The 56347-nt window shown below is 67.0% G+C and carries 51 protein-coding genes (2 of these 51 cut by a window edge); 32 read left to right on the top strand and 19 right to left on the bottom strand.

The window, feature by feature from the left end; all coding sequences use genetic code 11:
* The 3 genes from ACQY72_RS04730 to ACQY72_RS04720 all read right to left on the bottom strand — a co-directional run.
* A protein-coding gene (locus ACQY72_RS04730) for a fimbria/pilus outer membrane usher protein (protein WP_428156109.1) crosses the window boundary here: on the bottom strand, positions 1 to 531 show its 5' portion. Its footprint begins 2079 nt before the window's first position; 531 of the gene's 2610 nt are visible here — the first part of the coding sequence; its start codon is at positions 529 to 531; its stop codon lies off the left edge, out of view.
* A 9-nt stretch (positions 532 to 540) separates the two neighbouring features.
* Positions 541 to 1290, bottom strand: a complete 750-nt coding sequence (locus ACQY72_RS04725) for a hypothetical protein (protein ID WP_428156108.1) — start codon at positions 1288 to 1290, stop codon at positions 541 to 543.
* A gap of 79 nt (positions 1291 to 1369) precedes the next feature.
* The gene (locus ACQY72_RS04720) at positions 1370 to 1960 is read right to left on the bottom strand and encodes a hypothetical protein (RefSeq protein WP_428156107.1); all 591 of its coding nucleotides are present in this window, start codon (positions 1958 to 1960) and stop codon (positions 1370 to 1372) included.
* 396 nt (positions 1961 to 2356) lie between these two features.
* Here ACQY72_RS04720 and ACQY72_RS04715 point away from each other — a divergent pair, with 396 nt between their 5' ends.
* Positions 2357 to 3013, top strand: coding sequence for a response regulator transcription factor (locus ACQY72_RS04715; protein ID WP_428156106.1), 657 nt, complete (start codon positions 2357 to 2359; stop codon positions 3011 to 3013).
* Here ACQY72_RS04715 and ACQY72_RS04710 read toward each other — a convergent pair.
* A complete protein-coding gene (locus tag ACQY72_RS04710) occupies positions 3010 to 3489 on the bottom strand; it encodes an ATP-binding protein (RefSeq protein ID WP_428156105.1) in 480 nt (159 codons plus the stop codon). The genes ACQY72_RS04715 and ACQY72_RS04710 overlap by 4 nt on opposite strands.
* A gap of 32 nt (positions 3490 to 3521) precedes the next feature.
* Between ACQY72_RS04710 and ACQY72_RS04705 the strand changes: the two genes are divergently transcribed.
* A complete protein-coding gene (locus tag ACQY72_RS04705; RefSeq protein WP_428156104.1) occupies positions 3522 to 3806 on the top strand; it encodes a hypothetical protein in 285 nt (94 codons plus the stop codon).
* Between the two features lie 16 nt (positions 3807 to 3822).
* On the opposite strand, the gene ACQY72_RS04700 is transcribed toward ACQY72_RS04705, so the two are convergent.
* From ACQY72_RS04700 to ACQY72_RS04690, 3 genes are all read right to left on the bottom strand, one after another.
* Complete coding sequence (locus tag ACQY72_RS04700; protein WP_428156103.1) at positions 3823 to 6213, bottom strand: TonB-dependent receptor domain-containing protein; 2391 nt, start codon at positions 6211 to 6213, stop codon at positions 3823 to 3825.
* 76 nt (positions 6214 to 6289) lie between these two features.
* Complete coding sequence (locus tag ACQY72_RS04695) at positions 6290 to 7249, bottom strand: FecR family protein (protein ID WP_428156102.1); 960 nt, start codon at positions 7247 to 7249, stop codon at positions 6290 to 6292.
* Positions 7250 to 7358: 109 nt separating this feature from the next.
* The gene (locus ACQY72_RS04690) at positions 7359 to 7886 is read right to left on the bottom strand and encodes an RNA polymerase sigma factor (RefSeq protein ID WP_428156101.1); all 528 of its coding nucleotides are present in this window, start codon (positions 7884 to 7886) and stop codon (positions 7359 to 7361) included.
* A 198-nt stretch (positions 7887 to 8084) separates the two neighbouring features.
* Here ACQY72_RS04690 and ACQY72_RS04685 point away from each other — a divergent pair, with 198 nt between their 5' ends.
* Together ACQY72_RS04685 and ACQY72_RS04680 are read left to right on the top strand one after the other, a co-directional pair.
* Positions 8085 to 9050 carry a glucosamine inositolphosphorylceramide transferase family protein gene (locus ACQY72_RS04685; protein WP_428156100.1) on the top strand — a complete coding sequence of 322 codons (966 nt, stop codon included), beginning with the start codon at positions 8085 to 8087 and terminating at the stop codon, positions 9048 to 9050.
* Positions 9051 to 9053: 3 nt separating this feature from the next.
* Positions 9054 to 10208 (top strand): glycosyltransferase family 4 protein, encoded by a 1155-nt coding sequence (locus ACQY72_RS04680; protein WP_428156099.1) that lies wholly within the window; start codon positions 9054 to 9056, stop codon positions 10206 to 10208.
* A gap of 4 nt (positions 10209 to 10212) precedes the next feature.
* Here the strand turns inward: ACQY72_RS04680 and ACQY72_RS04675 are convergent, their stop codons facing one another.
* Entirely contained in the window at positions 10213 to 10803 is a 591-nt protein-coding gene (locus ACQY72_RS04675; protein ID WP_428156098.1) for a class I SAM-dependent methyltransferase, read from the bottom strand.
* A gap of 136 nt (positions 10804 to 10939) precedes the next feature.
* Here ACQY72_RS04675 and ACQY72_RS04670 point away from each other — a divergent pair, with 136 nt between their 5' ends.
* The 7 genes from ACQY72_RS04670 to pyk all read left to right on the top strand — a co-directional run bounded on the left by ACQY72_RS04670 (position 10940) and on the right by pyk (position 19386).
* Positions 10940 to 12976 carry a TonB-dependent receptor gene (locus ACQY72_RS04670; protein WP_428156097.1) on the top strand — a complete coding sequence of 679 codons (2037 nt, stop codon included), beginning with the start codon at positions 10940 to 10942 and terminating at the stop codon, positions 12974 to 12976.
* A 163-nt stretch (positions 12977 to 13139) separates the two neighbouring features.
* A complete protein-coding gene (locus ACQY72_RS04665; RefSeq protein WP_428156096.1) occupies positions 13140 to 14348 on the top strand; it encodes an LL-diaminopimelate aminotransferase in 1209 nt (402 codons plus the stop codon).
* A gap of 3 nt (positions 14349 to 14351) precedes the next feature.
* Positions 14352 to 15296 (top strand): DUF808 domain-containing protein, encoded by a 945-nt coding sequence (locus tag ACQY72_RS04660; RefSeq protein WP_428156095.1) that lies wholly within the window; start codon positions 14352 to 14354, stop codon positions 15294 to 15296.
* 76 nt (positions 15297 to 15372) lie between these two features.
* Positions 15373 to 17064, top strand: a complete 1692-nt coding sequence (locus ACQY72_RS04655) for an alkaline phosphatase family protein (protein WP_428156094.1) — start codon at positions 15373 to 15375, stop codon at positions 17062 to 17064.
* 38 nt (positions 17065 to 17102) lie between these two features.
* On the top strand, positions 17103 to 17396 hold the full coding sequence (locus ACQY72_RS04650; RefSeq protein ID WP_428156093.1) for a type II toxin-antitoxin system HigB family toxin: 294 nt from the start codon (positions 17103 to 17105) through the stop codon (positions 17394 to 17396).
* A 12-nt stretch (positions 17397 to 17408) separates the two neighbouring features.
* A complete protein-coding gene (locus ACQY72_RS04645) occupies positions 17409 to 17786 on the top strand; it encodes a helix-turn-helix domain-containing protein (protein WP_428156092.1) in 378 nt (125 codons plus the stop codon).
* Positions 17787 to 17940: 154 nt separating this feature from the next.
* Positions 17941 to 19386, top strand: coding sequence for a pyruvate kinase (gene pyk / locus ACQY72_RS04640; protein ID WP_428156091.1), 1446 nt, complete (start codon positions 17941 to 17943; stop codon positions 19384 to 19386).
* On the opposite strand, the gene ACQY72_RS04635 is transcribed toward pyk, so the two are convergent.
* Genes ACQY72_RS04635 through ACQY72_RS04625 form a run of 3 tightly spaced genes read right to left on the bottom strand, consistent with a single transcriptional unit; the run spans position 19383 to position 21997 of the window.
* On the bottom strand, positions 19383 to 20420 hold the full coding sequence (locus tag ACQY72_RS04635) for an oxidoreductase (RefSeq protein ID WP_428156090.1): 1038 nt from the start codon (positions 20418 to 20420) through the stop codon (positions 19383 to 19385). The two genes, pyk and ACQY72_RS04635, sit on opposite strands and share 4 nt — an antisense overlap.
* Positions 20421 to 20427: 7 nt before the next feature.
* Positions 20428 to 21864, bottom strand: coding sequence for a helix-turn-helix domain-containing protein (locus ACQY72_RS04630; RefSeq protein WP_428156089.1), 1437 nt, complete (start codon positions 21862 to 21864; stop codon positions 20428 to 20430).
* The gene (locus ACQY72_RS04625; RefSeq protein WP_428156088.1) at positions 21857 to 21997 is read right to left on the bottom strand and encodes a hypothetical protein; all 141 of its coding nucleotides are present in this window, start codon (positions 21995 to 21997) and stop codon (positions 21857 to 21859) included. The genes ACQY72_RS04630 and ACQY72_RS04625 overlap by 8 nt, the downstream gene beginning before the upstream one ends.
* Here ACQY72_RS04625 and ACQY72_RS04620 point away from each other — a divergent pair.
* The 9 genes from ACQY72_RS04620 to tdh all read left to right on the top strand — a co-directional run bounded on the left by ACQY72_RS04620 (position 21996) and on the right by tdh (position 33885).
* Entirely contained in the window at positions 21996 to 23531 is a 1536-nt protein-coding gene (locus ACQY72_RS04620) for an acyl-CoA carboxylase subunit beta (protein WP_008259414.1), read from the top strand. The genes ACQY72_RS04625 and ACQY72_RS04620 overlap by 2 nt on opposite strands.
* A 5-nt stretch (positions 23532 to 23536) precedes the next feature.
* Entirely contained in the window at positions 23537 to 24328 is a 792-nt protein-coding gene (locus ACQY72_RS04615) for a hypothetical protein (protein ID WP_428156087.1), read from the top strand.
* Between the two features lie 35 nt (positions 24329 to 24363).
* A complete protein-coding gene (locus ACQY72_RS04610; protein WP_428156086.1) occupies positions 24364 to 26343 on the top strand; it encodes an acetyl-CoA carboxylase biotin carboxylase subunit in 1980 nt (659 codons plus the stop codon).
* 160 nt (positions 26344 to 26503) lie between these two features.
* The gene (locus tag ACQY72_RS04605; RefSeq protein ID WP_428156085.1) at positions 26504 to 27883 is read left to right on the top strand and encodes a methylmalonyl-CoA mutase family protein; all 1380 of its coding nucleotides are present in this window, start codon (positions 26504 to 26506) and stop codon (positions 27881 to 27883) included.
* On the top strand, positions 27880 to 30039 hold the full coding sequence (gene scpA, locus ACQY72_RS04600; protein ID WP_428156084.1) for a methylmalonyl-CoA mutase: 2160 nt from the start codon (positions 27880 to 27882) through the stop codon (positions 30037 to 30039). Before ACQY72_RS04605 ends, scpA begins: the two co-directional genes overlap by 4 nt.
* Positions 30036 to 30458 carry a methylmalonyl-CoA epimerase gene (gene mce, locus ACQY72_RS04595; protein WP_428156083.1) on the top strand — a complete coding sequence of 141 codons (423 nt, stop codon included), beginning with the start codon at positions 30036 to 30038 and terminating at the stop codon, positions 30456 to 30458. The genes scpA and mce overlap by 4 nt, the downstream gene beginning before the upstream one ends.
* A gap of 64 nt (positions 30459 to 30522) precedes the next feature.
* Entirely contained in the window at positions 30523 to 31434 is a 912-nt protein-coding gene (locus tag ACQY72_RS04590) for a DUF4232 domain-containing protein (RefSeq protein ID WP_428156082.1), read from the top strand.
* Positions 31435 to 31476: 42 nt separating this feature from the next.
* The gene (locus ACQY72_RS04585; protein WP_428156081.1) at positions 31477 to 32667 is read left to right on the top strand and encodes a glycine C-acetyltransferase; all 1191 of its coding nucleotides are present in this window, start codon (positions 31477 to 31479) and stop codon (positions 32665 to 32667) included.
* 165 nt (positions 32668 to 32832) lie between these two features.
* Positions 32833 to 33885: an L-threonine 3-dehydrogenase gene (tdh, locus tag ACQY72_RS04580; protein ID WP_428156080.1), complete on the top strand. Its 1053-nt coding sequence runs from the start codon at positions 32833 to 32835 to the stop codon at positions 33883 to 33885.
* 54 nt (positions 33886 to 33939) lie between these two features.
* Here tdh and ACQY72_RS04575 read toward each other — a convergent pair whose 3' ends face one another.
* A complete protein-coding gene (locus ACQY72_RS04575) occupies positions 33940 to 36333 on the bottom strand; it encodes a TonB-dependent receptor (RefSeq protein WP_428156079.1) in 2394 nt (797 codons plus the stop codon).
* Positions 36334 to 36438: 105 nt separating this feature from the next.
* Positions 36439 to 37461, bottom strand: a complete 1023-nt coding sequence (locus ACQY72_RS04570) for a DNA topoisomerase IB (protein WP_428156078.1) — start codon at positions 37459 to 37461, stop codon at positions 36439 to 36441.
* Between the two features lie 116 nt (positions 37462 to 37577).
* Between ACQY72_RS04570 and rlmJ the strand changes: the two genes are divergently transcribed.
* Together rlmJ and ACQY72_RS04560 are read left to right on the top strand one after the other, a co-directional pair.
* On the top strand, positions 37578 to 38393 hold the full coding sequence (rlmJ, locus tag ACQY72_RS04565; RefSeq protein ID WP_428156077.1) for a 23S rRNA (adenine(2030)-N(6))-methyltransferase RlmJ: 816 nt from the start codon (positions 37578 to 37580) through the stop codon (positions 38391 to 38393).
* A 22-nt stretch (positions 38394 to 38415) separates the two neighbouring features.
* A complete protein-coding gene (locus ACQY72_RS04560) occupies positions 38416 to 39147 on the top strand; it encodes a type 1 glutamine amidotransferase (RefSeq protein WP_428156076.1) in 732 nt (243 codons plus the stop codon).
* On the opposite strand, the gene ACQY72_RS04555 is transcribed toward ACQY72_RS04560, so the two are convergent.
* Positions 39144 to 40202 carry a YeiH family protein gene (locus tag ACQY72_RS04555; protein ID WP_428156075.1) on the bottom strand — a complete coding sequence of 353 codons (1059 nt, stop codon included), beginning with the start codon at positions 40200 to 40202 and terminating at the stop codon, positions 39144 to 39146. The two genes, ACQY72_RS04560 and ACQY72_RS04555, sit on opposite strands and share 4 nt — an antisense overlap.
* A gap of 77 nt (positions 40203 to 40279) precedes the next feature.
* On the opposite strand from ACQY72_RS04555, the gene ACQY72_RS04550 reads away from it, so the two are divergent.
* A complete protein-coding gene (locus ACQY72_RS04550) occupies positions 40280 to 41155 on the top strand; it encodes a LysR family transcriptional regulator (RefSeq protein ID WP_428156074.1) in 876 nt (291 codons plus the stop codon).
* Here the strand turns inward: ACQY72_RS04550 and hemF are convergent.
* Positions 41152 to 42033, bottom strand: a complete 882-nt coding sequence (gene hemF / locus ACQY72_RS04545) for an oxygen-dependent coproporphyrinogen oxidase (RefSeq protein WP_428156675.1) — start codon at positions 42031 to 42033, stop codon at positions 41152 to 41154. The genes ACQY72_RS04550 and hemF overlap by 4 nt on opposite strands.
* Before the next feature lie 103 nt (positions 42034 to 42136).
* Between hemF and ACQY72_RS04540 the strand changes: the two genes are divergently transcribed.
* Positions 42137 to 43396, top strand: coding sequence for a dipeptidase (locus ACQY72_RS04540; protein ID WP_428156073.1), 1260 nt, complete (start codon positions 42137 to 42139; stop codon positions 43394 to 43396).
* On the opposite strand, the gene ACQY72_RS04535 is transcribed toward ACQY72_RS04540, so the two are convergent.
* A complete protein-coding gene (locus ACQY72_RS04535; RefSeq protein ID WP_428156072.1) occupies positions 43387 to 43842 on the bottom strand; it encodes a tRNA (cytidine(34)-2'-O)-methyltransferase in 456 nt (151 codons plus the stop codon). The genes ACQY72_RS04540 and ACQY72_RS04535 overlap by 10 nt on opposite strands.
* A gap of 194 nt (positions 43843 to 44036) precedes the next feature.
* On the opposite strand from ACQY72_RS04535, the gene petA reads away from it, so the two are divergent.
* The 5 genes from petA to ACQY72_RS04510 all read left to right on the top strand — a co-directional run bounded on the left by petA (position 44037) and on the right by ACQY72_RS04510 (position 50332).
* A complete protein-coding gene (gene petA / locus ACQY72_RS04530) occupies positions 44037 to 44594 on the top strand; it encodes a ubiquinol-cytochrome c reductase iron-sulfur subunit (RefSeq protein WP_428156071.1) in 558 nt (185 codons plus the stop codon).
* 10 nt (positions 44595 to 44604) lie between these two features.
* Positions 44605 to 45909 carry a cytochrome b gene (locus ACQY72_RS04525; RefSeq protein WP_428156070.1) on the top strand — a complete coding sequence of 435 codons (1305 nt, stop codon included), beginning with the start codon at positions 44605 to 44607 and terminating at the stop codon, positions 45907 to 45909.
* 5 nt (positions 45910 to 45914) lie between these two features.
* A complete protein-coding gene (locus ACQY72_RS04520) occupies positions 45915 to 46799 on the top strand; it encodes a cytochrome c1 (RefSeq protein ID WP_428156069.1) in 885 nt (294 codons plus the stop codon).
* Positions 46800 to 46948: 149 nt separating this feature from the next.
* Positions 46949 to 48616, top strand: coding sequence for a M28 family metallopeptidase (locus ACQY72_RS04515; protein WP_428156068.1), 1668 nt, complete (start codon positions 46949 to 46951; stop codon positions 48614 to 48616).
* A 72-nt stretch (positions 48617 to 48688) separates the two neighbouring features.
* Positions 48689 to 50332, top strand: coding sequence for a M28 family peptidase (locus ACQY72_RS04510; RefSeq protein ID WP_428156067.1), 1644 nt, complete (start codon positions 48689 to 48691; stop codon positions 50330 to 50332).
* Between the two features lie 3 nt (positions 50333 to 50335).
* On the opposite strand, the gene ACQY72_RS04505 is transcribed toward ACQY72_RS04510, so the two are convergent.
* A complete protein-coding gene (locus ACQY72_RS04505) occupies positions 50336 to 51766 on the bottom strand; it encodes a helix-turn-helix domain-containing protein (RefSeq protein WP_428156066.1) in 1431 nt (476 codons plus the stop codon).
* A 156-nt stretch (positions 51767 to 51922) separates the two neighbouring features.
* On the opposite strand from ACQY72_RS04505, the gene aceA reads away from it, so the two are divergent.
* The gene (gene aceA / locus ACQY72_RS04500) at positions 51923 to 53203 is read left to right on the top strand and encodes an isocitrate lyase (RefSeq protein WP_428156065.1); all 1281 of its coding nucleotides are present in this window, start codon (positions 51923 to 51925) and stop codon (positions 53201 to 53203) included.
* Positions 53204 to 53223: 20 nt separating this feature from the next.
* Positions 53224 to 53433, top strand: a complete 210-nt coding sequence (locus ACQY72_RS04495) for a hypothetical protein (RefSeq protein ID WP_066550777.1) — start codon at positions 53224 to 53226, stop codon at positions 53431 to 53433.
* A 69-nt stretch (positions 53434 to 53502) separates the two neighbouring features.
* Here the strand turns inward: ACQY72_RS04495 and ACQY72_RS04490 are convergent, their stop codons facing one another.
* Both ACQY72_RS04490 and ACQY72_RS04485 read right to left on the bottom strand, forming a co-directional pair.
* Positions 53503 to 54636: a hypothetical protein gene (locus ACQY72_RS04490; RefSeq protein WP_428156064.1), complete on the bottom strand. Its 1134-nt coding sequence runs from the start codon at positions 54634 to 54636 to the stop codon at positions 53503 to 53505.
* Positions 54637 to 54719: 83 nt separating this feature from the next.
* Positions 54720 to 55655 carry a ribose-phosphate pyrophosphokinase gene (locus ACQY72_RS04485; protein WP_135193234.1) on the bottom strand — a complete coding sequence of 312 codons (936 nt, stop codon included), beginning with the start codon at positions 55653 to 55655 and terminating at the stop codon, positions 54720 to 54722.
* A gap of 191 nt (positions 55656 to 55846) precedes the next feature.
* Here ACQY72_RS04485 and ACQY72_RS04480 point away from each other — a divergent pair, with 191 nt between their 5' ends.
* On the top strand, positions 55847 to 56347 hold the 5' portion of the coding sequence (locus ACQY72_RS04480; RefSeq protein ID WP_409719256.1) for an outer membrane protein assembly factor BamD. Its footprint extends 354 nt past the window's final position; only the first 501 of its 855 coding nucleotides appear in the window; it begins with the start codon at positions 55847 to 55849; its stop codon lies beyond the right edge, outside the window.

Here is a 56347-nt window from a genome sequence, read left to right as displayed (position 1 = left end):
CACGAAGGTCAGGGAGAGGGGATCGAAGGCCAGGGAGAAACCGTCGCTGGCCAGGTCCGCCATATTGACCTTGGTCTGGGTCGCGATCCGGCCTGACAGGGTGGTGAGGAGATCAGACCCGACCTGGGGCCGCAACAGGTCGAGCAGGGCTCTTGCGTCCACCAATCCCTGGCCCTGGCTATCGACCGCGCCGCTGATGTCGCCCAGATATTTGCCGTCCAAGGTCAGCGGCCCCTGGATCGGCGTGAAGACCGAGGACGGCCTGACCGAAGGAGACTGGTCCTGAGCGGGGGGCGCTGCGGATGGGGGCGGAGCCGGGGTGTCCGCAGCACCACCGGAGCCTTCGTTTCGCTCGATCGCGACGACGGCGGAATAGTCATGAGGCGCCGTCCGCATGACTTCGTCGGTCAACTGGATCGGCCCGGCGTGCGCCACGGTGGCCAGGCCGCCGCCCATGCAGGCGACGGCGCCGATGCGGCGGAATGCGGTTCGCGCGCAGGACCGCCCGCCCTTAAAGGACTTGCGGGCCATCGCCCGCCCTCACAGCAGCACGATGGAAGCGGTGAGGTCGCCGGATGCCGAGGCGGCGAGGGCCGCCGGTATCTTCACCTGACGCGTAGCGCCGCCGGCGATCACGCTGACCTGGCCGACATCGACGTCGGCGGCCGGCACTTCGTGCGACTGTCCGTCCGCCGTCTTCAGGATGATCTTGGCTTCCCGGATATAGGCGAAGCCGGTGCCCGAGTTGCGGGCGGTCAGTACAACGTCGCCGTTCGGCGCGCGAGACACGGCCGTGACCTCGATTTCAGCCCTTGCTCTAGGCGGGGCCACGAAGACGTAGGTGTTGATGGTGAAGGCGACCTGGACATCGGCCCCGGCGCCGCCTTCGCTGGGCGTCGTCTGCATGTTGATCGGCAACTGAGCCGCCCGGACCAGATACATTCGTCCTTCCTCGACGGCGTCGCCGGTATAGCGGACCTGGATCACCTGTTCGCGATTGGGCGGGATGACGGACTGGACGGGAAAGACCGCGATGTCCCTGTCTTCCTCGACTAGGGAACGGGCGCCGGTTTCGTCCACCTGCATACGATAGGTTTCGATCTCGACAGTGGCTGGTGTTGCGCTGGTGTTCCTGACGGTCATCCGATAGCTGGATCCGCCGCCGGACGGCGTGATCTTGGACACCATGGGCGAGACGTCCATGGCCTTGGCCGGCGTCGTCGTTCCCGTCATCAGAACTGTCGTCAGGGCCGTTGCGGCCATCAGCGTAGCGAATGCACGACGTGTCATTGGTTGCCCCCGTTTCCTGTCAGAATTCCTCAAGAAGAAGCAGGGGGCCGACCGAAGGCGGCCCCCGCTTTCGCGACGATCAGGCGGGATCGAGCGAGAAGTTGAAGATTTCCGTATAGGTGCCGGCCGGAGCCGAGGCGGCGCCTGGACCCGAGGGAGAGGCGGCGCAACCCGAGGAGCCGGGGTTGGTCGGATCGCCCTGCGTTCCGCCCAAGCCGCTGCCGCCGGGGACGTTGTAGCAGAGGTTCAGGAACAGATCGCCGTAGACGCCGTCCGCCAGCTTTTGGCTGTAACCGCCCGAGTTGGTGACCATCGCCGGCTCGCCGGGATAGGTGTCATTGGCGGCGAAGCCCAGGGTGGGGATTTCCGGCACCGACAGATCCCAGTCGTAGTTGATCAGCTTGCCGGCCGAAGACTTGAAGTCGCCGTTCGTGGCGCTTGAGGTCAGCTTGGCGCCGGTCGCCGCATTGCACGACATACGCAATGTGGTGACCTTTTGACGTGCGCCGTTGGCGACCGCGACGTTACCGCCCGCAACATTGGCCAGGCCGATGCCGCAGAAGTTGGTCACGCTGGTCGAGACGGTCACATTGGTCTGAGCGCTCGACACGGCCGGCATCGCCAGCAAGGCCGCGGCAGCAGTCGCCGCCGCAATAAGATAGGTCCGCATAATATTCCTCCAGCTTTTCAATGTTGTTGCCCAGCCAACGAGATCGGCAGGGGCCACAATGTCGTGGCGTCTTCATCTATTCACCGCTGGAGGCGGCGCTGCATCGTCAAAGAAACTATCGATTATTGTCTAGTTAATTTTCGCATCGTTATTGCGAGAAATAAGGCACAGGTGCCGGCTTCCCATGATCTCTGCGTAAATGGAGGGCGCGAGGCTTCTACACCGAACCTGATTGCGTCGTATTCGCAAGCGCCGATCTCTCCCCAAACTCGGGTATGTCAATTCTTCCTAGGGTTGGATACGACAATAGGGTGAGCTGTGCCCGTTGAATGCTCGACTCTCGGAATGGCTGTTCACGGTTCGAGCATAGAGGCCCAGTCACGAGGGAGGGCTGCGATGATCGTGGGCGTAACGGGTTTTCTTGCGGTCGGCGGCGAGGTCGGTGATTGCGATCCACGACAGGCGGACCTGAACTTCTACGATGACGCTGAGATCATTCCGCAATGGTCCCGCGCCATTGCGGCATGGGTCAATATCGACCCCCGGGCCAGGATGCTGCTTTCGCGTTCGGGACGCATCGGTTGGGCCAACGACGCCGCCTATCGCATGTTGCAGGAGGCAGGCGTGTTCAGGGTCGTGGACGATCACCTGGTGTCCGACAGCGCGCAGATGGCGGCGGCGCTGGCGCGACTTCTACGGGACGCCGTGTCGGGCGAGGCGATCTATGCCGTCACCGCCATGGACGCCGACCGGCAATGGCTTCTGCGTTGCCAGCAACTGATACCCGGCGACGACGACAGTATCGGTTTCGCGGCGCACAGAATGGCGGATCGGGTCTCCTATGAAGCGATGCTTCAAATCCATCATCTCACCCCCTGTGAAAAGCACATCGTCACCATGATGCTGGCGGGGATGGAAACGGGGCGCATCGCTCAAAAGCAGGACATCTCCATCGAGACGCTGCGCACCCATATCAAACACGCCTATCGCAAGCTGGATGTCACCAGTCGTGGCGAACTGTTCGCCAAGGCCGTGGATTTCGCGGGCCTTTAGGGGTCGAGGGGGAGGCGGGTTTCGACGCGCGAGCCTCGCCCGGTCGCCACCCCGTAATGGGCCGAGCCGCCGTGGGCTTCAGCTATTGCGCGCACGACCGCCAGGCCCAGGCCGGTGCCGCCGGTGTCGTCCGAACCGTGCGTGAAGGCGGTGAAGACGGACTGGGTCATGGCGTCGGGCAGTCCGGGACCGCTGTCCTCGACGGAGATGACGGCGAAGCGGTCATCGGCCGTCACGTTGATGGCGACAGGGCCAGGATCGGCGCGGCGTCGTTCTATCTGATCTTCATGCGGGATGCGGCGACGTTCGACGGCGGTTTCGCCGACGCCGATCCGGTGCAGGCGGCGTTGCAGCGCGGGGCGACCTATAAAGTCGACCAGTTGGCGCGCGGCCGTGTTGCCTATGGCGCGGTGTTGGCGATGCAGTCGCCGGACTTCGTTGCAGGCGTTCGCGCCTATGCGGCCGATCCTGAGCAACGACGAGAGCGCCCTGTTGCTGGCGGCCGCCCATGCCGACCGTCTCGCATGGAACGGCGCCCTATACGCCGGCGGTGACCCGGTCCTTTAGCATCGCCGCGCGGCCGCTGCTTGGGGAAAGCGTGACGGATGATGGGAGTGACGGCGTGCTGCAGGATCCGAACGCGACCTTCTGCTTGCAGATGTCCAAGCTGAACCTGTTCCAGTGCCTGGCCGCGGCCAAACCCAGCTATGAGGACATGTTCTGCATCGGTCGGCACGTGGTCAGGGACCTGGCCGACTGCACGCGCACGGCCGTCAGTCCTGCGTCGAACTGAGAACCGGCGGGCGTCGCTATTGAGGCGTCCACCTCAGCGTGACGCCGATAGTGCGGGGGCGCAAGGGAGTGACGGCCTGGGCGTCAGGCAGGCGGAAGGGGTCGCTGTAGGCGAAGGTGTTGGCCTCGGTGTCGAACAGGTTGTCGACGAACAGGGTCGCGACCCAGGGTGAGGCCTCCACACCCAGCGCGAACCGACCCGTGCCATAGTCGCCCATGCGGTTCTGCTGGCGTCCGTCGAAGGTCAGACGGGACGAACCGACGTATGACAGGCCTCCGTCGGCGAGCAGTTGAAGGCGATCACCGAGCGGCCGACGCCAGGTGAAACCCAGATTGGCCGAGGCCTTGGGCACGCCGGGCAGACCGGCGTCACGTCGGGAATCGAACTGATCGCTGGGGTCGGTGATGCGGGGATCGGCGACCAGACCATTGGCGAACAGTTCCAGCGTCTCGGTCGGTTTCCAGTTCGCCTCGATCTCGAACCCCAGATCGGCGCCGTCGCCGACGTTGACGACATAGGCCAGTCCGCTGGGCAGGAACTGATCGCTCTGCACGTCGCGCCAGCGCGCGGCATAGACGGCGGCGCGAACGCGGGCGCGTCCGTCGGGCGAGCGATATTTGGCGCCGAACTCCAGGTTCCACAGCGAGTCCGGCTGGTATTCGCGCGCCGGTGAATCCGCCATGCCGCTGAAGTCCTGGCCGATGACGCCTGCTGTGTTGAAGCCCCCGGCGCGGTGACCCTGGCTGATCTGGGCCGACAGGTTCAGACGCTCGCTGGGCTGCCAGGCCAGGGCGATCTTGGGCGTCAGTCCGGAGGACGCGCCGCTCCCGTCGAAGGCGCGCCGCCGCGAACCCTGGCGCACCTCGGAGGTCGTCTCGTAGTCGAGGGCGTAATAACGGACACCGGCGGTCAGGGTCAGTTTTTGCGTCAGGTCAAGCGACGCCTCGCCATAGACGGCGGCCTCGTCCAGGCTGTCGCGGCGCGCCTCGGAATAGACGGTCAGCGGCGCCGGCCTCAGGGCCGACAGGATGGGGTTGGTGCGGGTGGTGCTGGACGACACCAGCCCGCCGGCCAACCAGCGCCAGCGGCCCACGTCGGGCGAGGCGAAGTTGGCCTCGCCGACGATCAGATGGATGTCCTTGTTCTCGTCCAAGGCGCCGATGCGCCAAGGCGACCCAAAGCGGCGCAGGGCGCTGGAAGCGTCGTATCGGCTCTTGAACCCATGTTCGACCACCGCGAGCGAGGCATTCATATTCCCCCAGGCGCCCCGACCTTCCAGCATCAGCGAGGCCTGATCGAAGCGGTTCTGGTGGGGTTCGCGCACTAGGTTCGCGCGGCGCAGCGGGCCCAGGCCGCGATACACATAGTGGGTGTCCTCGGTCACGATCGACTGGTGGACGACGCCCGCTCGCGCGGTCCAGCCGGGCGCGATCTCCAGCGCCGCCGACACCCGTCCGCCACGCCGCGTGCCGTCGTTGACCCGACGCAGCTTCAGTTCGACGTCGTTGATATAGCCGCTGTAGGTCTCGCCATAGATGGCCGCCCGGATCGCCGCGCGATCCCCCGCCAGCGGCAGGTTTGCGATCAGCGAATAGTCGGAGTTCGCGCCGCCGCCGCTGGTGTGGGAGCGGGTGAGGGCGACGGACAGGTCTTCCTGACCGAACTCGGGCGCGCGCGTCACGATGCGGACGACGCCGCCGATGGGGCCGGTGCCATACAGCGTGCCCTGCGGGCCGCGCAGAACCTCGACCCGGTCGATGTCGATCAGTTTCAGATCCGGGTCGGGCGCGCTGTAGGTGACCGGGGTCAAATCCAGATACAGACCCACGGTCGATTGGGTCAGGCCGGTGAAGACGCCGTCGGAGATGCCGCGCAGCAGGATCTTGTTTCGGCCGGGACCGAGGTTGGTCACCGTCATGCCGGACACCAGGCTGTCCAGGCCCTGCATGCCCGTGACGCCGGATCTGCCGATCCGTTCGGAAGCGACGGCGGTCATGGCTGAGGACGAGTCCTGGATCAACTCAGGCCGGCGAGGGGCCGTGACGACGACCTCGCTGACCTGGGCCACGTCTTCGGTCGGCGCAGGGCGAGGTGCTGGTTCTCGCGGAGACGGCGGAGCCAAGATCGATGGGGGGCGGGATGGCGTACGGCTGATGATAACGGCGCCGTCTGCCCGGATGATATGGCGGCATCCCGATCCTGCCAGGATGCGGGTCAGGGCGGTACCCAGCGACATGCGGCCATGAAGCGCCGGACTGGTTCCGGCGCAGGCGCTCAGACTGCCGCCCAGCGACACGCGCGCCTGAAGCGCAAGGTCGAGCAGCGCGCCATCGACGGACTGGCGGGGGACGTAGAAGTCCAGCGTTCGCGTGTCGGCCGCCTGTGCCTGCGCCGACAGGGCCGTCATCAAAAGCAGCCCAAGGCTGGGGATCAGGGCAGCGGCGCGTGACCGGGTATGGCCGGAGGTGGAAGGCCGCCTGGCCTCAGCGGGCGCCACGCGCGCTTATGCGAACTTGGGACGTCGAGGCCTCGACGCGAACGGGTGCGAAATCCTGGAGCTGCTGCAACATCACGGCCTCGTCGCCTACACGCAGGGCGCCGGTGAAACGCAGCGCCTGAACGGGCGTCGATAGCACGACTGGCTTGTCGAGATAACGCGAAAGATCGTCGGCCACATCGCTCAACGGACGGTCACGATAGACCAGCACGCCGCTGCGCCAGGCGGAAGCGCGATCCGGCGAGACGGTGCTCATGCGCGGCGTGGCGTGGCCTCGTTGTTCCAGGGTCTGGCCGGCGGTCAGGCGCACGGCCGTCGGGGCGTTAGCTGGCGTCACGGCGACGACCCCGCGCTGGACCGCCACGGCGAAATTGTCGCCGTGGTTCAGTACGTTGAAGGCGGTGCCCAGCACCTGGACCTGATGGTCGCCGGCGGCGACCACGAAGGGATGGGCCGGATCGTGGGCGATGTCGAAGGCGGCCTCGCCCTCGGCCAAGGAGACCGATCGCCTGTCGTCGTCGAAACGGACGTTCAGCCTGGAATAGCGGTTCAGATAGACGTGCGAACCGTCTTCCAAGGCGACCGAAAGCGGCGCGTCGGTGGTGGCGTAGGTCCGGCCGTTGGGTGTCATCCCGAGCCACAGACCGACGGCCAGGGTGACGCTGGCGGCGATGCCGAGACCTGCGCCGAGCCAAGGCGAGCGACGGCGGGCGCGGCGTTCGCGGGCGGCGGACAGGTCGATGACGGGTGCCGCCGTGATCGGGGCTATGTTTGCTGCATCCAGATCAACCCAAAGCCGTTCGACGGCGTCATAGGCGTGCGCATGGGCGGGCGAGACCTCCAGCCAGGCTTGGAAATCGAGCCACGCGGATTGGGGCGCCGTCTCGTCACGCAGGGTGACGAACCAGTGCAGCGCCTTCTCCTCAATGTCGGTCCCTGCGGTCATCCGATCCCAGCCTGGAGTTCCGCCGTGCAACGGACTTCCTGATAACCAGACGGCGCCGCAGAGGCCGCGCCTCCAGATTGATTCCCCAATAAGGTGAAAAAGGCCGTCTTCATGGCTGAACCTTTCGGGCCAGAATGCGCAGGGCGTCCATCATGTGTTTCTCGACGGAGCTGCGCGAAACGCCCAGTTGGGCGGCGATGTCGGCGTAGCTGACGCCGTCAAACTTGTGCAGACGAAAGATCGTCTGGGTCTTGGGCGGCAGGGTGTCCAGCGCGGCGACTAGCCGGGCCAGCCGTTCGCGGCCTGCCACGACGGCCTCTGCGGAAGGGGCGGCGTCCAGATCTTCCGCCACGCCGACCTCGTGATTGATCTGTCGCCACTGGGTGTCGCGGTTGGCCGCCCGCTGGCTGGAACGCCAGCGGTCCATCAGCAGATTGGAGGTCAGTCTGAAAAGGAAGGCGCGCGGGTTGTCGGGCGGCGGGTCGGGATTCAGCGCCGAGACCTTGAGGTAGACGTCCTGCAGTACGTCGTCGACATCGCCCGACGCACCGCCCAGCCGCGCCCGGCAGAACCGGGCCAGTTCTTCACGCTGCTCCAGATAGGCGGCGACCAGGGGATGCGCGGCGGGCGCGGTCAAACGGGCGAAATCCTCTCGTTCGGCCAAGGCCGGCCATGACCCTCCATGCCGTGACGATTTTTCTGAGGCAAGGGCCGGTCGGCGGCGTCCTTGTCATGAAGGCGCCGTGTCACGGCGACGGGCAGGATCCAGATGCGCGCGTTTGCAGGATACGACGGCACGACGGCCCCGGCCTTTTCGGGCGGCTAGGGCGTCGTCATGTTCGATATCTGGCGCTCGGGCTTCATCCGCCGTCCCTCAAGCAGTTTCATTGACCATGCCCCGCACGCGGACGAGGTGACGTGGCTGCCGGACTGCGGGCCGCACGCCTATGTGGCGGACCCGTTCGGGATCACGCGCGACGGGGTGCTGACCGTCTTTGTAGAGGCGTTCGACTATCACGTGCGTCGTGGCGAGATTCACTATCGCCAGTACGATGCCGATGACCGGCTGGTGGGCCAGGGCGTGGCTTTGGCCGAGCCCTGGCACCTGTCCTATCCGACCCTGATCGAGGACGGCGGCGAACTCTACATGCTGCCTGAGGGCCACAAGAGCGGCGGGCTGATACTGTATCGTTGCGTGCGGCTCCCGGACCAGTGGGAGGCGGTCGCGCGCGTCGGCGAGGCCGCGGCGATCGACGCGACGGTGGTGAAGCACGACGGCCGGTGGTGGATGTTCCACGCCCTGCCGGGGCCCGACGATCGGGCGATGCGCGAACTGCACGTCGCCTGGGCCGACAGCCTGACCGGGCCTTGGACGCCGCATTCCGGCAATCCGGTGATCAGCGACTTTCAGACCTCGCGGCCGGGCGGTTCGGCCTTCGTGCACGACGGCGCCCTGCATCTGCCGGTCCAGGACTGCGCAGAGACCTATGGCGCGGCGATCAACCTGCTGCGGATCGACGCCCTGTCGCCGGAGACCTTTTCGGCCTCAGTCGTGAAGCGGTTCGAGGCGGGCGATCTGATCGAGGGCTTCGCCGACGGTTTCCACACCCTGTCGGGTCATGGCGACGTCACCTTCATCGACGTGAAGGGCGTCCGGCAGTCGCCGGCCGAGCCCTGGCTGAAGGCCGGGTTCAAGGCGCGCCGCCTGTTGGGTCTCAACGGCCCGCGAGGCCGGCGGGCGACCGGCGCTGTCGTTCATCCCCAGATTTTCGTGACCGCTTGCGTTCGCAAGGAAGGCTAGACAATGCGTATCGCCGTCGTTCTGCCTCGTGGCTGCAGCTTCTGCCCCGACAAGGCCAACTCGATGGAGACGGTGGTGCGAACCCTGTCGGCACACAGCCGGTTGAACCGTTCGGTCACCCTGATCTGCGATGCGGGCGCGGCGCCGTGCGCGGACCTGAACATGCTGACCGTGCCGGCTGGCCTGGGCCGCAAGGCGCGCAACGAAGCGGTGGCTTCCATCCTCAAGGCGCTATCACCGGACATCGTCGAATATCATCAGCAGCTGAAGGCCGCGTCCGAACTGGCGCGCCAGTTCCCGGGCGCGACCCACGTCCTCTATCGCCACACCCGCATCAAGCCGGCCAAGAACCCCATCGAGGCATTCCGCTACGGTCGCCGTCTGGCGCGGTTCGACCGGCTGGTGTTTGTCAGCAAGGCGGCGGGTCAGGAGTTCGCGACGGACTATCCGCGTCTGGCGGGACGGGTTTCCTCCGTGTGCAACCCTATCGCGATCGAGGCCTGGCGTGCGTCTCCGGAGGTCCGCGAAAACCTGATCCTGTTCTCCGGTCGCGCCATGCGGGACAAGGGGCTGGACCTGTTCTGCACGGCCCTTGCCGAGACGCTGGATCGTCATCCCGACTGGCGCGGCGCGTTGATGCTGGGCGATTGGGAGAAGCATCAGGCCTGGGCAGAGCCTCTGGTTCAAGCGCTGGACCGGTTTGGCGACCGGGTCGAAATCTACAAGTCGGCGTCGCTGGCCGAAGTCAGAGACGTGACGCGTCGCGCGGCCATCGCCGTGACGCCGTCACGCGTCCGCGAGGCCCTGGGACTGGCGGCGCTGGAGGCCCATGCGGCGGGCGCGGCCCTGATCTCGTCGGGTCGTGGCGGTTTGCGCGAAGCGAGCGGCGAACACGCGGTCTATGTCGAGGTCGAGGACGCCGCGCGCCTGACGGCGGCAATGAACCGGCTGGTCGAGAATCCGGGGGAACGCTTGGCCCTGGCGCGCAGCGGTCAGGATTTCGTGGAGCGGGTGCATTCCCCCATCGCGCGCGCTGCCGAATTGGACGCCCTGCGCGAGGCCCTGGCCGACCGGTCACTGTCGAGCCGCGCTGCGTCCAAGGTCCACTGGCCGTGGTTTCTGCCGCGACATGGGTCGCAACCCAGGCTTCAGGGATAGGCGCTCAAGCCCTACGGACGAAGCTGTCGTAGACATGGGTCACCGCGTCGAACCGGACGCGTGTGGCTTGATCGCCCAGCGGCGTCGGCTCGAAGTGCGCTTCGGTCAGGCCGGCCGCGACCGGATCGTCGATCTTGTCGGTATTCCAGCCCAGCAGCAGCCGCCCGCCGGGACGCAGGATGGCCGCCAGCGCCTTTAACGCCTTTCGCTGCTGCTCGGGACTGTCGACGCCGTAGCCCAGCACGCCGTTGCAGACGATGGCGTCGAACGTCATGTCGGAGAAGAACCGATCCGCCTCGCAGACATCGCCCGTGCGGTGCCGGCCCTCGCGGCCCCAGCGTTCGGCCGACGCGTCGATGTCGGTCGTCCAGACCTCGCCGCCGTGGGCTTCTAGTGCGGCATAGTCGTCCAGCGTATACTCGCGGCACCCGACCCACAGGATGCGACCGCCGTCTGCCGCCAGGGCGGGAACATAGCTGTCGGCCATCACACGCCGGTCTGGCAGGCTGCGGATGCGGGCGGCCTTGGCGGACCGTCGCTTGCGGTCGGCCTCCTTGCCGAAGATCAGCGCCCTTACGACCGTTCCCAGACCCACGCGCTTCCCCTTCGATTGCCCCATGGGGTTGTTATCGAGCGGCGGTTGATCTGCCAATCGCCAGCTTGGCGATTTTGCAGGGCTTTATTGCAAAGCCAAGCTTTGATGGGACCGCGTCAGCCCCTAGTGACGGCGCATGATCCAGGACGCTCCTCCCCCCGTCGTCGCCCCCGTCGCCTTGCCCGAGATCGTCGTGACCGCCGCCCGCCTGCCGCCGGCGGCAGCCGATGCGGCGTTTTCGGTGGTGCGGATCGATCAGGCGGTGTTGTCCCGATCGTCGAGACTGGACGAGGCGCTGCGGTCAGTGCCGGCGGTGTCGCTGTTTCGACGCACGACCAGCGCGGCTGCCAATCCGACGACGCAAGGCATATCGTTGAGGGCTATCGCGCCGTCGGGGGCGGGGCGGACGCTGGTGTTGCTGGACGGCGTGCCGCTGAACGATCCGTTCGGCGGTTGGGTCATCTGGTCACAGGCGACGCCGGAATCGCTGGAAAGCCTGGACGTGATCCGGGGCGCTGGGTCGGGGCCCTACGGGGCTGGCGCACTCACCGGAACGATCACGCTGCGAGAGCGGGGTGAAGGGGGCGTGCTGGATGTGTCAACTGCTGAACGCGGCGGGCTTCGGGCGGCGGGGTCGGCCTCCACGCGCCTGGGGCCGCTGGCGGTGACGCTGAGCGGACTGCGCGAGGTCAGCGACGGCTATGTGCCCGTGCGCGGATCGGCGGCGGGGGCGGCGGATACGCCGCTGGATCTCGACAGCCGCAGCGCGGCTCTGCGGGTCGATACGGCGCTTGGACAGGCGAACCTGTCGGTGCGGGCGGCGACCTGGGAGGAGGATCGCGGATCGGGCCTGGCCGGAACCCGCGCCAACGCCAGCGGCCACAGCCTCAGCGCCACGGCCGCCCAGGCGCCGACGGCGAATGGCTATGGCTGGCGGCTGCAGGCGTGGCGGATCGACAGCAACCTGGCCAACAGTTCGGCCTCGGTCTCGGCCGACCGGGCGACCACCACGCCGGCCAACGATCAGTACAAGACCCCGGCGACAGGATGGGGGCTGAACGCCGCCCTGCGCCGTCGCATGGCGGAGTTCGCGGGTGGCCGGCTGGAGTGGGAAGTGGGCGCGGATGCGCGCTTCAACGACGGCGAGACCAACGAACTGTTCAGCAATCCCACGGGCGCGGGCTTCGCCAGAGGCCGTCGCGCGGGCGGCGAGACGGCGGTGGCGGGCGCCTATATCGATGCGTCCTGGACGGCGGCCGAATGGCTGGTGGCCGGCGGCCTGCGGGTCGATCGATGGGAGAACACGGGCGGGTTCCGCAACGAATACACATTGGCGACCGGCGCTGTCCTGCTGGACGAGAACGACCCGGATCGGTCGGGCGAGGTGGTCAGCGCGCGCCTAGCCGTGCGGCGTGATCTGGGCGGCGGCTATGCGGCGCGGGCGGCGGCCTATTCCGGGTTCCGGCCCGCGACACTGAACGAACTGCACCGGCCGTTCCGCGTCGGCAACGACATCACCGAGGCCAACGCCGCCCCGACGCCCGAGACGCTGAAAGGGATCGAGACCGGGCTGGCGTTCGACCGCGACGGCGTGCGCTGGGGCGCCACAGTGTTCTGGAACCAGATCGAGGACGCCATCGTCAATGTGACGATCGGGACCGGACCCGCGACCTTCCCGCGCGCCGGGTTCGTGCCGGCGGGCGGGGTGCTGCGTCAGCGTCAGAACGCCGGGACCATCGACGCCTGGGGCGTGGAACTGACCGGGGCTGTGGACCTGTCGTCCGCCCTGTCGCTGAACGCCGCCGCATCCTGGACAGACGCCGAGATCGACGGCGGATCGGCCGCTGCGCAACTGACGGGCCTGCGTCCCGCCCAGGCGCCGGAATGGAGTGCGACCGCCGGGCTGGACTGGCGCGCGACCGACCGACTGACCCTTGCCCTGGCCGCACGTTACGAGTCCAGCCGGTTCGACGACGATCTGAACAGCCGCGTTCTGGATGCCGCCGTCACGCTGGACGCACGGGGAGAGTGGGCGCTGAACCCGCGCACGACCCTGTGGCTGGCGACGGACAACCTGTTCGACACGGACGTCGAAGTGTCGGAAACGGGGACGGGCGTCGCGGGTTACGGCCCGCCGCGCACCGTCAGCGCGGGCTTCCGTCTGCGCTATTGATCGCAACCGGAAGCGACTTTTCCGAATGCGTTTTTGCGTCAAGCACAGATTTCGTCCGTCCAGCGGGTGAAAATGACCCTCAAAGCTGTTGCGTGAGGCCGCAGGCGCGCTAAGCGCTAGAGACGGCCGACCCCCGGCCAAGACCCCGAACGACGAGCCTGTCATGTCCGAAGAATTCTACCGCATGAAGCGGTTGCCGCCCTATGTCATCGCCGAGACCAATGCGATGCGCGCGGCGGCCCGTGCGGCAGGCGAGGACGTGATCGACCTGGGGATGGGCAACCCGGACCTGCCGCCGCCCCAGCACGTGATCGACAAGCTGATCGAGGTGGCGAAGAAGCCGGACGCCCACGGTTATTCGGCGTCGCGGGGCATTCCCGGCCTGCGCCGCGCCCAGGCCAACTACTATGGCCGCCGCTTCGGCGTCGATCTGGATCCCGAGACCGAGGTGATCGTCACCATGGGCTCCAAGGAAGGGCTGGCCAGCCTGGCCACCGCCATCACCGAGCCGGGCGACGTGATCCTGGCGCCCAATCCATCCTATCCGATCCACACCTTCGGCTTCATCATCGCCGGCGCCGCGATCCGCAGCGTGCCGACCACGCCGGACGAGAAATATTTCGAGGCGCTGGAGCGGGCCATGGCCTTCACCGTGCCCCGGCCCAAGATCCTGGTGATGAACTATCCGTCGAACCCGACGGCGGAGACGGTGGACCTGGCCTTCTACGAACGCGTCGTGGACTTCGCCAAGTCGAACGACCTGTGGATCATCAGCGACCTGGCCTATTCCGAGCTCTATTACGACGGCAAGCCGACGGTCTCGATCCTGCAGGTGCCAGGGGCCAAGGACGTGGCCATCGAGTTCACCTCGCTGTCCAAGACCTACAGCATGGCCGGCTGGCGGATGGGGTTCGCGGTCGGCAACAAGAAGCTGATCGCGGCCATGACGCGGGTGAAATCCTATCTCGACTACGGCGCGTTCACGCCCATCCAGGCGGCGGCCTGCGCGGCGCTGAACGGACCGCAGGACATCGTCGAGCAGAACCGCAAACTCTATCACCGCCGTCGCGACGTGCTGGTCGAAAGCTTCGGCCGCGCGGGTTGGGACATCCCCAAGCCCGCCGCCTCCATGTTCGCCTGGGCGCCCTTGCCGCCGGCCCTGGCGCATCTGGGCAGCCTGGAGTTTTCCAAACAGCTGCTGACCCACGCCAAGGTCGCGGTCGCGGCGGGCGTCGGCTACGGCGAGAACGGCGAGGGCTTCGTCCGCATCGCCATGGTCGAGAACGAGCAGCGCATCCGCCAGGCCGCGCGCAACATCAAATCCTATCTGAAATCGCAGGGCGTCAACGTGCCGCCCAGCCGGGAAGACTGAGCCATGCCGTCCGGATTGATCGCGCTGCTCGACGATGTCGCGGGCATCGCCAAGCTGGCGGCGGCGTCGGTGGATGATGTCGGTGCGGCGGCGGGCAAGGCCTCGACCAAGGCGGCCGGGGTCGTGGTGGACGATGCGGCGGTGACGCCCCGCTATGTCATGGGCCTGTCGCCCAGCCGCGAGTTGCCGATCATCGGCAAGATCGCTCTGGGGTCGTTCCGCAACAAGCTGATCTTCATCCTGCCGGCGGCCCTGTTGCTGAGCGCCTTCGCGCCCTGGGCCATCACGCCGATCCTGATGTGCGGCGGGACATACCTGTGTTTCGAGGGGGCGGAGAAGCTGCTGGAGGCCCTTGGCCACGGCGGGCACGAGACTGCGGCGCCGGTCGCGGGCGATGCGGCGGCGCTGGAGAAGACCACGGTGGCGGGGGCGGTGCGGACCGACCTGATCCTATCGGGCGAGATCATGGCCATCGCCCTGGCCGATGTTGCGGCACAGCCGATCCTGACCCAGGCGGCGGTCCTGGCCGTGGTCGGGATCGCCATGACCATCGTCGTCTATGGCGCGGTCGGTCTGATCGTGAAGATGGACGACATCGGCCTGCATCTGGCGCAGCGGCCAAACGGCGGCGTCCGCGCCCTGGGTCGCGGCCTGGTCAAGGGCATGCCGGTGGTGATGAGCGCCCTGTCGGTCATCGGCACCGCCGCCATGTTGTGGGTCGGCGGGGGCATATTGATTCACGGCGCCCATACGCTGGGCCTGCACTGGCCGGACGTGCCGACAGGGCAGATCGAATATGCCGTTCATGCCGCTTTGGGGCCGTTGGGCGGCGTCGCCTTCTGGGTGATGACCGCCGTGGTCTCGGCAGTGGTCGGGCTGATCGTCGGCGGGCTGGTTGTTCTGGTCGTGTATCAGGTCGGGAAGCTGCGGGCCAAGGAATCACACTAGGAGCGACGGCGCGCTGTCACGCGGATGCAATCCGTAGCGACTAGAGGCCGGTCGCCCGTTGTTGGAGTCACTTCGCATGTCCCTGTCGCGTCACGCCGCCGCTGCGTTCCTGGCCGCTCTGTCGATGGCGGGCGCCGCCTGCGCCTCTATGGCCGACACGCCGGTTCAGCAGGTCGTCCCTCAGGCTTCCGTCGCCGCCCTGACGCCGCCGAAACTGATCGTGACGATCGTGGTGGATCAGTTCAGCGCCAACCTCTTCAACCAGTATCGCAGCCGTTACACCGGCGGCCTGCGTCGTTTGGCGGACCAGGGGCTTGTGTCGATCAACGGCTATCAGACCCACGGCCTGACCGAGACCTGCCCCGGCCACTCGACCATTCTGACGGGCATGCATCCTGTCGAGACGGGCATCCCGGCCAACGACTGGATCGATGGCAAGACCGGCAAAGAAGTCTATTGCCTGGCCGCCCCACAGAACCACCTGGCGCACGGTCGCGACGACACCGACAACGGACCGGTGGGGCCGGATCAGCTGCGGGTCACGACCCTGGGCGACTGGCTGAAGGCGGAAAGCCCCGACAGCAAAGTCATGGCCGTGTCGGGCAAGGATCGCGGTGCGATCAACCTAGCCGGTCATCAGGGACAGGCCTTCTGGTTCACCGAGGGCTTCGGCCTGACGACCTATGTCGAGCCGGGCCAGACGGCGCAGGCCAAACTGGCGCCCGTCGCGGCCTTCAACGCCGATTTCAATGCCTGGATGGCCGCGACGCCGGTGGCCTGGGACTATCAGAACGAAGAGTGTCAGGCGCTGGCCGGCGACTGGACCATTCGCGGACAGACCTTCCATTCCGTCCTGCCGCCGGCGGGGCTGAAGTTCGACACCTCGCCGCTGCTGGACGAGCAGACGCTGAAGGCGGCGGAATATCTGCTGGACAGCCAGAAGCTGGGGCAGGGCGCGACCACCGACATGCTGGGCGTCAGCCTGTCGGCGACGGACCGGATCGGCCATATGTACGGCACCCAGGGGCCGGAGATGTGCGAGCAGATGCACCGACTGGATGCGGCGATGGGCGCCTTCCTGGACAAGCTGGCCCAGGTTCCGGGCGGGGCGATGGTGGTGCTGACGGCCGACCATGGCGGGTCGGACTTCGTCGAGCGGCTGCATGAGCACGGCTATCCCCAGGCGCACCGGGCAGACATGGATGCGATCAAGGGCGTCAACGCCGCGCTGAAGACGCGCTTCAATCTGGATGCCGATCCGCTTCAGTCCGGCGGCAGCGGCCTGATGGTCGCGGATGCCGAGCACAGGTCGCTGCCCGATCCGTTGCGCACCCAGGTCGCGGAGGCGGCGGTCGAGATGCTGCGCGCCCTGCCGGACGTGGCCTTCGCCGAGACGCGCGACCGGCTGCTGGCCGAGCCTTCTCCCGACAGCCGCCAACCGGAGATGATGACGGTGCGCGAACGCATGCGTCTGTCGACCGTGGCCGAGCGCTCGCCCGACATCCAGTTCGCCTGGACCCAAAACACCACGGCCGGCGGCCGCGTCGGCTCGACCCTGGCCGGTCACGGCACGCCGTGGGAATACGACCGTCGCGTGCCGATCATCTTCTGGTGGCCCGGCGCCCATGGCGAAGAGCGGTTCCTGCCCATCCGCACGGTCGATATCGCCCCGACCCTGGCCCATGTCATCGGCGTCGCGGCGCCCCCGGTCGAGGGGCGTTGCATGGACCTGAATGGGTTCGCGGTGGCGTCTTGCCCAACCAAGTGATGGCTTGTTCCCAAAACGGGATCGCATTATAAGGCTGCATGAATGTCGTCGCCCGGAAGACACTCCAGGCCTTCTGGACCCGTCATCCGCCGGCCAAGGGGCCGCTGACGAGCTGGTACAATCACGTGAAGTCCGCAGACTGGCGGTCTCCGCAGGATGTGAGGGACGACTTTCGTTCCGCCGATTTCGTTGGCGACAACCGGGTGATCTTTGATGTCGGCGGCAACAAGTATCGGGTGGTGGTGCGGATTTCCTACACCTTCAAACAGGTGCTGGTGAAGTTCGTCGGCACGCACGCCGAGTATGATCGCATCGACGTGGAAACCGTCTAGGCCGAGGAGCAGATGACCATGCACATCCATATTCTTCGCGACGAGGCCGACTATCAGGCGACCTTGGCGGACTATGAAGCCTTCTTTGACAACCAGCCCGAACCGGGCAGCGAGGCCGGTGATCGGTTCGAACTTCTGGGACTGCTGTTGGCGAAATACGAGGAAGACCATTTCCCCATGCCTGCCGACGATCCGGTCGAGGCGATCCGTTTCGCGATGGAACGGCAGGGGCTGAGCCAGTCGGATCTTTCCGAAGTGCTGGGATCACGGTCGCGCGCGTCCGAAGTGCTGAACCGCAGACGCGCCCTGTCCGTGGCGCAGATCCGCAAACTGTCTCGCGAATGGCGTATTCCGGTTCAGGCGCTGATCGGTGAACCTCAGGCGGCCTAATACCCGGTCGGCGCGATAAACTCCTGTTTCGGGGTCGTAAACTCGTGTTTCCCGGTGGGGCTGCGGCCTTACGTGGAAAAGGTTTCGTTGGCAGAAGGGTGCAAAGCGCCCAAGCCGTCCATAGGGATGGCGTCAGAGCCAACAGGAAACGTCCATGAACAGAGCCCGCCGCGCCCGCATCGTCGCGACCCTGGGGCCCGCAAGCCGTGCGCCGGGCACCGTCAAGGCCCTGGCTCAGGCCGGGGTGGACGTGTTCCGCCTGAACTTCAGCCACGGGTCGCATGAGGATCACGCCGCCGCCCTGAAGGCCGTGCGCGGCGCCGAGGCGGCCTTGCAGCGCCCGCTGGGCGTGCTGGCGGACCTGCAGGGCCCCAAGCTGCGGCTGGGCCGGTTCAAGAACGTCGAGATTTCGGTCAAGCCGGGCCACACCATGCGCTTCGACCTGGACCCAACGCCGGGCGACGAGACGCGGGTGCAGATGCCGCACCCGGAAATCTTCAAGGCCCTGCGCACCGGCATGCTGCTGCTGCTGGATGACGGTCGGGTGCGGCTTCGCGTCGGCGAGCGCGCTGACGACTGGGCCGATGTGACGGTCGAGAGCGGCTCCAAACTGTCGGACCGCAAGGGCGTGGCCGTGCCGGAAGCGGTCATCCCCGTCTCGGCCCTGACGCCCAAGGACCGCGAGGACCTGGCCTTCGCCCTGCGTATGGGCGTCGATTGGGTGGCGCTCAGCTTCGTGCAGAAGCCCGAAGACATGGCCGAGCTGAAGCGGATCGTGAACGGTCAGGCCGCCTGCCTGGCCAAGATCGAGAAGCCGGCGGCCCTGGCCGATCTTGAGGCCATTCTCGACTATTGCGACGGCGTCATGGTGGCGCGCGGCGACCTGGGCGTCGAACTGGATCCCGAGGATGTGCCGGTGGCGCAAAAGCAGATCGTGCGCGCCGCCCGCAATCGCGGCGTGCCCGTGATCGTGGCGACCCAGATGCTGGAATCCATGACCAGTGCGCCGGCCCCCACGCGCGCCGAGGCGACCGATGTCGCCAACGCCGTCTATGAAGGCGCCGACGCCCTGATGCTGTCGGCCGAGACGGCGTCGGGCGACTATCCGCTGGAATCCGTCGGCATGATGAGCCGGATCATCGAGCGCGTCGAACGCGATCCGATGTGGCCCAGCCTGATGGGCGCCGAGCACGCCGGCATGGACGAGCACGATGTGGACGCCCTGGTCGGGGCGGCGGGCATGGCGGCCAGCGCGCCCTCGACCGGCTGTCTGGTGGTGTTCACGACTTTGGGCGGAACGGCGCGACGGATGGCGCGCGAGCGGCCGCTGAAGCCGATCCTGGTCTTGACGCCCAATCCCAACACCGCACGCCGTCTGGCCCTAGTCTGGGGACTGGAACCGCGCCTTGGCGAACAGCCGGATTCGCTGGAGGCCGTCACCGACGATGCCGTCAACAGCGCGGTCAAATACGGCCTGGCCGAACCGGGCCAGCGTATCCTGATCCTGGCCGGCACGCCGTTCGGGGCGCCGGGCGCGGCCAATCTGCTGCGGCTGGCCCATGCGCCGGCGGCGGCGTCGAAGGGCCGCAAGAAGAGCTAGAGGGCGATCTCGCGACGCTCGGCCGCGCTGCGTCGGCCGGCGTCGATGATCCGCATGACCGTCAGCGCCTGATCCGCCGTCACCGGCGGCGGGCCCTTGCCCAGGACCGCATCCCGCATGGCCGCGTAGAAGGCGGGGTAGTCTCCGCGTTCGGGTTTCGGCGTCGTGCGGGTCGTTTCATTATGGACTTGTTTGGTCAGGACGCCGGGCGAGGGATCGAGGCCCCATTCGGCGTCGCCGGGACGCAGGCCGGCCTTGGACTGGCCCTCCTGGGCGTCCAGGCCATGCTTGATGAAACTGCCGCCTGTGCCGTGGACGACGTAGCGCAGGCTGGATTGGGCGGCCAGATGCCCGGCGTTCAGGATCACCCGCAGTCGGTCGTAGCGCAGCAGGACGTGGGCGTAGTCGATGGCCGTCGCGCCCTGACGCTGGGCCTGTAGATCGGCATAGACGCCCAGCGGCGCGCCGAACAACTGCACAGCCTGGTCGATCAGGTGCGGCCCCAGGTCGGCCCAGACGCCGCCGTCGCGCTGGTCCTTCCAGCGGTCGGTGACGGTCGGGCGGAAACGGTCGTAGTGGCTTTCGAATACGGCGATCTCGCCCAGCTCGCCCTCTGCGATCAGGCGGCGCAGGGTCAGGAAGTCGGCGTCCCAGCGGCGGTTCTGGAAGACGCTGAACACGCCGGGCGATGCGACCGCGACGGCGGCGACCGCTTCAGCGTCGGCGAGTGTCGCCGCAAAGGGCTTGTCCACCACCACCGACTTGCCGGCCTTCAGCGCGGCGATCGACTGTTCGGCGTGCAGGGCGTCCGGCGTGGCGACGACGATCAGGCGGATGTCCTCGCGCGCCAAGGCTGCGTCCAGATCGGGCAGGATTTCCACGTCGGGCAGGTCGGCGTGGACCGCTTCAGGGCGCGACGAGACGACGGCGGTCAGGGTCAGGCCGGGCGTGGCGGCGATCAGCGGGGCGTGAAAGGTCTGGCCCGCCAGGCCGTAGCCGACGACGGCGACGCCGATGGGTGCGTGTGAGGTCATGCCCCGATCAATAGCGGTCCGGGCGCGGTCCATCCAGCACATAGGGCACCACGCCGCGCTCGTTCTCGGGCACGTGCAGGGCGCGGTCCAGGGGCGGGAAGGCGCGCTGGGTGCAGTCGGTGCGCTCGCAGATGCGGCAGCTGACGCCGATCCGGGCGGCGGGGCCGTTCAGGTCCAGACCGGCGGCATAGACCAGCGACCCGGCGTGCTCGACCTCGCACCCCAGCGACAAGGCGTAGCGACGGTCGTTCGCCAGATAGGAGCCGCTGGGCTTGGACACGCTGCGGGCGATGGAGATGTAGCGCGAACCGTCGGGCATTTCGGCCAGTTGCACCCCGATCCGGTCGGGCGTGGCGAAGGCTTCGTGGACGTTCCACAGGGGGCAGGCGCCGCCGAAACGGGCGAACTGGAAACGGGTGGCGCTGTGGCGTTTGGTGATGTTGCCGGCCATGTCCACGCGGGCGAAATAGAAGGGCACGCCGCGCCAGCCGGGCCGCTGCAGGGTCGAGAGCCGGTGGCAGACCTGTTCGAAACTGACCTGGAACCGGGTGCGCAGGCGGTCGATGTCGTGCTTTTCCGCCCGCGCCGCCTCCAGGAAGGCGCGGTAGGGCAGCAGAAGGGCGCCGGCGGCGTAGTTGGCCAGGCCGACGCGGGCCACGTCGCGCGCGGCCTGGGTGCGGAAGGCGGCCTGGTCCAGCTCGGCCTCGATCCGGTCGCGGAAGGATAGCAGGGCCAGCTGGTGGGCCAGTTGGAACGACCGGGTGGCGCCGGGCAGCCAGGCGTCCAGGCTCAGGATTCGGCTGGCGGGATCATAGCGGCGCAGGGCCTCTTGCCCCGCGACATAGACGGTGCGGACGCCGTGCCGGTCGGCCAGCAGGGTCTCCAGCGCCCGTTCGATCGGGCCGTCCTGGGGGACCGCCGCCGCCAGGGCCTCGGCCGCCGTGTCCAGGCTGTCGACGTAGTTATCGCGGTAGTGGAAGAAGTCGCGCACCTCTTCATAGGGCAGCAGGGCGACGCGGGCGCCCAGTTCGTCGCGGCCCAGGGTGTCATCCAGCGCCTTCACCCGCTCGTCCAGCTGGCGGAAGGCCTGGTGCAGGGCCAGGAACTGGTGGGCCAGGCGGGGGGTGTTGGCGACGGCCTGTTTCAGCTCGGCCGCCGTCGGGGGCTCGGCCCCGCCGCTGACCGGGCCGGCGATGTCGGTGGTGGCCTCGCGTAGGTCGGCGATCAGGCGGGCGTCGCCCTCCAAGTCGAACAGGCTGGCGTCGATATGGAAGGCGCGGGTCAGGGCGATCAGAACGCGGGCGGTGGCCGGGCGCTGATTGGTCTCGATCTGCGACAGATAGGAGGGCGACAGGCCCAGACGTTCGGCGCAGGCCTCCAGCGTCCAGCCGCGCGCCTCGCGCAGCTTGCGCAGTTTGGCGCCCAGAAAAAGCTTCTCAGCCATTCGCAAGTTTGCAGTTCATCGTCGCCGCCTTTGCAAGTCCGCACAGTTCCGCACCTTTTGCAAAGTTGCGTTTGCCATTTTGCGATGAAGGCGCCACGCCTTGCCGTTCGAACAAGAGGCCGAAACCGATCATGACTCAAGCCATCCTTGAAGAACTGGAGCGCCGTCGCGCCGCCGCCAAACTGGGCGGTGGGGAAAAGCGTATCGCCGCCCAGCACGCCAAGGGCAAGCTGACGGCGCGCGAACGCATCGATGTTCTGCTGGACGAGGGCTCCTTCGAGGAGACCGACATGTTCGTGGAGCACCGCAGCCACGACTTCGGGATGGAGACGCAACGCATCCCCGGCGACGGGGTGGTGACGGGGCGCGGGACCATCGGCGGGCGGCTGGTCTATGTCTTCTCCAAGGACTTCACCGTCTTCGGCGGCAGCCTGTCGGGCGCCCATGCGGCCAAGATCGTCAAGCTGCAGAAGATGGCCCTGACGACGGGCGCACCGATCATCGGCCTGTTCGATGCGGGCGGGGCGCGGATTCAGGAGGGGGTCGAGAGCCTGGCCGGTTACGCCGACATCTTCCTGCAGAACACCCTGGCCAGCGGCGTCATTCCCCAGATCAGCGTGATCATGGGGCCGTGCGCGGGGGGCGACGTCTATTCGCCGGCCATCACCGACTTCATCTTCATGGTGAAGGACACGAGCTATATGTACGTGACCGGCCCCGACGTGGTGAAGACGGTCACCAACGAGGTGGTCAGCCACGAAGACCTGGGCGGGGCGCGGGTCCATGCCGGCAAGTCGGGCGTGGCGGACGGGGCGTTCGAGAACGATCTGGAGGCCCTGTCGGAGGTGCGTCGCCTGATCGGCTTCCTGCCGCTGTCGAACCGCGAAAAGCCGCCGGTGCGCGAAAGCTATGACGAGCCGGAGCGGGACGAGCCGTCGCTGGACACCCTGATCCCGGCCAATCCGAACCAGCCCTATGACATGAAGGAGCTGATCCTGAAGGTGGTGGACGAGGCTGACTTCTTCGAGATCGGGGCCGACTTCGCCAAGAACATCATCTGCGGTTTCGGCCGGCTGGACGGCCAGACGGTCGGCATCGTCGCCAACCAGCCCCAGGTGCTGGCGGGCGTGCTGGACATCGATTCAAGCCGCAAGGCCGCGCGGTTCGTGCGCTTCTGCGACGCCTTCGACATTGCGCTGGTGACCCTGGTGGACGTGCCGGGCTTCATGCCGGGGACCAAGCAGGAGTATGGCGCCCTGATCAAACACGGGGCCAAGCTGCTGTTCGCCTATGCCGAGGCCACCGTGCCGAAACTGACCCTGATCACGCGCAAGGCCTATGGCGGCGCCTATGATGTAATGAGTTCGAAACACCTGCGCGGCGACGTCAACTACGCCTGGCCCACCGCCGAGATCGCGGTCATGGGCGCCAAGGGCGCGGTCGAGATCATCTTCCGCAAGGAGGCCGGCGACCCGGCGGCCTTGGCCGCGCGCGAGGCGGAGTACAAGGACCGGTTCGCCAATCCGTTCGTGGCGGCGGGGCTGGGATACATCGACGACGTCATCATGCCTCACGGGACGCGGCGGCGGCTGGTGAAGGCGCTGCGGACGCTGAAGAACAAGGTCCAGGAGAACCCCTGGAAGAAGCACGACAATATTCCGCTGTGATATAGATGCTCCATCTTACAGCGATCCACTTCACAAAGGCTGAGCTTGATCTAGTTCCTGCGGATCATCGACTAGCCTACTTCGGCATCTGTCAGATTGCCGACGAGACCGCCATTCTTCTTAGAACTGCGATATCGGCCATCAATTCGGGTGGCCCCGCAGATCCAGCATACGTGCGCGATATGTCGAACGCGACCGCACTGCTCGCGACGCGAGTGCTGGCGGGTCGATTGTTTGAAGCTCGCCAGTTCATCAACAGCCGCGAAGTTGCAGTGGCATTTCGAGAGCTATCAGGGCTCGCCGCTCAGCATGATCAGCGTGTTGGGCCGTCACTGGAACGAGCCCGAGTGGGTCGGGCCGCGCTGTTCAGACTGATAAATGCGTCCAGATTGATAGGTCCGCTAAGAAATAGGGCGGCCTTCCATGCGGAGATGGGGCTTATTGAAGAAGCTTATGATCAACTCCCTGCTGATATGAATTTCGTCGATTATATCGGCAGTACTAGAGGAAACTCGATCTTTGGTGGAGCCGAGTCCCTACATTTGACAGCTCTTTCAGCTCTCGTTGGTCAAGGTGACGTTCCCGACTTTGATCAAGCTCTAGCCCAGACGGTTCGTGAAGTCGGTGAGGCCGTTGGTTATCTTGGTGACTTTACCGAAGGCTTTGTGAGCGCATTCATTGTGGCCCATCTCGGCGTTGAGCGTCTCCAAGGAGAACGCATCGCTGTGCCTAGCGCAGTACCAATTGATCAACTGCGGCTTCCCCTTTTCTCCACCCATCCTCGCGAAGCCTCTTAGGTCGCGCTCCATAATTAGCCTTGGGACAACGGCCAATGTTCTCCAAAATCCTCATCGCCAACCGGGGCGAGATCGCGGTTCGGATCATCAAGACCTGCCGCCGCATGGGCATCAAGACGGTGCAGGTCTATTCGGAGGCCGACGCCGGGTCGCTGGCGGTCGAGATGGCCGACGAGGCGGTGCTGATCGGGCCGGCGCCGGCGGCGCAGTCCTATTTGCTGGCGGACAAGATCGTCGAGGCGGTGCGCAAGACGGGGGCGCAGGCGGTGCATCCGGGCTTTGGGTTCCTGAGCGAGAACGCCGGGTTCGCGCGGCGGCTGAGGGACGAGGGGATCGCCTTCATCGGCCCGAACCCCGAGGCCATCGAGGCCATGGGCGACAAGATCAGCTCCAAGAAGCTGGCGGCCGAGGCGGGGGTTTCGACCGTGCCGGGTCATATGGGGCTGATCGAGACGCCGGAAGAGGCGGTCAGGATCGCCAACCAGATCGGCTATCCCATCATGATCAAGGCCTCGGCCGGCGGCGGGGGCAAGGGCATCCGCGTCGCCCATTCGGACGCCGACATGGCCGAGGGCTTCGCGGCGGTGAAGGCCGAGGCGCTGAACGCCTTTGGCGATGACCGGGTCTTCCTGGAGAAGTTCATCATCGATCCGCGCCACATCGAGATCCAGGTGCTGGGCGACAAGCACGGCCATGTGGTCCACCTGTTCGAGCGCGAATGTTCGATCCAGCGCCGCAACCAGAAGGTCATCGAAGAGGCGCCCTCGCCCCTGCTGGACGAGGCCACCCGCGCCGCCATGGGGGCGCAGGCCGTCGCCCTGGCCCAGGCGGTGAAGTATGACAGCGCCGGCACGGTCGAGTTCGTGGCCGGTCAGGACAAGAGCTTCTTCTTCCTGGAGATGAACACCCGTCTTCAGGTCGAGCATCCGGTGACGGAGCTGATCACCGGCGTCGATCTGGTCGAACAGATGATCCGTTCGGCCTGGGGCGAGGCCCTGGCCTTCGAACAGAGGGACCTGAAGATCAACGGCTGGGCCATCGAGAGCCGGATCTACGCCGAGGACCCGTATCGCGGCTTCCTGCCGTCCATCGGCCGTCTGGTCCGATACGAGCAGCCCGAAGAAGGCGATCAGGGGGATTATACCGTCAGGAACGATTCCGGCGTCCGCGAGGGCGACGAGATCAGCATGTTCTACGACCCGATGATCGCCAAACTGTGCGCCTGGGGCGAGACGCGCGAGGCCGCGGTGACGGGCATGGCCCGGGCGCTGGAGGACACCCACCTGTCGGGCCTGGGCCACAATGTGCCCTTCCTGGCGGCGGTGATGGATCAGGACCGGTTCAAGTCGGGCGAACTGTCGACCAGCTATATCAAGGACGAGTTCCCGGACGGCTTCAACGGTCTGCGTCCGACGGTGCAGCAGGAGCGGATCCTGATCGCCTCGGCCCTGGCCATGCATGAGGTCATCGCCGAACAGGACGGCGACCCGTCGGACCGCACCGACTGGATCGTGATGATCGACAAGACGCCGCACGGTGTCGGCCTGTCCTACGACGAGGACGAGGAGATGATCCTGACCCTGACGGGCGGGGGCGACATCCGCCTGTCGGACATCGACTGGCGGCCGGGCATGGCCCAGTTCAAGGCCGAGCTGGACGGCGAGCCTTTCACCGCCGAGGTCAAACGCGTGGCCAACGGCTTCGACATCCGTCACCGCGCGGCGCGGGCGCGGGTGCGGGTGCTGCGGCCCCATGTCGCCGAACTGTATGCGCGGCTGCCGGAGAAGGCGGTGGCGGATACCTCGAAACTGGTGCTGTCGCCGATGCCGGGGCTGGTGGTCTCGATCCCGGTGGTGGTGGGCCAGGAGGTCAAGACCGGCGAGACGGTGGCGATCATCGAGGCCATGAAGATGCAGAACATCCTGAAGGCCGAGCGCGACGGGGTGGTGAAGGCGGTGGGGGCCAAGGACGGCGATCCGGTGGCGGCGGATGACGTGCTGGTGGAGTTCGGGTGATGCGGAAGAGCCCCTCCGTCTCGCCGCTGCGCGTCGATCCACCTCCCCATTTCATGGGGAGGAGACAGGCGGGTGATGCGTCTCCTCCCTGCGAAGCGGGGAGGGGGACCGCGAAGCGGTGGAGGGGTTCTTTACGCCGCACGGGCGGGGAGGGGCTCGCATGAGCTTCCCCACACCCACACCCCTCGAATGGCGCGAGGCGGCCCAGAAGGCGTTGAAGGATCGGCCGATCGAGTCGCTGATGTCGCTCGACGCCGACCAGTTGGTGACGCGTCCGCTGTACGGCGGCGCCTCCGGCGTTCAGCCGATCTTCGCGCCGCGTCCGTCGGACTCGGAAGGCCGGGCTTGGGATCTGCGGACACCGGTCGAGGGGGATGATCCCGAGGCGGTCAATGAAGCGGTGCTGACTGATCTGGAGAACGGCGCCGCCTCGGTGGTGCTGAAGGGGCGGGTGCTGGCGGACTCTGGGCCGCTGGGCCGGGCGCTGGAAGGCGTGGCGCTGGAGCTGGCCCCCGTTGCGCTGGACGCCGGGATCGACGGGCCGGATGCGGCCAACGCCCTCGCTGTCGTGGCCAAGGGCTCGCCGCGCGCCAAGCTGAGGTTTCACATGGACCCGATCTCGGCCTTCGCCGAGGCGGGCGGGGCGCCGCGTTCGGTGGAGGAGCATCTGAGCCTGGCGGCCAATACGGCGGCGCGTCATGCGGGCGCCTATCCGAACGCGACCTTCTTCATGGCCAGCGGCCGCGTGGCGCACGAGGCCGGCGGATCGGCGGCGCAGGAGCTGGCCTTTGCGGCCTCAAGCGTCGTGGCCCATGTGAAGGCGGCCGTGGATGCGGGGATGTCGGTCAAGGCGGCCTTGCGTGGCACGGTGGTCGGCCTGTCGGTCGACGCGGAATATTTCGACAGCCTGGCCAAGGTGCGGGCCATGCGGCTGATCTGGGCTACGGTGACGCGGGCCTTTGAAGTCGAGGCGCCGGCCGTGATCGAGGCGCGGTCGTCGCGGCGGATGCTGGCGGCGCGCGATCCCTGGCCCAATCTGCTGCGGCTGACGGCGGCGGGGTTTGCGGGCGCGGTCGGCGGGGCGGATGTGGTGGTGCTGGACGGGTTCACCCGCGCATCGGGTCGGTCAGACGCCTTCGCCCGGCGGCAGGCGCGCAACACCCAGCTGGTGCTGATGGAGGAGGCCAATCTGGGCCGGGTCGATGATCCTGCCGCCGGGAGCTGGTATCTGGATGCCCGGACACGAGATCTGGCCGAGGCCGGCTGGGCCGTGTTCCAGATGATCGAGGCCGAGGGCGGTCTGGTCGAGGCCCTGAAGGGCTCTGTGATCCAGCCCCGCATCGCCCGCGCCCGCGCCCTGCGGGAGGCGGCGCTGAAAAACGGCGCCGCCCAGATCATCGGCGTGACCAAATATGTGGACGCGGACGTGCGTTCGGCGCCGGTCGAGGCGGCCGATAAGGTGTCGGCTTCGGTCGAGTGGGTCTGCGAACCGCTGACCCCGATCCGGTTCGCCGCAGCCTTCGAGGAGGCGGGCCAATGAGCTTCCCCGACTTCACCCGCATCCCCCTGAACCTCGACGCGACGGGGCAGGGGCCGACGCGTGATCCGTGGCTGACGCCCGAGGGGCTGACGGTCGAGACCGCCTATGGTCCCGAGACCTCGGACGCGTTGGATCACCAGCATGGCCTGCCGGGGTTCGCGCCCTTCCTGCGTGGTCCCTATCCGACCATGTATGCGGGCAATCCCTGGACCATCCGCCAGTACGCCGGCTTCTCGACCGCCGAGGAGTCCAACGCCTTCTATCGCCGTAATCTGGCGGCGGGTCAGAAGGGGCTGAGCATCGCCTTCGATCTGGCGACGCACCGGGGCTATGACAGCGACCACCCGCGGGTGAAGGGCGACGTCGGCATGGCCGGCGTCGCCATCGACAGCATCTATGACATGCGGACCCTGTTCGACGGGATCCCGCTGGATCAGATGTCGGTGTCGATGACGATGAACGGAGCGGTGCTGCCGATCCTGGCCCTGTATGTCGTCGCGGCGGAAGAACAGGGGGTGCCGCACGCGGCCCTGACCGGGACCATTCAGAACGACATTCTGAAGGAGTTCATGGTCCGCAACACCTACATCTATCCGCCCGAGCCCTCGATGCGGATCATCGCCGACATCTTCGCCTGGACGGCGCAGGAGACGCCGAAGTTCAACTCCATTTCGATCAGCGGCTATCACATGCAGGAGGCGGGGGCCTCGGCGGACATCGAGCTGGCCTATACGCTGGCGGACGGGATTGAATATCTGCGGGCGGGCGTCGCGGCGGGCATGCCGATCGACCGGTTCGCGCCGCGGCTGAGCTTCTTCTGGGCCATCGGCATGAACTATTTTATGGAGGTGGCCAAGATGCGGGCGGGCCGCCTGCTGTGGGCCGAGGCGGTGCGGAAAGAGGGGGGGGGCGATCCCAAGTCGCTGTCCCTGCGCGCTCACTGCCAGACTTCGGGCTGGAGCCTGGCGGCGCAGGACGTGTTCAACAATGTGCCGCGCACCATGGCTGAGGCCATGGCGGCGGCGGGCGGCCAGACGCAGAGCCTGCACACCAATGCGCTGGACGAGGCCCTGGCCCTGCCGACCGACTTCTCTGCACGGATCGCCCGCAACACCCAGATCCTGTTGCAATCGGAGACGGGGCTGACCCGCGTGATCGATCCGTGGGGCGGCAGCTTCTATGTCGAGCGGCTGACGCACGAACTGGCCGAACGGGCGCGCGCCCACATGGCGGAGGTCGAGGCCCTGGGCGGCATGGCCAAGGCCATCGAGGCGGGGATTCCCAAGCTTAGGATCGAGGAATCCGCCGCCAAGACCCAGGCCCGGATCGACACCGGTCAGCAGACGGTGGTCGGGGTGAACAAATATCTGAACCCCGTCGTCGATGACATCCCGATGCTGAAGGTCGACAATGCGGCGGTGCTGGCGGCCCAGATCGACAAGCTGAAACGGCTGCGGGCCGAGCGGGACCAGGCGGCGACCGATGCGGCGCTGGAGGCGCTGACCGAGGGCGCGCGGGGCAAGGCCAATCTGCTGGAGCTTGCGGTCCAGGCCGCTCGCGCCAAGGCGACGGTGGGCGAAATCTCCGACGCGCTGGAGGCCGCCTTCGGCCGTCACGTCGCGACGGTCCAGACCGTTTCGGGCGTCTATGCCAAGGAGGCCGGCGCCGATCCCCGCTTCGCCCGCGCCCGCGAGATGGTGGCCACCTTCGTCGAGAACGACGGCGGGCCGCCGCGCATCCTGATCGCCAAACTGGGCCAGGACGGGCACGACCGGGGACAGAAGGTGGTGGCCACGGGCTACGGCGACCTGGGCTTCGACGTCACAGCGGGCAGCCTGTTCCAGACGCCTTCGGAGGCCGCGCGCGATGCGGTGAAGAAGGGCGTTCATGCGGTGGGCGCATCGTCGCTGGCCGCCGGCCATCTGACGCTGGTGCCCGAACTGAAGGCCGAACTGGAGAAGCTGGGCCGTCCCGACATCATGATCGTGGTCGGGGGCGTCATCCCGCCATCCGATGTCCAGCCCCTGCTCGATATGGGCGCTGCGGCCGTCTATCCGCCCGGATCGGCCATCGCCGACACGGCGGTAGATATGATCGAAAAGCTGAACCAGCGGCTGGGTTACGCCCAGCCCGCCCCCAACAAGGACAAGCCATGATTGGCGCCCTGAACCACGTCGGCGTCGCCACGCCCTCCATCGCGGATTCGATCAAACTCTATAGCGACATTCTCGGCGCAACGAAGATCGGGGAGCCGTTCGACCTGCCCGCGCAAGGGGTGAAGGTCTGTTTCATCGACACGCCGACAGCTCAGATCGAACTGATCGAACCCTATGACGAGACCAGCCCCATTGTCGGCTTCCTGGCCAAGAACCCCAAGGGCGGCCAGCACCACGTCTGTTTCGAGGTGGCCGACATCCACACCGCCATCGCCGAGATGCGGGCCAAGGGGGTGACCATCCTGGGCACGGGCGAGCCGCGCATCGGCGCCCACGGGACGCCGGTCGTCTTCCTGCATCCGCGCGACATGGGCGGGGTGCTGATCGAGCTGATGGAGACGCCGAAAGGCGCGCACTGAGGTCTGGCGGCGGAGCCTTTCGCCAGCTTGACCGTTGAGTTTTGCGAACGGGAGAGACCTGACCATGATGCGCCGCCTGACCGCCTTCGTCGCCATCGCCGCCCTGACCGGCGTCTCCGCCTGTCAGCAGCCGCAGCCGGAGCAACCGACCGCCCCGGTCGAGCCCCAGGCGGCGCCGGCGTCCAATGCGCCGTCGGTCGGCTACGCCTGCGAAAGCGGCGCGACGCTTCAGGTCCAGTATATCGACAGCGACACCGCGCAACTGGCCTACAAGCAGCAGACCTACGCCCTGCGCTCGGTCCAGGCCGCCAGCGGCGCCCGCTATCTGGGCGCGGGCGTGGAATGGTGGACCGCGACACGTGACGGTCAGGAAAGCGGCACGCTCAGCCGCCTCGGCCCGGACGGCACGACCGGCGTGGCGGTGCTGGAGCGGTGTTCGCGTCCGATCCCCGGCGCTGACGTGACGCCGGGCCCGCTCCCCATCCCGGGTCAGACCCCGACGCCCGCGCCCGGAGGGGTCTTGCCGGCCTCCATGCCCTGCAAGGGACCGCAGTTGAAAATGGCGGCCGAGGGCGGCGACGCCGGGGCCGGCAATCGCGTGCGCAACTTCAGCCTCCAGAACGTCGGAACACAGGCGTGCAGCCTGACCGGCTATCCGGGCGTGACCTTGCAGGATGCACGGGGCCGCGCCGTGACCTCGATCCGCGCCGACCAGAGCCCCGGCAGCTATTTCCGTCAGGGCCAGGCGCCAACCCCTGTCGAGATCGCGCCGCAAGCCAAGGCCTATTTCGAAACGGCCTGGAATGTGGTCCCGGACGAGACGATGCAGAAGTCCTGCCCCAGCGTGGCGACCCTGCGTGTGACCGCGCCGGGCGATACCGCCGCAGTCAGCCTGCCGTTCGAGTTCCAGCCGTGCGGCGGCAAGATCCGCGTCAGCCCCATCCGCGCCGAGGCCGATCCCGCGCCGGCGACCTGAGGCGGGTGGAAACGGATCGAAAATCGGCGTAGGTCGCGGCTCATGACCCAGAGCTTCTACGACCGCGTCGCCGGCGAACTGACCGAGATCGACGCCCAGGGCCTGACCAAGCCCGAACGCATCATCGCCTCGCGCCAGGGCCCAGTGATTCAGGTCGCCGGCCGCGACGTGCTGAACTTCTGCGCCAACAACTATCTGGGCCTGGCCGGCGACGAACGCGTCACCCAGGCCGGGATCGCCGCGCAGAGCAAATGGGGCGCGGGCACGGCCTCGGTCCGATTCATCTGCGGCACCCTGGAAATCCACAAGGAGCTTGAGGCCGCCATCGCCGGCTATCTCGGCTTCGAGGACGCCATCCTGTTCGCCGCCGCCTTCGACGCCAACGGCGGCTTGTTCGAACCCCTGCTGGGCGAGAACGACGCCATCGTCTCCGACAGCCTTAACCACGCGTCAATCATTGACGGCGTGCGGCTGTGCAAGGCTAAACGCTATCGGTTCGCCAACTCCGACATGGACGAGCTGGAGACCCGGCTGAAAGAGGCCCGCGCCGCCGGCGCCCGCGACATCATCATCGCCACCGACGGCGCCTTCTCGATGGACGGCTATATCGCCAAGCTGGATCAGATCCGGGCGCTGGCCGACCAGTACGGCGCCCTGATCATGGTGGACGACTGCCACGCGACGGGGTTCCTGGGTCCGCAAGGCAAGGGCTCCTTCGCCCATCATGGGGTCGAGGTGGACTTCGTCACCGGCACCTTCGGTAAGGCCTTGGGCGGCGCCATGGGCGGCTTCATTTGCGCCAGGAAGTCGGTGGTCGAACTGCTGAAGCAGCGTGCGCGCCCCTACCTCTTCTCCAACGCCCTTGCGCCCGCCGTCTGCGGCTCCAGCCTGGAAGCCATTCGCATCGCCCAAGGCTCCGAGGGCGACGCCCTGCGCACTCGCTTGTCGGCCAACGCCCACCGCTATCGGGGCGCCATGGCCGACGCCGGCTTCACCCTGCTGGACGGCGAACATCCGATCATCCCGGTCATGCTGGGCGACGCCAAACTGGCCCAGGACTTCGCCGCCCGCGCGCTGGAGCTGGGCGTCTATGTCATCGGCTTTTCCTTCCCCGTCGTCCCGCGCGGCCAGGCCCGCATCCGCACCCAGATGTCGGCCGCCCACACCTTCGACCAGATCGACCAGACGGTCGCGGCCTTCACCCAGGCGGGCCGGGAGTTGGGCGTTATCTGACGCCAGCGCCCGTCACCGTCGCCACATTATTCCCGTCATCCTCGGGCTTGTCCCGAGGATCCATACTCCCGGTTTTCGCCGGCGCGCACCGTCCTCGACGGAGTTTATGGATCCTAGGCACAAGGCCTAGGATGACGATCTTAGAGTTTTTCAGGAGACGCCATCATGGCTGAAACAATGAAAGCCCTAGCCAAGACCGCGCCCGGCGTCGGCCTCGAACTGATCGACGCCCCTGTCCCCGAGGCGGGACCCGAGGACGTGCTGATCCGCGTCCATCGCACCGCCGTCTGCGGCACCGACATCCACATCTGGAACTGGGACGAGTGGTCCCAGAAGAACGTCCCGACCCCGATGATCACCGGCCACGAATTCGCCGGCGAGATCGTCGCCATCGGCAAGGACGTGGATCGCCCGCTGAAGATCGGCCAGCGCGTCTCGGCCGAGGGACACGTCATCGACCTGAACTCCGAGGCCGCCCGCGCCGGCCACTTCCACCTGGACCCGCACACGCGCGGCATCGGCGTGAACCGCCAGGGCGCCTTCGCCGAGTTCGTGGTGGCCCCCGCCTTCAACGTCATCGAACTGCCCGACGACGTCCCCTATGAGATCGGCTCGATCCTGGACCCGTTCGGCAATGCGGTGCACACGGCGCAGCAGTTCGACCTGCTGGGCGAGGACGTCCTGGTCACCGGCGCCGGCCCCATCGGCATGATGGCCGCCGCTGTAGCCCGTCACGCGGGCGCGCGCACTGTGGTCCTGACCGACATCAACGACTTCCGGCTTGAGCTGGCGCAGAAGGTGGCGCCGGGCGTGCGCACCGTGAATACGACCAAGGAAGACATCCACGACGTGATGAAGGAGCTGGGCCTGAAGGTCGGGTTCGACGTGGCGCTGGAGATGTCGGGCTCTCCCATCGCCTTCAAGCAATGCGTGGACACCCTGATCATGGGCGGCGGCATGGCCTTGCTGGGCATTCCGTCCAAGCCGATGGAGACCGACTGGGGCGCGATCATCCTGAAGGCCCTGACGATCAAGGGCGTCTATGGGCGCGAGATGTTCACCACCTGGCGCAAGATGCTGGGCCTGCTGAAGGCCGGTCTGGACCTGAGCCCGCTGATCACTCATCGCCTGGGCTATGCCGACTACCGCGAAGGCTTCGAGGCCATGAAGTCGGGACAGTCGGGCAAGGTCGTGCTGGACTGGGATAAGGCGGCCTGAAGTTAAGGTGGGATAGAGATCAAGGGGCGGCCGGTCGGCCGCCCCTTTTCGTGGTCAGTACCGCGCTCTCAGCGTGATCCCCACGGTGCGCGGGTCGCCGGGCGTGCCCAGCACCAGGCCCGAGTTGCCGGCCTGAACCGTCAGCAGTTGGAGATAGTCTTCGTCGAAGGCGTTTTTGACGAAGACGAAGGCTTCCCAGCCGTTGTCGGACCGGAAACCGGCGCGCAGGTTGACGATGCTGTAGCCCTCGACCTCGGTATGACGCGAGACCGCAGCGTCGGCGTTGTAGGTCGAGCGATAGCTGGCGTCGGCGCCGAAATAGGCCTCTCCGGCTTGACCCAGGCCTTGCACGTCACGATGCAGTTCGCCGCCGATCGATCCGGCCCAGGGCGAGACGCCCGGCAGATCCTTGCCCGACAGGTCGCAGGCCAAGGTGGAGGCGCCGATCGATTCCAGCGGGCAGGGGCCGTTGGTGAAGCTGGCGTATTTGGCGTCCGTCCAGGCGATGTTGGCATAGGCGTCCAGCCACGGCGTCGGCCGGGTGAACGCATCGAGCTCGATGCCCTGGATTTCCACCTTGTCCGCATTGGCCAGATAGCCGCGCAGGGCGCCGGGGCCGGTGTCGACGACATTGGCCTGATAGTCTTCGACGTCGGTGCGATAGGCGGCCAGATTGGCGGTCACCCGCTTGTCGAACAGCTGGGTCTTGAGGCCCAGCTCATAGGTGGTGACCACCTCGGGTTCGACCACGGCGTTGGTCAGGGCAGGCGTCCCATCCGGCAGGTTCGGAATGCCGGCCATGTTGATGCCGCCCGACTTGTAGCCCCGCGCCAGGGAGCCATAGACGAGGACCGTGTCGGAGATGTCGTAGGACAGGGCGACCTGGCCCGACAGATCGCCATCGGAGATGTCGGCGGCATAGGCCTGGGGCCGGGCGACGCCGAGGCGGCGGGTCAGATCGGCGGCGCTGCCTGGACCGCCGCCGTTGACGGTCGAGACATAGGCGCCGTCCTTTTCCTCGTGGGTGTAGCGCAGGCCGGGCGTCAGGTGCAGCCGGTCGGTGATGTTCCAGGTCAACTGACCAAAGACAGCCAGCGAGTCGGTTTCGATCCGCGAGTCGTTGAACACCGTGTAGCCTTCGAGCAGGCCGGGGTTTGTCCCTGGGACCAAAGCGTTGGTGACCGGATCGCGCACGGTCGTCAGCCAGTAGGAGGCGTTGCGGCCGTATTGCGTGACGCCGTGAGTTTCGACCGCCTGATGGAAGGCGTAGGCGCCGACGGTCCAGTCGATGCGGTTGGCGCCGTTGGAGGACAGGCGAAACTCCTGGCTCCACTGGTCCTGGTCCGAGGGATTGGCGGATTGGCGGGTGATGTCGAGCGCCGTGTAGTCGCGGTCGTTGGCGGGACGCCAGTCCCAGGCCCGCCAGGCCGAAACCGAGGTCAGGGTGGCCCAGCCGAAATCGTAATCGACGATGGCGGAGAAGCCGCGCTGGATCTGGTCGGCGGCGATCGCGCCGTCGACATCGGCGATCCTGTCATAGGGATTGGTGCTGCCGGGCGCATAGCCCAGACCGGCGGCGAGGGCGGGGAACCGCAGATTGACGGGCTTGGCCGTGTCGCCGACGCGGACATACAGCTGGGTGCAGCAGTCGGGTGTCTGGTCCGAGTAGTCGCCGAACAGGCGGACGGTCAGCTTGTCCGTCGGCTGGAACAGCAGTTGGCCGCGCAGGCTGATGGAGTCCTGGGCGTTCTGCTTGCGGCCGACCGTGACATTGTCCACGAGGCCGTCGCGGCGGGTCGAGACGAAGGACAGACGTGCGGCCAGCTTGTCGCTGATCAGCGGACCCGACACCGACGCCTTGGCCTGCAGGAAACCATAGTCGCCGATGCTGACCTCTCCCTGCGCCTCGGGCGTGAAGCTGGGGGCGCGGGTGATGATGTTCAGGGCGCCCGCGGTGGTGTTCTTGCCGAACAACGTCCCCTGCGGCCCGCGCAGGATCTCGATCCGTTCGATGTCGACGAAGTCCAGCGTCGCCGTCGCCGGACGGCTGTAATAAACCTGATCGATATAGATGCCGACGCCCTGTTCCAGCCCGTCGTTGGCCAAGCCATAGCTGGCGCCCAGGCCCCGGATGGTGATGGCGGTGTTTCGGGCGTTGGGGCTAAGCAATTGGACGCTGGGCGCCAGCTGGGTGATCTGGCCTATGTTGTAGGCGCCCGTGCGATCCAGCAATTCCTCGTTCACGACCGTCAGGGCGATAGGCACGTCCTGGGCTCGCTCGTCACGTCGGCGGGCGGTGACGACGATGTCGCCGACGCTGGCGACGCCGGGCGTCTGAACCTGAGGTTCGACGGCCTCGTCCGGCGCGGCGAAGGCGACGGCGGGCGCGCCCAGGCAGGCGAGGACGGCTGTGGCGGACAGCAGGCGTCGGGCGGTTTCGGATGTCATTGTGGTCCCCCTCCGGCGACGTGATGCGCCGGGGAGGAAGAGAAGGATCTTAAATCCTACCGATCAAATGGGGATTTCTAACGCCAGCATTGAGAACCGCTGAGATCAGACCGCAAGCAACTGTTTGATCAACGCCTTTTCGAAACCCTTGGTCTCCGAACTGGGCAGGACATCGGCGATGGCGCCGCTTTCGAACAGGGCGAAGACCTTGGGGTGGACGTAGGAGGCGCGGCAGACGGTGGGGGTGTTGCCCAGCAGGCCCGCGACGGCCTTGACGCAGACGGTGATCTTTCGCTTGGCGTCGGTGGGCGAGGTCGCGGCCTCCGCATCGCGCAGCGCCCGCGCCGCCGAGACGGTGCCGGCCCAAGTGCGGAAGTCCTTGGCCGAGAATTGTTCGCCCATCGCCTCGCGGATGTAGGCGTTCACATCGTCCGAATCGACCGGGCACAGCGTGCCGTCGGCCGAGCGATACTTGAAAAGCTGTTGACCCGGCAGGCCCTCCAACTCGCGCACGACGCGGGCGAGGCGTCGGTCCTTGACGCTGACGCTGTGGTCCTTGCCGCTCTTGCCGCGAAACTCGAATGTCAGGGCCGGGCCGTCCACCTCGAGGTGACGCTTGTGCAGGGTGGTCAGGCCATAGCTACGGTTCTGCTTGGCGTAGATGGAGTTGCCGACGCGGATCAGGGTGATCTCCAGCAGGCGCACGGCGGTGGCCAGCACCTTGTCGCGACAGACGCCGCGCAGGGCCAGATCGTGCTCAACCTTGTCGCGCAGTTTGGGCAGGGCGCGAGAGAAGGCGGGCAGTTTGTCGAACTTGTTCTCGGACCGGGCCGTGCTCCAGTCGTTGTGATAGCGATACTGTTTGCGGCCCTTCACGTCGCGGCCTGTGGCCTGGATATGGCCGTTGGCTTTCGGGCAGATCCAGACGTCGGTCCAGGCGGGCGGGATGGCCAGGGCGCGGATGCGGGCCAGGACCTTGGCGTCGCTTATCGTCTTGCCCTTGGCGTCCTTATAGGACCAGCCCTTGCCGGCGCGGCGACGGCTCAGGCCCGCGAACTCGTCGCTGCAGTAGCTGAGCCCTTGCGGAACCTCGACGGCGATGTCGAAGGCGTGCGATCCGTCGGCCATCCGCCGCGTTTCCTTTTCATTGGTCTTTCAGCTGCTTGCCGAAGACGAGCGACGAACGCGGGGCCGGGGCGGCGAGTTCCGCTTGACCGCGGGAACGGGGCGCGAGACGAGGCGGCATGAACTATCGCCACAGCTTTCACGCCGGAAACTTCGCCGACCTGCTCAAACACGCCCTGGTGCTGTGGCTGGTGAAGGCGAGGCAGGAAACAGGTCCGCTGACCGTGTTCGACACCCATGCGGGGGCGGGGCTGTACGACCTTTCGGGGGACGGGACGCGGTCGAAGGAGGCCGAGGCCGGGGTCGCGCGGCTGATGACGGCGGACGGCCGGACGCCGCTGATGGATGCCCTGGCGGCCGAGGTGGCGGCGATCAATCCTGACGGCGGCGTGCGGTATTATCCGGGCTCGCCCCTGCTGATCACCGACGCCCTCAAGGACGGCGGGCGCTACGTCGGGTTCGAGCTGAACCCGCCCGTTCGGGCCATGCTGGTCGAGGCGCTGGCGGGACGAACGAACGCTCAGGCGCGCGAGGGGGACGGCTATGGGGCGGTGGTCGCGGAAGCGGCGAAGGTGCGCGGGCCGCTGGTGCTGATCGACCCACCGTTCGAGAAGCCCGACGACTATGTCCGTTCGGCCGAGACCGCGATCGCGGTGGTGAAGCGCGATCCGACGGCGACGGTGGCGATCTGGACCCCGTTGAAGGACCTGGAGACCTTCGACGGCTTCATCCGGCGGCTACAGGGCAAGGCCGGGCCGACCCTGGTCGCCGAGGCGCGACTGAGGCCGTTGACCAATCCAATGAAGATGAACGGCTGCGCCCTGGTGGTGGTCAATCCGCCGGCGGGTGCGGAGGCAGCCGCGAACGAGATCTGCGGCTGGGTCGCCGGCGCTCTGGGCGAAGCCGGCGGGCGGGCCGAGGTCTGGACCTTCTGACCGCAGTCACTAGTTTGGTCGCATGACGCGCATCGCCATTCTGGAAACCGGACATCCGCCGGAGCATCTGAAAAACGATTTCGACGATTATCCGGCGCGGTTCCGGGCTTTGCTGGGTGAAGGCGTGGCGACGACGCGGTTCGACGTGCAATCCGGTTATCTACCCGAGGATCCGTCGGCGTTTCAGGGGGCCATCGTCACTGGGTCGGCGGCGGGGGTCTATGACGACCTGCCGTGGATCCCGCAGTTGGTGGATTGGCTGAGGGCGGCGCGGGGGCGGACGCGTCTGGTCGGCATCTGCTTCGGGCATCAGGCGTTGGCCCATGCGTTCGGCGGGGCTGTGGAGAAGTCGGACAAGGGCTGGGGCGTGGGGCTGCATCGCTATGAGGTGCAGGCCGACGAGCCGTGGATGCATCCGCGCGCGCGAACGATCTCGATACCCGTTTCCCACCAGGATCAGGTCACGTCGATTTCGGACGACGCGCGAGTGATCGCCTCCAGCGGCTTCACGCCCTACGCCGGCCTGGCCTGGGGGCAGGATGCGATCTCATTCCAGTGCCATCCGGAGTTCCAGCCGGATTATGCGGCGGCTCTGATCGAGGGGCGGCGTGGGACGCGCATTCCGCATCCGGTAGCGGACGAGGCGATCGACAGTCTGAAGCGACCCAACGACCGGGCCGTGCTGACGGCCTGGATTCGCGCCTTCCTGCTGCTGACCCCGCCGCCGGTCGAGGATTACGGCAGCGGGATCTAAAGCCCCAGCAGCCGGATCAGCGCCAGCGCCAGCAACACCAGGGCGCCCAGCGACAGGATGACGGCGGCGACGACCCGGCCGCCGGCGCGGGCGACAGCGCGGATGTCGGTCTGCAGGCCCAGGGCGGCCATGGCGACGACGGTCAGAAGGCTGGAGGCGGCGGCCATGGGTGCGAGGGCGGTCTGCGGGATCAGGTCCAGCGAGCGCAAGGCGATCATGACCAGGAAGCCGAAGATGAACCAGGGCAGCAGGCGGGAAAGGCCCGGCTTGGCAGCCGTCGGCGCGCGGTCTCGGAAGATCAGCGACAGGGCCAGGATAACCGGCCCCAGCATCAGTACCCGCACCAGCTTGACCACCGTGCCGGTCTGGGTGGCGATGGCGCCGAACGGGGCGGCGGCGGCCAGGACTTGCGGCACGGCATAGACGGTCAGACCGGCCAGGGCGCCGTACTGCAGGCCGTTCAGGTGGATCAAGCCGCCCAGAAGCGGCAGGGCCAGAACCACGATGACGCCGAGCACGGCGGTGAAGGCGATGGAGGCCGCGACCTCCTCGCCGTCGGCGTCGATGACCGGGGCGACGGCGGCGATGGCGGAGTTGCCGCAGATGGCGTTGCCGCAGGCGACCAGCAGAGCCATGCGCGGGTTCAGCCCCAAGGCGCGGCCGACGCCGAAACCGACGACGATTCCGACGACGACCAAAAGTAGGATTCCGACGACGAAAGATACGCCCAGCGACGACAGGGTCGCCGCGCTGACCGAGGCGCCCAGCAGGACAACCGCCACCTCCAGCAGGGTCTTGGCCGAGAAGTCGATGCCGGCCTTGAACCGCACGTCGGGGGTCCAGGCGGTGCGGACGGCGGCGCCCAGCAGGATGGCCAGCACCAGCGGCTCCAGCCAGACATGGCCGATGACGTCGCGCTCGATGCTGGTCAGGCCGATGGCCGCCAGGGTCACCAGCAGGCACAGCATGACGCCGGGCCGGATCTTGCGCCCGAACGCCGTCGCCGACGCCAGTTTGGGCGTAGTGACGGGCGCAGGCAGGGCGGCGGACTTCATAATAGGGTGATGCGCCCGCTCTCGACGGCGGTCCAACGGATAGTTATGGTCGTTTCAATCCGATTTGGAGATCAATCGTGACCCTGGAACGTTTGCGCATCTTCGTCGCCGTGGCCGAACGCGACCATGTGACGGCGGCGGCGCGGGCGCTGAACTTGACGCAGTCGGCGGTGTCGAATGCGCTGGCGGCGCTGGAGGCCGAGCACGACGTGAGGCTGTTCGACCGGGTCGGGCGGGGCGTGGTCTTGAACGAGACGGGCCGAGCCTTCCTGCCCGAAGCGAAAGCCGTGCTGGCGCGGGCGCAGGCGGCGGAGGCGGCGCTGGCGGACATGAGCGCCCTGCGGCGCGGGCGGCTGGCGGTGTTCGCCAGCCAGACCATCGCCAGCTATTGGCTGCCGCGCCGGCTGGTGGATTTTCACAGGGCCTATCCGGGCGTCGAACTGGCGGTCGAGATCGGAAACACGCGCGAGGCGGCCCAGGCCGTGCTGAGCGGCGCCGCCGAGATCGGCCTGGTCGAGGGGGCGGTGGACGAGCCGGCCCTGTCGCAGGTTCAGGTCGGATCGGATCGGCTGGCCGTGCTGGTGACCCCGGACCATCCGTGGGCGACGCGGCGACGGCTGGACGCGAAGGATCTGGCGGGCCAGCCGTGGGTGCTGCGCGAGGTCGGGTCGGGAACGCGTTCGACGCTGGAAGCGGCGGTGCGGGACATGGGTGTCGATCCCGCGACGCTGGCCGTGTCGATGACCTTGCCGTCAAACGAGGCCGTGCTGGCGGCTGCCGAGGCAGGGGCGGGCGCCACGGCCCTGTCGGAAAGCGTGGCCTATGCGTCCGTTGCGGCCGGTCGGCTGGTGACCGCGCCCTTCACCCTGCCCGAGCGGCCGTTCCGGCTGTTACGGCATAGGGAGCGGTATCGAAGCCGGGCGGGGGACGTGTTCGTGGAGGCGATGGGCTAGGGCCACTTCACCGTCGGCGGCATGGACGACAGGATCGAATCGACGTTCCCGCCGGTCTTCAGTCCGAACATGGTGCCGCGGTCGTAGAGCAGGTTGAACTCGACGTAGCGGCCGCGTCGGATCAGCTGTTCCTCGCGCTCTTCCGCCGTCCAGGGCTCGGTCATTCGGGCGGCGACGATGCGCGGATAGACGTCCAGGAAGGCCAGGCCGATGTCGCGGGTGAAGGCGAAGTCGCGATCGTAGTCGCCGCTGTCGTGATGATCGTAGAAGACGCCGCCGGTGCCGCGCGGCTCCTTGCGGTGGGGCAGGTAGAAATACTCGTCGCACCAGGCCTTGTATTTGGCATGCCAGGTCGGGTCGTGGGCGTCGCAGGCGGCCTGCATGGCGGCGTGGAAGGCGACGGTGTCAGGGTGGTCCTGGCGACGGTCCGCCATCAGCACCGGCGTCAAGTCGCCGCCGCCGCCGAACCAGCTCTTGGTCGTGGCGATGAAGCGGGTGTTCATATGCACCGCCGGCACGCGCGGACTGACCGGGTGGCAGATCAGGCTGATCCCTGTGGCGAAGAAGCGGGGATCGACGTCGGCGCCGGGCACGTTTTTGGCGTAGTCGGCGGGGAAAGCGCCATGCACGGTCGAGACGTGGACGCCGACCTTTTCGAACAGGCGGCCGTGCATCATCCCCATGACGCCGCCGCCGCCTTCCGCGCGGTCCCAGGCGGTGCGGACGAACCGGCCGGGTTCGCCGGGAAACAGGTCGGCGGGCACCGCATCCTCCAGCGCCTCGAACGCGGTGTGGATGCGGTCGCGCAGATGTTCGAACCAGGCGCGGGTCTCGACCTTCTTCAGGTCGAGCGGATCGGAGAAGACGGCGTCGCTCATGGCGCGCTTGAACCACGTCGCGGCGGCGGCGTCATCCGGACAGGTTGTCATAGAGGGAATCGCAGGCGCTAATGATCGCCTACCGTTTTCAGGAAGCCCGCCCATGATCCGTCGTTTTCTCTTCGTCACTGTCGCCGCCCTTGCCTTGGCGGGAGCGGCCCACGCTCAGGAGGTGGACGAGGCGCGGGTGCTGGGCATCCTGAAGACGACGCCGCTGATCGATGGGCACAACGACCTGCCGTGGGCGCTGCGCCAGCAATATGGAAACGACGTCTACGCGGTGGACCTGACGAAGAACCTGGCGGTCTCCACCAAGCTGCACACCGACATCGCGCGGCTGCGGGCCGGGGGCGTCGGCGGTCAGTTCTGGTCCGTCTATGTGCCCGCCAGCCTGACGCCGCTGGAGGCCGTCGAGGAAACCTTCGAACAGATCGACACGGCCAAGCGGATCATCGCCGCCTATCCCGACACCTTCGGCTTGGCGACGACGGCGGATCAGGTGGATGCGGTGTTCGCCTCGGGCCGGATCGCCAGCCTGATCGGGATGGAGGGCGGCTATTCCATCGACGACTCCCTGGCCCTGCTGCGCGAATTCTATCGGGCCGGCGCGCGCTACATGACCCTGACCCACTCCAAGACCACGACCTGGGCCGACAGTGCGACGGACGCGCCGAAGTGGGGCGGGTTGAGCCCGTTCGGCGACGAGGTGGTCAAGGAGATGAACCGGCTGGGCATGATGGTGGACCTGAGCCACGTGTCGGAGGAGACGATGTTGGACTCCATGCGCGTCTCGGACGCGCCGGTGATCTTTTCCCACTCGTCGGCGCGGGCGGTGACGGACCATCCGCGCAACGTGCCGGACCGGGTGCTGCGGATGATGCCCCAGGACGGCGGCATCGTGATGATCAACCTGGCGCCCGGCTTCGTGTCCGAGGCGGTGCGGGCCTGGAACGGCGCCAGGGCCGGCGAGGAGGCGCGGCTCAAGACCCTGAACCCCGGCGATCCCGGCGCGGTGGAAGCCGGGCTGACGGCCTGGACCATCGCCAATCCGACGCCTCAGGCGACCCTGGCCGACGTCGTGGCGCACATCCAGCATGTGCGCGAGGTGGCGGGCATCGACCATGTGGGGCTGGGCGCCGACTTCGACGGCATCGGCAGCCTGCCCGAAGGCATGGGCGGGGTGGACGCCTATCCGCGCATCCTGGCGGCCCTGATGCAGGCCGGCTGGGCCGAGGCGGACATCCGCAAGATCGCCGGCGAGAACCTGCTGCGGGTCATGCGGTCGGTCGAGGCCGTGGCGGCGTCAAAGGCCGGCGAGCGGCCGTCGATGGCGCGGCTGGAGCCCGCGCCGGCTCAGAACTGACTGACCCCGCCTGTCTGACGCAGGCCTTCCCACAGGGCGATTCCGGCGGTGACCGACAGGTTCAGCGAGCGGGCGTCGGGTCGCAGCGGCACGACGACGCGCGCGTCGGCGGCGGCGTGGACATAGTCGGGGGCGCCGGCGCTTTCCTTGCCGAACAGCAGAGTGTCGTCAGGCTGGAAGACGAAATCGGGCAAGGGGGTCGCGCCCTTGGTCGTGAACAGCACCAGCCGCCCGGCCGGACGATCCGCCTGGAAGGCCTCCCAATTGGCGTGGCGGGTCATGTGCGACAGCGGGCCGTAGTCGAGGGCGGCGCGCTTCATGGCGCGGTCGTCAAAACGGAAGCCGGTCGGCTCGATGACGTGCAGATCGACGCCGAAACAGGCCGACAATCGGATGCAGGCTCCGACGTTCTGAGGAATGTCCGGTTGAAAAAGGGCGAGACGCATTCTAAGGCCTGACATACGCGCGACGAGGGGGTTTGTCGCGGTCTGTTTGCGAGCGTTTCGCAAGAAACGTCAGCAGCTTGCGCGAAATAGGCGCAAGTGTCGGGCCGTCGGGGATTTCCGGCGTCTTTTGTTGGTTCGTGCCGTGGCTGGGGGAGGCTCCTGGGCTTCTTCCGCGGCGTTCGAGAGGTGGAAACGTGGCCGAATCGGTCGTGCATACGGAAGACACTCACAGCCCCGAGGGCGGTGATCCCAATCGTCGTGACTTCATCTACATCGCAGCGGGCGCTGCGGCGGTCGGCGCGGGGGCGGTGATCGCCTGGCCGTTGATCAACCAGATGAACCCCGCGGCCGACACCCTGGCCCTGGCGTCGATCGAGTTCGATCTGACCAAGGTTCAGGAAGGCCAGCAGGTCGTCATCAAATGGCAGGGCAAGCCGGTGTTCGTGCGTTACCGCACCCCGGCCGAGCTGCAGAAGGTCATCGCCGACGATCATGCGCCGGACCTGAAACAGCCCCAGACGGACGCCGAGCGCACCAAGCCGGGTCACGAGAAATATCTGGTCGTCGTCGGGTCCTGCACCCACCTGGGCTGCGTTCCCACGTTCGGCGCGGGCGATTACGGCGGCTGGTTCTGCCCCTGCCACGGCTCGCACTACGACGCATCCGGCCGTATCCGTAAGGGGCCTGCGCCTCTGAACCTGGTTGTGCCGGACTACGAGTTTGCGTCCGACACCCGCGTGAAGATCGGTTGAGGGCGAGGGCATGAGCGAACACGAATCCACCTACGTCCCCAAGACGGGCGTCGAGAAGTGGCTGGACACCCGGCTGCCGATCATCCGTTTCGGTGCGGACTATATGTCCCTGCCGACGCCGCGGAACCTGAACTACTGGTGGACCTTCGGCGGCATCCTGGCCCTGTGCCTGATGACGCAGATCGTCACCGGCATCGTTCTGGCCATGCACTATACGCCCAACGTCGACCTGGCCTTCGCCTCGGTCGAGCGCATCATGCGCGATGTGAACGGCGGCTGGTTGCTGCGCTACGTTCACGCCAACGGCGCGTCGATGTTCTTCATCGCCGTCTATCTGCACATGCTGCGCGGCCTCTACTACGGCTCCTACAAGGCGCCGCGCGAGATGATCTGGATCATCGGCTGCGTGATCTTCTTCCTGATGATCGCCACCGCCTTCCTGGGCTACGTCCTGCCGTGGGGCCAGATGTCGTTCTGGGGCGCAGAGGTCATCACCAACCTGATCGGCGCGATCCCGGTGCTGGGCGAGCCGATCCTGATCTGGCTGCGCGGCGGACCGGCGATCGACAATGCGACGCTGAACCGCTTCTTCTCGCTGCACTATCTGCTGCCGTTCGCCATCCTGGGCTGCGTCGTGCTGCACCTTTGGGCGCTGCATGCGGCCGGTCAGAACAACCCGGTCGGCATCCTGATCCCCAAGGGTCGGGAGAAGAAGGACATGCTGCCCTTCCACCCGTATTTCACGGTCAAGGACGGGTTCGCGATTATCCTGTTCCTGATCCTGTTCGCGATCTTCGTCTTCTATCAGCCGAACGCCCTGGGCCACGCCGACAACTACATCCCGGCCAACCCGCTGGTGACGCCGGCGCACATCGTGCCCGAGTGGTACATGCTGCCCTTCTACGCGATCCTGCGCGCCATCCCGGACAAGTTCGGCGGCGTGGTAGCGATGTTCAGCGCCATCGGCGTGCTGTTCGTCCTGCCCTGGCTGGATACGTCCAAGGTGCGCTCGATGCGCTATCGCCCGACGATGCGGACCTTCTTCATCATCTTCCTGGTGGTGGGCGTGGGTCTGGGGTGGTGTGGTGGTCAGCTGCCGGATGCGCCGGTGATCGGGTCGTTCAAGACCTTCACCCTGATCGACGGCGACCTGAACTCCTTCCTGTGGCTGACACGCGTGTTCACCCTGTATTACTTCGCCTTCTTCCTGATCATCATGCCGTTGGTCGGGTTGAAGGAGCAGCCGCTGCCGATCCCAGCGACGATTTCCGAACCGGTGCTGACCGGTGCGGACGCCGTCGAGCAGAAGGGCTGAGGGTCATGACGATTGGAATGAAGACCGTGTCGTTCAAGACGATCATCGCCTCGGCCGCCATCGCGCTGAGCCTGGGTGTGGGCCTGATGAGCGCCGCCCCCGCCATGGCGGCGGGCGTCGCCGCCCACCCGCGCTCGGGCGGTTTCAGCTTCGAGGGGCCGTTCGGCACCTACGACCAGGGCCAGTTGCAACGCGGCTACAAGGTCTATCACGAGGTCTGCGCCGCCTGTCACGGCATGAACCTGATGCACTATCGGAACCTGGGCGACCGCCATGGTCCGTTCTGGAATCCGAAGTATCCGAACCCGAACGACAACCCGGTGGTCAAGGCTCTGGCCGCCGAGAACCAGGCGCCGGACATCGACAGCGAGACCGGCGAGGCGATCCAGCGCGACGCCACCCCGGCCGACAAGTTCCGTTCGCCCTATCCCAACGCCACGGCGGCGGCGGCGGGCAACGGCGGCGCCGCGCCGCCCGACCTGTCGGTCATGGCCAAGGCCCGTCATGACGGCGCCAACTACATCTATTCGCTTCTGTCGGGCTACAAGGCCGCGCCGGCGGGTCTGACGATCCGCGAAGGCCAGCACTACAACCCCTACATGGCCGGCGACCTGACGCCGTTCTGGACGGGTGATCATCACGATGTCCCGCCCGGAGGCTTCATCGCCATGCCGCCGCCGCTGCAGAACGGCCAGGTGACCTATGACGACGGTTCGCCCCAGACGGTGGATCAATACGCCAAGGACGTCGCGGCCTTCATCGCCTGGACGTCGGAACCAAAGATGGTCGAGCGCAAGCAGGCCGGGCTGGGCGTGCTGATCTACCTGTTCATCTTCGCGGGCATCACCTACGTCGCCTACCGCCGGATCTGGAAGGGCGTCGCCCACTAGGGGATCGCCGTCAGTTCGAAATCTTCAGCCCGTCGAAGTTCGCTTCGGCGGGTTTTTCGTTTGCGACGAATGGTCCGTGACACGGAATCGACAGTGTGGGTTTCGCCGCCTAGGGTCGCCCATCGTTTCCGGCTGTGGGGCCACTGTTCATGCGTCTTGTCTCTTCGTTCGCCGCCGTCCTGTTGGCCGGCGCCGCCCTGTCGGCCTGCGCCACGGCGCCCAATCCCGCTGCGGTTCACACCGTTCCCGCCTTCGACGCGGCGCGGATTTCGCAGGACATCAAAACCCTGTCGGACGACAGCTATGAGGGACGCGGCATCGCCACCCCGGCCGAAGAGAAGGTCGTGCGCTATCTGAGCGAAGGCTACGCCGCCGCAGGGTTCGAGCCGGGCGGGCCGAACGGTCAGTGGACTCAGGACGTGATCCTGAACCGCTTCGTCCAGTCCAACGTCCAGGCCTCGCTGAAGCTGGGCGACTGGACCCTGCCGATGACGCAAGGGCGCGAGGTCGCCATCTCCACCCGCCGCCCCGCCGAGCATGTCAGCCTGAAGGACGCGCCGCTGGTCTTCGTCGGCTACGGGATCAATGCGCCAGAGCGCCAGTGGAACGACTTCAAGGGTCAGGACCTGCGCGGCAAGATTCTGGTCGTGCTGGTCAATGACGCCGATTTCGAAGAGCCGGCGCTGAATACCTTCGGCGGCAAGGCCATGACCTACTACGGCCGCTGGACCTACAAATACGAAGAGGCGGCCAAGCATGGTGCGGCGGGCGTTCTGATCGTCCACGAGACGGCGCCGGCGTCCTATGGATGGCAGACGGTGGCCAACTCGTGGGGCGTGCCGCAGTTCGACATCCTGCGCCAGAATGCGGCGGCCGAGCGGGTGCCGATGGAAGGCTGGATCCAGCGGGATGTGGCGGTCGACCTGTTCCGCCGCGCCGGCCTCGATTTCGAGGCGCTGAAGGTCCAGGCGCGCAGCCGCGACTTCCAGCCCGTCGCCTTGCCCGGCGCCGGCTTCTCGACCGAGTTCGACGTGACGACCAATCAGGTCACCAGCCACAATGTTATCGCCCGCCTGCCGGGCACGACCCATCCGGACGAGACGGTGCTGTATACCGCCCACTGGGACCATATCGGCATGGGCGAGCCGGACGCGACGGGTGATCGCATCTTCAACGGCGCCGTGGACAACGCCTCGGGCACGGCGGGCCTGCTGGAGCTGGCGCGGATGTTCGGCGGTGCGCCGCGCACCGAACGGTCCATCGTGATCATCAGCTTCACCGCCGAGGAAAGCGGCCTGCTGGGCTCGGAATATTACGCGGTCAATCCGGTCTACCCGCTGGCCAAGACGGTAGGCGGATTCAACATGGATTCGATGAACGTCTATGGCCGCGTCACCGGCCTGGGCGTCACCGGCTATGGTCAGTCGGACTTCGACGAGCGTCTGGCCGCGGCGATCCAGCCGCAGGGGCGGACGCTGGTCCCGGACTACGAGAATGCGGCCGGCACCTACTATCGCTCCGACCACTTCCCCCTGGCCAAGCGCGGCGTGCCGATGGCCTATGCCGGCAGCCGGGGCGAGTTCCGCGATGCCCCTATCGCTGAGCGCGAGGCGGCGCGGGCGGAGTACGGCGCCAAACGCTATCACCAGGCGGCGGACGAATGGTCGCCAGATTGGGACTATCGCGGCATGATCGAGGATCTGACGGTCTTCTATGATGTCGGGCGCGCCCTGGCGAACGGCCGCGACTGGCCGCAATGGAAGCCGGGTTCGGAGTTTGCGCCAGCGCGCGCGACCACCGCGTCGGAACGCCGCTGAACCCTTATTGACCAACGAGGGGCGGGGAGGCATCCCCGCCCTTTCGCGTTTCCACGTTTCGAGTGCGCCTGAATGATCCTTCGCCGTTCGTCCTTCGTCGCCCTTGCGGCGCTTGCCCTGGCCGCCTGTGCGACCGCCCCGGTCGCCGGTCCCGGGCCACAGGTGGACGCCTTCGCCGTCGCCTCGGCCGCGACGCCGCAGTTCAGCGCCCAGCGCCTGTCGGACCACATCAAATATCTGGCGTCGGACGAGATGGAGGGACGGTTTCCCGGTCTGGTCGGCGAGGGTCTGACCCTGGCCTATCTGCAGGCCCAGTATGAGGCGATGGGGCTGGAGCCGGGCGGTCCGGGCGGATCGTGGCTGCAGCCGGTCGATCTGGTGCGGTTCACGCCGCAGCGGGCGCCGACGGCGTCGTGGACTGGAGCGGACGGGGCGGTGCATCCGCTGGTTTCGGGGACGGACATCACCCTGCGTGCGGGCCCGGCCGATCCGGCGGTGAAGGTCGAAGACGCACCGTTGGTCTTCGCGGGTTACGGCATCTCGGCGCCTCAGTGGGACGACTATGGAAGCGCGGACCTGACGGGCAAGGTGGTGGTCGTTCTGCGCGGACAGCCGGACAGCATGGGCGCAGACCCCAACTTCTACGGTTCAGGCACGCACAAGACGCAGGAGGCGTTGAGACGCGGCGCCGTCGGCGTGATCAGCCTTCAGGACGTCGATGGCCGCTGGCGACGCGCCGTCGCCGGGGCGAACCGGCCGCAGATGACGGTGAAGGGCGCCAGCGACGCCCGGTTCACCGGATCGATCAATATGGCGACGGGGACGGCCATCGGCGGAGAGGCGCTGACCGCCGCTCTGGTGCGAGCTAAATCGGCGGGTCTGGGCGGCACGGTCGATCTAGGCGCGCGGCTGAGCGTGGACATCGCCGAGACGACCGAAGTCATCCACTCCAACAATCTGCTGGCCAAGATCACCGGCACGGAGCGACCCGACGAATACGTCTTCTATTCCGCCCACTGGGACCATGTCGGCAAGGCGCGCACGCCGAACCCGGAAGGCGACGACATCTTCAACGGCGCCTGGGACAATGCGTCGGGCACGGCGGGACTGATCGAGATGGCGCGGGCGTTCAAGGCAGGCCCGGCGCCGAAACGCACCGTGGTCTTCCTGCACGTCACGGCCGAGGAGCAGGGGTTGCTGGGATCAGAAGCCTATGCCGCCGATCCGGTCTATCCGCTGGCCAGGACGGCGGCGGACATCAACATCGACATGCTGCCCTTCACGCCTGCGACGCGGGACGTGGCGGTGTTCGGCGTCGGCAAGTCGGAGCTGGAGGATATTCTGGGCCGGTTCGCGGCCGTGCAGGGGCGGGTGGTGACGGGCGACGGCTATCCCGAGGAAGGCTTCTACTATCGTTCGGACCACTTCAACTTTGCGGCAGGCGGGGTGCCGGCCCTGATGCCGTGGACCGGGCGCGATTTCGTCGAGGGCGGGATCGACGCGGGCAAGCCCTACTATGAGGGGCAGATGGAGCGATATTACCACAAGCTGACCGACGAATGGCGGGCCGACTACGACTTCACGGCGGCGCTGCAGAACCTCGATCTGCTGTATCGGTTGGGACTGACGGTGGCGGACAGCGAGAGCTGGCCCGCGTGGAAGCCGACGGCCGAGTTCAACGCCATTCGCGAGCGCACGGCCGATCAGCGGCGCTAGGCGTCAGGCCGCGCCGAATGGGTAGGGGCTGACGGACTTCGACCAGTCATCGACGGCCAGCGGGCGGTCGATGGGGGCGGCGGCGCGTTCGGCGCAGGGGTGGCGGTGGCACAGGCGGCAGGCGGGGCCGATGGGCGTGACCTCGGGGTTCTGCAGGTCGATGCCGTGGGCGTAGGCTAGGCGGGAAGCGTGGCGTAGTTCGCAGCCCAGGCCGACGGCCAGGTCGTGGGTTTCGCCGAAACCGTCGTGGCCCTGGCGCTCGACCGTGCGGGCGAAGGTGAACCAGCGGCCGCCATCCGGCGTCTCGATGATCTGGGTCACGATGCGGCCGGGCGTGCGGAAGGCGGAATGCAGCCGCCAGCGCGGGCAGGCGCCGCCGAAACGCGAGAAGGGGAAGGCGCCGGCTGCATAGCGTTTGGAGATATTTCCGGCCTGATCCACCCGCATCAGGAAGAAGGGCACGCCGCGCGCCGTGGGGCGTGACAGGGTGGTCAGGCGGTGGGCGGCCTGTTCGTAGCTGACCCCGAACCGGGCCTGGAGCCGGGCCATATCATAGCCGGTCTCTTCCGCCGTGCGCTGGAAGGCGGCGTAGGGCATCAGGGTCGCGGCGGCGAGGGTGTTGGTCAGAGCGACCTTCAGCAGGGCGCGTGTCGCCGCGTCGGGCGCGTTCGCGGCCTGAACCATGTCGTGCAGGGCCGGGCCGTGCTCGACCAGGGCCAGTTGATAGGCGACGGCGAAGGCGCGCGAGGACGGCCCCAGCGTCTCGGACAGCAGCAGGCGACGGCGGTGCAGGTCTAAGCGGCGGGTCCATTCCACCATGACCTCGGCCGGCAGAGTGCGGACGCCCAGATCGTGTTTGGCCGCCAGCCGATGACGGGCGGCGGGTTCGAAGCCGTCGGCGTGGACAGGAGCCTCGGCCGCCAGGGCGTGGGCCAAGGCCTCGCCCATCTGATCCAGTTCGGGGAAGTGGTTGCCGCGCGACTGGATGTATTCGCGCACCCATTCGGCGGGACTGGTCTCGACCAGGCCCTCGCCGTTCTCAGCGGCGGCGCGCGAACGGGTGCGGCCGTCGTCAAAGGCCTGATACAGGCGCAGCAAAGCGTCGGCGACGCCGGGCGCCTCTTCCAGCAGTTGCACCAGTTCGTGACGTGGCGCCGACAGACCCTTGAACAGAGGGTCGGCCAGAATCTCGGTCAGCCGCGCTTCATCGGCGGCGCCGCCCTTGTTCAGACTGCGCAGATCGACGTCATAGGTGTCCGCCAGGCGCAGCAAGAGCTGGGCCGAAACGGGGCGCTGGTTGCGCTCTATGTGGTTGAGATAGCTGGGGGAAACCCCCAGATCGGCCGCCATGGCCGTCTGGGTCAGGGTCAGGTCGCGCCGCAGCCGCTTCAGCCGGGCGCCGAGGAAGAGCTTGCGATCGGCGGAGGCGTCCATGGCTGCAGAATGTCACAAAATGACCGTTGATGCAAAGTCATGATATGATAACATGACATCAATGATCCGCGTGTTGGTGTGTCATTCGTGACTGTCGCGTGTTCTTGTCTCCGAGACGGCGGCTGCGGCCGCGCCCTTCAGAGACCGAGTTCGACCATGACAACTTTCGCCGATCTGGTTCCTTCGCCCGCCGGCCGTTTCGACGGCATCGAGCGCCCCTATACGCCGGAGGACGTCCTGCGCCTGCGCGGCTCGGTGCCCGTCACCCACACGCTGGCCGAGCGCGGCGCCAACCGTCTGTGGCAGTTGCTGCACGACGAGCCCTTCATCAACGCCCTGGGGGCCGTCACCGGCAACCAGGCCATGCAGATGGTCCGTGCGGGGCTGAAGGCCATCTATCTGTCAGGCTGGCAGGTCGCGGCGGACGCCAATACGGCCGGCGCCATGTACCCGGACCAGTCGCTGTATCCGGCCAACGCGGCGCCGGAACTGTGCCGTCGCATCAACCGCACCCTGCAACGCGCCGACCAGATCGAGCACGCCGAGGGCGGGGCCAAGCGCGACTGGTTCGTGCCCATCGTCGCTGATGCGGAGGCCGGCTTCGGCGGGCCGCTGAACAGCTTCGAGATCATGAAGGCCTTCATCGAGGCGGGCGCCGCGGGCGTTCACTTCGAGGACCAGCTGGCGTCCGAGAAGAAGTGCGGCCACCTGGGCGGCAAGGTGCTGATCCCGACCCAGGCGCATGAGCGCAATCTGGTCGCCGCGCGCTTGGCGGCCGACGTCATGGGCACGCCGACTATCACGGTGGCCCGGACCGACGCAGAGAGCGCCCAACTAATCACCTCGGATATCGACGAGCGCGATCAGCCCTTCATCGACCGCGACAACCGTACGCCCGAGGGCTTTTTCCGCCTGAAAGAAGGCACGGGCCTGGACCACTGCATCGCGCGGGGCCTGTCCTACGCAAACATCGCTGACCTCTTGTGGTGGGAAACGTCGCACCCCGATCTGGATGACGCCAAGAAGTTCGCCGAGGCCGTCCAGAAGGAGCATCCGGGTAAGCTGATGGCCTACAACTGCTCGCCCTCCTTCAACTGGAAGGCCAAGCTGGATGACGCCACCATCGCCAAGTTCCAGCGCGAGCTGGGGGCCATGGGCTACAAGTTCCAGTTCGTGACCCTGGCCGGCTTCCACAGCCTGAACAACTCCATGTTCGAGCTGGCGGACGGTTATCGCGATCGCGGCATGGCGGCCTATTCCGAGCTGCAGCAGCGCGAGTTCGCCAACGAGGTCATCGGCTACACCGCCACCCGCCACCAGCGCGAAGTCGGCACCGGATATTTCGACCAGGTCGCTACGGTCATCTCCAACGGCACGTCCTCGACGACGGCGCTGAAGGACTCGACCGAGACCGCCCAGTTCACCCACGCGGCTTAACCCGAAAAGGAACCGCCCAAATGGAACCGCTGACCCGAACCGAAGCCATCATCGACTTCTGCCTGGCGCCCCTGGCGCTCGACACCGGCACAGAGGCCGAGCGAGAGGTGCGCCGCCGCATGACGCACGTGCTTCGGACCTATCAGGCCAAGACCGCGACGCCGGTCGCCGTGGACTTCTCGTCCATGCCGTCCCAGGTGATCAACGAGGCGGCTCACGGCTACGAATAGGCCGGCCGCCCAAAGAAAAAGGCCCGCTCCGATCGCTCGGGGCGGGCCTTTTATCGTGCTGGACGCGGTTTAGCGCGGGCCGGACGGCGTCGTGTTCAGTGACTGGGTCGCCGTGCTGGCGGCGGCCGGGACGGGCGTCTGAGGAACCGAGACCGAAATGGGCGTGCGCGCCGGGGCGGTGCCGGTTTCCTGGGGATCACCGACGATGATGGTGGTGATCTGGGTCGCTTCGGTCGTGCAGGTGGCCAGGTCGCGGGTCACGTGGCGGCCCAGGCAGAAGACGTCCTCGTAGCTGGGGCGCGAGGCGGCCAGGCACTGGAACAGCATCAGCTTGGACATGTTGAGGCAGAACTCGCTGTTCGGCTCGTGCGTCAGGGCCTCGGTATTGGCGCGCGCCTCGTCGCCGCCGGAGCCCAGGGCCGCCAAAGCGGCGATGGCCAACGAGCGGACCACGGCGGGGGTGTAGGGCGGCGCCTTGCGCGACGGTTCGATGGCCAAGCCCGTGCCGCTGTTGGCGGCGGCGAACAGCAGGTTGGCTTCGTCGGCCGAGGGCAGCATATCCACGTCCGACAGGGTCTTGGCGCTTTCCAGGCGGACTTCGCGATGCGGGATCGGCACGATGGCCCAGCTGCGGCGCGGGTCGCTGCGGCCCTGGATGGTGTAGGCGTCCTGCTCGATGGCCTCGGCGATGCCGCGCATGGCTACGGCGTCCTTGCCGATGGTGCTGGAGATCAGGCCGGCGGCGGCGTCGGCGCCGGGCAGGGTGGCGGCATAGGCCGGGTCGGCGACGATCTGAGCCACCATCTGTTGGCGCTGGACCGGATCAATGGCGAACTGGCGCACGCCGGCGACGAACTCGGGCGACTGAAGGGCGATGATCGAGCCATAGGCGATCAGGCCGCGCGACAGCTGGTTGGGATCATAGGACGCGCCCTTGCGCAGGGCCGCCTGGATCGATTCGGCGTCGGGGAAGCCGCCGGGCTGGATCGTGCGGGCCTCGCGCAGGAAGGCGACGTAGATGGAGGCGGCGTCCGCCACGTCCTTGTTCAACGAAATGGGCGGGGGCTGGCGGGCCGCCAGTTCGGCAGCAAGACGTTGCGCTTCCAGTTCAGCCTTCGACGGTCCGCTCTCGCAGCTGGCGAGCAGGACGGCGACGGCGAGTGCGGCGGCGGATAGGCCGCGGCTCAGATGGGCCGATTTCATGAAGACTTCCTCAGGCGATCACGCGCGCACAAAGCGCCAACACTGTTGGCGCTTATAAGGCGGGCCTTATGGTTATCCGAAGGTTAATCGAACAGCTTGGAAACCGATTCCTCGTTCGCGATCCGTCGGATAGCTTCACCGACGAGCGGAGCCACGGAAACCGTTCGGATTTTCGGGCAGTTCAAAACTTCGTGGGGTTGCTCGATGGAGTTGGTGATCACCAGCTCCTTCAGCGGGCCGTCAGTGATGCGCTGGACGGCCGGGCCGGACAGGACGCCGTGGCTGATATAGGCCGAGACCTCGGTCGCGCCCTGGTCGATCAGGGCCTTTGCGGCGTTGACCAGGGTGCCGCCCGAATCGACGATGTCGTCGAACAGGATGCAGCGGCGGCCCTGAACGTCGCCGATGATGTTCATGACCTCGCTCTCGCCCGCCTTGGGCCGGCGCTTGTCGACGATGGCCAGGTCGGCGTCCAGGCGACTGGCCAGCGAGCGGGCGCGCACCACGCCGCCGACGTCGGGCGAGACGATCATCAGGTCATCGCCGCGAGCGTATCGCTCCTTGATGTCCTGCGCCAGCACGGGCGTGGCCACCAGATTGTCGGTCGGAATGTCGAAGAAGCCCTGGATCTGACCCGCGTGCAGATCCATCGTCAGGACGCGGTCGGCGCCGGCGCGGGTGATCAGATTGGCGACCAGCTTGGCCGAGATCGGGGTGCGGCCGCCGGTCTTACGATCCTGACGCGCATAGCCGAAATAGGGGATGACGGCCGTGATCCGCCGCGCCGAGGCCCGCACCAGGGCGTCGGTGATGATCAGCAGCTCCATCAGATTGTCGTTCGCCGGATAGGAGGTCGACTGCAGGATGAAGACGTCCTCGCCGCGCACGTTTTCCTCGATGATGGCGAAGACTTCGTTATCGGCGAAACGTTTGACCTGGGCCTTGGTGAGGGGCGCATCCAAGTGGTCGGCGATCGCCTGGGACAGTGCGCGGTTGGAGTTGCCTGAGAGCAGCTTCATCGGCCGGTCATCCTTTCGCCGTCATCCGCCCCCCATGAACGGCGGTCGGTTGGCGCGCTCTTTACCAGTGGAGCCGGGCAGGGCAAGTCATACGCTGAGATTTCCTCGGCATGGCGCGGCTCGGTTGCGGGTGCTAGAGGTCGCCGCGTTGGTTTCCGGGGGAACGGCTTAGGGCCTCTCCCTTACACGTCATGGGGTCGTCCTTGTCCGCTTCTAAGTTCCGTTCCGGCATGGTGCTGATGGCCGCGGCGATCGCCGCAGTGACGATTTCAGGCTGCGCCGGCAAAGAGCGCCCGCGCCTCGCCTATGAAGAACGTCCGGTCGAGGCCCTGTACAACACCGGCTATGAGCGCCTGCAGCAGCGCCGCTGGTCTGACGCCGTGGATTATTTCCAGGAAGTCGAACGCCAGCACCCCTATTCGGACTGGGCGCGCCGCGCGATCCTGATGCAGGTCTACGCCTATTATCAGAACAACGCCTATACCGACGCCATCGCGGCGGCCGACCGTTTCATCGCCCTGTTCCCCGGTAATCCCTCGGCCTCCTACGCCTTCTACATGAAGGCGGTCTGCAACTTCGAGCAGATCACGGACGTGGGTCGCGACCAGGGTTACGCCACCGCCGCCCTCGCGGGTCTGAAGGACGTCTCGCGCCGCTATCCGGGCACGCCTTATGCGTCGGACGCCGCCGTC

Source organism: Brevundimonas sp. (genome assembly GCF_965279155.1).
GTDB lineage: Bacteria > Pseudomonadota > Alphaproteobacteria > Caulobacterales > Caulobacteraceae > Brevundimonas.
Note: the sequence above shows the minus strand (reverse complement) of the source record. Positions and strands in the feature narration are given on the sequence as shown.

Excerpts from the sequence above, each read along its gene's own strand:
- ACQY72_RS04725 (WP_428156108.1), bottom strand. The coding sequence starts at position 1,290 with ATGACACGTCGTGCATTCGCTACGCTGATGGCCGCAACGGCCCTGACG.
- ACQY72_RS04720 (WP_428156107.1), bottom strand. The coding sequence starts at position 1,960 with ATGCGGACCTATCTTATTGCGGCGGCGACTGCTGCCGCGGCCTTGCTG.
- ACQY72_RS04715 (WP_428156106.1), top strand. The coding sequence starts at position 2,357 with ATGATCGTGGGCGTAACGGGTTTTCTTGCGGTCGGCGGCGAGGTCGGT.
- ACQY72_RS04705 (WP_428156104.1), top strand. The coding sequence starts at position 3,522 with ATGCCGACCGTCTCGCATGGAACGGCGCCCTATACGCCGGCGGTGACC.
- ACQY72_RS04700 (WP_428156103.1), bottom strand. The coding sequence starts at position 6,213 with ATGACGGCCCTGTCGGCGCAGGCACAGGCGGCCGACACGCGAACGCTG.
- ACQY72_RS04695 (WP_428156102.1), bottom strand. The coding sequence starts at position 7,249 with ATGACCGCAGGGACCGACATTGAGGAGAAGGCGCTGCACTGGTTCGTC.
- ACQY72_RS04685 (WP_428156100.1), top strand. The coding sequence starts at position 8,085 with ATGTTCGATATCTGGCGCTCGGGCTTCATCCGCCGTCCCTCAAGCAGT.
- ACQY72_RS04680 (WP_428156099.1), top strand. The coding sequence starts at position 9,054 with ATGCGTATCGCCGTCGTTCTGCCTCGTGGCTGCAGCTTCTGCCCCGAC.
- ACQY72_RS04670 (WP_428156097.1), top strand. The coding sequence starts at position 10,940 with ATGATCCAGGACGCTCCTCCCCCCGTCGTCGCCCCCGTCGCCTTGCCC.
- ACQY72_RS04665 (WP_428156096.1), top strand. The coding sequence starts at position 13,140 with ATGTCCGAAGAATTCTACCGCATGAAGCGGTTGCCGCCCTATGTCATC.
- ACQY72_RS04660 (WP_428156095.1), top strand. The coding sequence starts at position 14,352 with ATGCCGTCCGGATTGATCGCGCTGCTCGACGATGTCGCGGGCATCGCC.
- ACQY72_RS04655 (WP_428156094.1), top strand. The coding sequence starts at position 15,373 with ATGTCCCTGTCGCGTCACGCCGCCGCTGCGTTCCTGGCCGCTCTGTCG.
- ACQY72_RS04650 (WP_428156093.1), top strand. The coding sequence starts at position 17,103 with ATGAATGTCGTCGCCCGGAAGACACTCCAGGCCTTCTGGACCCGTCAT.
- ACQY72_RS04645 (WP_428156092.1), top strand. The coding sequence starts at position 17,409 with ATGACCATGCACATCCATATTCTTCGCGACGAGGCCGACTATCAGGCG.
- pyk (WP_428156091.1), top strand. The coding sequence starts at position 17,941 with ATGAACAGAGCCCGCCGCGCCCGCATCGTCGCGACCCTGGGGCCCGCA.
- ACQY72_RS04635 (WP_428156090.1), bottom strand. The coding sequence starts at position 20,420 with ATGACCTCACACGCACCCATCGGCGTCGCCGTCGTCGGCTACGGCCTG.
- ACQY72_RS04630 (WP_428156089.1), bottom strand. The coding sequence starts at position 21,864 with ATGGCTGAGAAGCTTTTTCTGGGCGCCAAACTGCGCAAGCTGCGCGAG.
- ACQY72_RS04620 (WP_008259414.1), top strand. The coding sequence starts at position 21,996 with ATGACTCAAGCCATCCTTGAAGAACTGGAGCGCCGTCGCGCCGCCGCC.
- ACQY72_RS04625 (WP_428156088.1), bottom strand. The coding sequence starts at position 21,997 with ATGATCGGTTTCGGCCTCTTGTTCGAACGGCAAGGCGTGGCGCCTTCA.
- ACQY72_RS04615 (WP_428156087.1), top strand. The coding sequence starts at position 23,537 with ATGCTCCATCTTACAGCGATCCACTTCACAAAGGCTGAGCTTGATCTA.
- ACQY72_RS04610 (WP_428156086.1), top strand. The coding sequence starts at position 24,364 with ATGTTCTCCAAAATCCTCATCGCCAACCGGGGCGAGATCGCGGTTCGG.
- ACQY72_RS04605 (WP_428156085.1), top strand. The coding sequence starts at position 26,504 with ATGAGCTTCCCCACACCCACACCCCTCGAATGGCGCGAGGCGGCCCAG.
- scpA (WP_428156084.1), top strand. The coding sequence starts at position 27,880 with ATGAGCTTCCCCGACTTCACCCGCATCCCCCTGAACCTCGACGCGACG.
- mce (WP_428156083.1), top strand. The coding sequence starts at position 30,036 with ATGATTGGCGCCCTGAACCACGTCGGCGTCGCCACGCCCTCCATCGCG.
- ACQY72_RS04590 (WP_428156082.1), top strand. The coding sequence starts at position 30,523 with ATGATGCGCCGCCTGACCGCCTTCGTCGCCATCGCCGCCCTGACCGGC.
- ACQY72_RS04585 (WP_428156081.1), top strand. The coding sequence starts at position 31,477 with ATGACCCAGAGCTTCTACGACCGCGTCGCCGGCGAACTGACCGAGATC.
- tdh (WP_428156080.1), top strand. The coding sequence starts at position 32,833 with ATGGCTGAAACAATGAAAGCCCTAGCCAAGACCGCGCCCGGCGTCGGC.
- ACQY72_RS04575 (WP_428156079.1), bottom strand. The coding sequence starts at position 36,333 with ATGACATCCGAAACCGCCCGACGCCTGCTGTCCGCCACAGCCGTCCTC.
- ACQY72_RS04570 (WP_428156078.1), bottom strand. The coding sequence starts at position 37,461 with ATGGCCGACGGATCGCACGCCTTCGACATCGCCGTCGAGGTTCCGCAA.
- rlmJ (WP_428156077.1), top strand. The coding sequence starts at position 37,578 with ATGAACTATCGCCACAGCTTTCACGCCGGAAACTTCGCCGACCTGCTC.
- ACQY72_RS04560 (WP_428156076.1), top strand. The coding sequence starts at position 38,416 with ATGACGCGCATCGCCATTCTGGAAACCGGACATCCGCCGGAGCATCTG.
- ACQY72_RS04555 (WP_428156075.1), bottom strand. The coding sequence starts at position 40,202 with ATGAAGTCCGCCGCCCTGCCTGCGCCCGTCACTACGCCCAAACTGGCG.
- hemF (WP_428156675.1), bottom strand. The coding sequence starts at position 42,033 with ATGAGCGACGCCGTCTTCTCCGATCCGCTCGACCTGAAGAAGGTCGAG.
- ACQY72_RS04540 (WP_428156073.1), top strand. The coding sequence starts at position 42,137 with ATGATCCGTCGTTTTCTCTTCGTCACTGTCGCCGCCCTTGCCTTGGCG.
- ACQY72_RS04535 (WP_428156072.1), bottom strand. The coding sequence starts at position 43,842 with ATGCGTCTCGCCCTTTTTCAACCGGACATTCCTCAGAACGTCGGAGCC.
- ACQY72_RS04525 (WP_428156070.1), top strand. The coding sequence starts at position 44,605 with ATGAGCGAACACGAATCCACCTACGTCCCCAAGACGGGCGTCGAGAAG.
- ACQY72_RS04520 (WP_428156069.1), top strand. The coding sequence starts at position 45,915 with ATGACGATTGGAATGAAGACCGTGTCGTTCAAGACGATCATCGCCTCG.
- ACQY72_RS04515 (WP_428156068.1), top strand. The coding sequence starts at position 46,949 with ATGCGTCTTGTCTCTTCGTTCGCCGCCGTCCTGTTGGCCGGCGCCGCC.
- ACQY72_RS04510 (WP_428156067.1), top strand. The coding sequence starts at position 48,689 with ATGATCCTTCGCCGTTCGTCCTTCGTCGCCCTTGCGGCGCTTGCCCTG.
- ACQY72_RS04505 (WP_428156066.1), bottom strand. The coding sequence starts at position 51,766 with ATGGACGCCTCCGCCGATCGCAAGCTCTTCCTCGGCGCCCGGCTGAAG.
- aceA (WP_428156065.1), top strand. The coding sequence starts at position 51,923 with ATGACAACTTTCGCCGATCTGGTTCCTTCGCCCGCCGGCCGTTTCGAC.
- ACQY72_RS04495 (WP_066550777.1), top strand. The coding sequence starts at position 53,224 with ATGGAACCGCTGACCCGAACCGAAGCCATCATCGACTTCTGCCTGGCG.
- ACQY72_RS04490 (WP_428156064.1), bottom strand. The coding sequence starts at position 54,636 with ATGAAATCGGCCCATCTGAGCCGCGGCCTATCCGCCGCCGCACTCGCC.
- ACQY72_RS04485 (WP_135193234.1), bottom strand. The coding sequence starts at position 55,655 with ATGAAGCTGCTCTCAGGCAACTCCAACCGCGCACTGTCCCAGGCGATC.